The sequence below is a fragment of the Tenacibaculum sp. L6 genome, from assembly GCF_028823685.1.
Taxonomy (GTDB): Bacteria; Bacteroidota; Bacteroidia; order Flavobacteriales; family Flavobacteriaceae; genus Polaribacter.
Genome location: NZ_JAPEHZ010000013.1, coordinates 1 through 50,907 on the forward strand (window position 1 = coordinate 1; position 50,907 = coordinate 50,907).

A 50,907-nucleotide genomic window follows, 5' to 3' on the forward strand; every position below is an offset into this window, starting at 1 on the left:
ATTTTTTTTAAAAAAACAAGAAAGTTGTTTTTAACTTGCTACTAATTAATGAACGGTTCAGATTTAAAAGTATTAAGAAAGAAATTTGGTTTATCTCAAGAAGAATTAGGAGAACTAGTTGGTTTGAGTAAAAATACAATTTATAATTATGAGAATAGTGGAGTTGTACCCAAATCTAAAATCCCAATTTTAGAAAAGGTATTCAAAGAATATGATAGAAAACCCAGCTCTGAAACTAAAAACCTTTCTGAGAAAGATGCTTTAGATGTTATAGAGAAAATTCTCTTGCATGAAGATGAACTAATGAAGTATGAAAATTTTTATTTATGGGTCAAATCTCTAAGAACAGATGAGAGAAATAAGACTTTAAAAGAAGTTCTTAAAAATAGATTGGACAGTATAGATTAATTTTCTTTCTATAGTAATTTATACCCAAATTGTTTAAGTTTTTTAAAATCGTCATTATTTAAACTTAAAAACTCCATAATTTGATTACTATTTTCTTCTAACTCTATTATACTACTACTAATATTGTTTTTGATTAATTTAATCTTTTTTAAATTGTCTATTTCGTGTAGGTAAACATCTAATTCAGAAATAGAAATATTTTGTGTATTAACTAGCTCTTTTAAAAGATTTAAAGCAGCAATTTTATCAATCGTGTTATTCTCTATTAGTGTTCTGATTTCTTTAGCTTTTTCAATTTTAATATCCATTTCAATTTATTTATTCTGTTTTTGTTAAAATATCTTTTTTTAATAAATCAATCGTTTCATTAACATCTTGTTTAAATTTCTCATTTTCTAATTGTCTCTTGGTCTTTATTAGATTGAACCTATAAATAATGTATAACATTAATAAAAAACCAATAGTAGTTCCAATGGCATAAGTTTGTAGGTAATAATCATCAAATCTTATATTTGGTCTGAAAATCCATATAAACTGTATTGTATAAATATAAACAGGGATAATATATGCAGTTTTAAACGGTCTAAATGCAGATGCTATTATTAAGAGGATAGGGGATAATGTTTGACTCAAAACCCAAATAAAAGTTGAAGTTTTTCCAAATCCGAATTTATTTTCTAACTCAAAAGGAAAAACCTTGTCTGTAAACAAAATTAATCCAGACAAGGCTACTAAAAAGCTGCCAATTATACTAATTGCTACCTTGTGATCCTGGTCTTTCAATGTCCTTTCTATCGACGTTATAAACTTCCAGACTTTCATTGTTTAATTCTTCTAGTTCTTTAGACTCATCAGTACAACTAGTTAATAAAAATGTAGAAAATACTACTGCTAAAATTAAAGTTACTTTTTTCATAATTACTCTATTTAAAATTAATACTAGAGTAAATATAATAATCAATAATTTGTAGCTTAAACTAGCTAATACTAATAGTTAAATTAAATTGGATACTAGAATCATACTAGAAATAAATCAAGAAAAAGGAATTCTTAGAGTAAATTGATAAGTGTGCCATATTTTAACTGATTTATTTCGGGGGATAATTCTAAGTATCATTATAATACTTATCAACGCTAATATATATAAAATCTTAATTTATAGTACTTTTTTATATAAAAAAGTATTTTGAATGGCAAAAAGTAATTTGTTTCCTACTTCTTTTATATATGGTTTCTAAAAAGTAAGTAAAAATTATTTTTATCTTTAAAGGACGGTTATAGTTGAAGAAAAGGTACAATTTTATTTTAGAGAAAATAAAAAAACTTAACACTATACTTACCCTTAAAAACAAAACCTATTGAAAATCAATAGGTTTATTTTCAAAATGTGACCCAGAGAGGACTCGAACCCCCAACCCTCAGAGCCGAAATCTGATGTTCTATCCAGTTGAACTACTGGGTCTAGAAAAATGATTATGCTAATTTAGCCTTTACAATCGCTGAAATTGTTTTTCCATCTGCTTGTCCTGCTAATTGCTTAGAAACAATTCCCATTACTTTACCCATGTCTTTCATTCCCTCTGCTCCAACATCTGCTATTGTTTTTTCAACGATTTTACCAATCTCTTCATCACTCAACGCTTCTGGTAAAAACTGTTCTAAAACAGCTGCTTCAGCCAATTCAGGTTCTGCTAAATCATTACGTCCTTGTTCTGTGAATACAGCTGCACTATCTTTACGTTGTTTTACTTGCTTTTGAACAATTTTTAACTCTTCTGCTTCTGATAATTCACCTGCTCCTACTTCTGTATTTGCTAGCATAAAAGCCGATTTTAAGGCTCTTAAAGCGGTTAAAGCTACAGTATCTTTCGATTTCATAGCTTCTTTCATTTTATCCATTACCTGTTTTTGCAAACTCATAATTTTGTGATTTTTACTATTAAAAAAATCCCGATAAATCGGGATTTTAAAAATACGTGTTATTCTTTTATTAATCTACATTATCGTGTAAAAACGAGTTATTTGAGCGTAATAAATCATTATTATCAGTATTTAATGCAGTGTCTGATTTACTAATATTTGAATCTGAATCAATATCAACTCCTAATCTTTTATAAGCTGGTTGACTCTCAATTTCATCTACATTTTTTATTCTTTGGTCGTTAAACTTATAGTTAAAACCTTTCATTTTTTCACGTCTTTCTTGTGCTCTTTTTTGCACTTCAGAAATTGTTAAACTCAATGGAGATACTTCTTCACTAGATGTATCTATATTATTAATTTCTTCTTGAGTTTTTGACTTTACTTGAAAACGTAACTCTTCTTCTACCTCTTCTTTTATAGTTGGGGTAGAACTTTTACCAATTGTTGGTTCTGCACTAAAATCGTCTAAAACATATCGCTTTTCTACCTTGTGAAAGGTAATTTCTTGTGCTGTTACTTCAATGTTTTTAATCTCATTTGTAGTTTCAACTAAATGAGAAGCTGGTTTTATTTCTTCGTAAGAATTCAACGGTAAATCAAACAATAAATCTTGTTGAATTGGTTGTTGTCTTACTTCTTCCTCTACTTTTGGCTCAGCGATATTTGTTATGATAAAATCATCTTCTGAAATGGTTTCAACAGCGATTTCGTCATACACTACATCAATATTTTTAATAGCCTCTGTAGTAGGAATTAAATTCGATTTAGGCTCAACAACTTCCTCTTCTAATACGTGAACAACTTTATCAACAGGCTTAGTTGGTAAAGGTTCATTTATACTAGAAGAAGTTTGAATTTTTTGATCTCCAAAGTTGTACGTAGCTTTTTGTTCATCTTCTAAAGTATGAACAATCTTTTTTACTTCTGTATTGGTTATATTTCCTTGTTGATCAGCAGCGAAACCCGTTGCTACAACTGTTACAGCTATTCCGTCTTCTAAAGTTTCATCTTCACCAATACCCATAATAATATTGGCATCGTATCCTGCTTCATCTTGAATATAATCGTTGATTTCTCCAATTTCATCTAAGGTAACTTCATTACCTCCAGAAACAATTAACAACAATACATTCTTAGCTCCTGTAATTTTGTTATCATTTAATAACGGTGAATCTAACGCTTTTACAATTGCATTTTTAGCTCTGTTAGCTCCAGTTTCTTTTGCAGATCCCATAATTGCAGTACCACTATTAGACAATACCGTTTTAGCATCGTGTAAATCGATATTTTGTTTGTAGTGATGTGTAATTACTTCTGCAATACCTTTAGCCGCGGTAGCTAACACTTCATCTGCTTTTGAGAATCCTGCTTTAAACCCTAAGTTACCATAAACTTCGCGCAGTTTATTATTATTGATAACAATTAACGAATCTACATTTTTACGTAGTTCGTCAATTCCTGTTTGAGCTTGTTTTGAGCGCATTCTCCCTTCAAACTGAAATGGCATTGTAACGATTCCTACCGTTAAAATATCCATATCTTTAGCAATTTTGGCAATGATTGGCGCTGCACCAGTACCGGTACCTCCACCCATACCTGCGGTAATAAATACCATTTTGGTATGCGTGCTTAACATTTGTTGAATTTCTTGAATACTTTCAGCCGCTGCTTGTGCTCCTATTTCAGGATTTGCACCCGCACCTAAACCAGAAGTTAAGTGTGCCCCTAATTGTACTTTATTAGGAATTGGACTGTTTTCTAATGCTTGTGCATCAGTGTTGCAAATCACAAAATCTACTCCGTGAATTTGCTTACTATACATGTGGTTTACTGCGTTACTTCCTCCCCCACCAACACCAATTACTTTAATGGCATTCGATTGTGTTTTCGGCATGTCGAATGAAATGTTATCAAATTCTGCGCTCATAATAACTTTTCTTTTTTATTAATTCTTATTCAATTTACACTCTCCTTCTTAGGGGATTAATTCGGAGTAGCTTTTTATATACTTTTACTCTGCGTTATCTAAAAACTCTTTAAATCCTTCTGTGAATCGCTTGGTAAACTTTTCAAAGATTGATTTAGACTTTTCTTTCGCTGGTCGTTCCTTCTCTTCTTGAGTTTCTTCTATAGCTTCTTTTTCTTCTTCAATAGTTGGTTCTACAAACACTTCTTGAGCTTCTTCTGCTACTACTTCATTTCCTTCTTTTTTCAAGCCTTCCATTAACAACCCAACTGCGGTTGCAAATGCTGGACTTGATAAGACTTCATCAGAATCTCCTGCCAAATGTTCATTTGGATACCCAATACGAACGTCCATTCCAGTAATATATTCTACTAACTGACGTAAATGTTTTAATTGAGCTCCGCCACCTGTTAAAACAATACCTGCAATGAGTTTTCCTTTTTGAGTTTCGTGTCCGTAGCTTCTAATTTCTAAGTACACGTGCTCAATAATTTCTTGTACTCTTGCGTGAATTATTTTAGATAAGTTCTTAAGTGTAATTTCTTTTGGCTCTCTTCCTCGTAACCCTGGAATAGATACAATTTCTGTTTCTTTATTTTCCCCTGGCCATGCAGAACCAAATTTAATTTTTAACAACTCTGCTTGCTTTTCTATAATTGAACAGCCTTCTTTAATATCTTCAGTAATTACATTACCTCCAAAAGGGATGACTGCTGTATGACGAATAATTCCGTCTTTAAAAATGGCTAAATCTGTTGTTCCGCCACCTATATCAATCAACGCTACACCTGCTTCTTTTTCTTCTTGACTTAATACTGCTGATGCCGATGCTAAAGGCTCTAATGTTATATCAGATAAATTTAAACCAGCACTTTTAATACATCTTCCTACATTTCGGATAGAAGACACTTGACCAACCACAACGTGGAAGTTGGCTTCTAACCTTCCTCCGTACATCCCGATAGGTTCTTTAATACCTGGTTGACTATCTACTTTAAACTCTTGAGGTAACACATGAATAATTTCCTCACCAGGTAACATTACTAATTTATGTACCTGATTTACTAAGTTTTCAATGTCTTTTGCATCAATAACTTCTTCGGCATTTTCTCGTGTTATATAATCACTATGATGTAAGCTTCTTATATGCTGACCCGCAATGCCAACCACCACATTCTCTATCTTTTGTCCTGAAACACTTTCTGCTTCTTCAACTGCTTGCTGAATGGATTGAATGGTTTGCGTAATATTGTTAACAACTCCTCCTTTTACACCTAAACTTTTTGCTTTACCAATACCTAAAACCTCAAGTTTTCCGTATTCGTTTTCACGACCAATCATGGCAACAATCTTGGTTGTACCAATATCTAAACCAACTGCTATTTTATTGTTTTCCATCTTGATTTTGTTTTGTGCACACAACTTGGTTGTGGTATTTTACATTTATCGTTTTGTAATTACTTATAGTTTTGTCTTTAAGAGCTTTGTTATAAAACGCTGTTAGCTTTTTAAATTTTTCTGCTGCATCTTTAAACTCACCAAAAATTATCTCATAATCACCGCTACGAACTGTAAATGTATATTCGTTTTGGTTGTCTTTTTGAATAGCAATAATTTCTTTAGCAAAAAAACTATTGTTATTTATAACCTTTATTAACTCTGTTAATTCTTTGATTTGCTCAGATTCCCCTACTCCTGAAACTAACGGTACCCTTGCTGAAAAGTTTGTTGATAATGGTATTTCTACCCCGTACTTATCAACATAAAAAGATTTGTTCTTATCAACAATGCGAGCTATCGGTGTTCGTTGTTTTATTACTGTTTTTAACACCCCGTCTACCGTTAAAAACACCGCTGTTTTTTCAACATACGGATTCGCCGAAACATTAGCCTCCAGAAAGTGTAAATCTACCAATCTTTTCGGTTGGTTTTTAACAAATTCATTATTTTGTATTAACAATTTATCAACCATACTGTGCGTCAAAAAGTTATTATCACCTGCTTCAAACTCGACCACGGTCTTTTTAACCTTTTTCAAGCCGTTTCTGTTGGTTGTAAAGCCATACAAGAACGCCAAAAACATCAACAACAAGAAAAAAGAAAGATAAGTTGCTACTTTTTTCATACTAGATTTTGTGTTTTTCTTTAATTTTATTTTTTACTTCTTCTACCAATAAACCAATATCTCCTGCCCCTAACATCGCCACAATTTTTGACTCAGATTTAAGCACTTCGTCACTTAGTTTTTCTTTAGATACTAGCTTTTTATTTTCTAAGCTCATTTTATCCAACAACCAACTTGAAGTAACTCCTTCAATAGGTAATTCTCTTGCCGGATAAATATCTAGCAACAACACTTCATCAAACAAGGATAATGCTGCTGCAAAATCATCAGCAAAATCTCTTGTTCTACTGAATAAATGCGGTTGAAAAATTGCTAACACTTTTTCATTTGGAAACATTTCTCGAACCGATTGTGCTACTGCTTTTATTTCTGTTGGGTGATGTGCATAATCATCAATTAAAACAACATCATCTGTTTTTATTTTATATGAAAATCTTCTTTGTACTCCTCTAAAAGATTTTAATTGTTCCTTTATTTTATCTAACGAAACTCCATATACATCTGCCATTGCTAATGCTGCCAACGCATTCATCATATTATGATTTCCTGGTAGATGAAATTCAATATCTTTAATTTGAGATGTTGGTGTTCGCACATCAAAAACATACTTTCCTGCTTCTATTCTAACATTAAAAGCCTTATAATCTGCATCCTCATTTACAGCATAGGTTAAACCTTTTAACGGTAATCCTTTTGCAACAATTAACGTATCAGAAACTTTATTCGCAAACTCAACAAAAGATTGCTGAAGCATTTCATTCTCTCCATAAATATCTAAATGATCGGCATCCATAGAGGTTACACAGGCAATATTTGGAGATAATTTTAAAAACGAACGATCAAACTCATCTGCTTCAACCACCGATACTTTATCTTCTCCTAAAATTAAATTGGAATTATAGTTTTCTGCAATTCCACCTAAAAAAGAGGTTGCTTTTTCAGGTTGCATAATATGACCCAAAATTGATGAAGTTGTTGTTTTACCATGTGTTCCAGCCACCGCTAAACAAAAAGTGTTTTTGGTAATTTCTCCCAATACTTCTGCTCTTTTTAAAACCGTATATCCGTTATCTATAAAATAGTTTAACTCTAGGTGGTTTTTAGGAACTGCTGGTGTGTACACTACCAATGAAGCTTTTTTATCTAAAAATGAAATCGGAATATTCTTTACAGCATCTTCAAAATGAAGCTCTACTCCTATTTCTTCTAAACTCTTAGTGATAGGTGATGGTGTTTTATCGTAACCTGCAACTACTTTACCATTCTCGGAAAAATAGCGAGCCAAGGCACTCATTCCAATTCCACCAATACCTACAAAATAAACGTTATGTATCGTTTTTAAATTCACTAACTGATTAATTTTTCTATTTCATTAACGATATTACTTGTTGCATTAGGCAACGCCAATTCGTTAATATTCTCACTTAAACTCTCTTGTTTCCCTTTATCTTTCAACAAAGTTTCTAATACCACAGGAAACGTTTCTAACTCATTTTCTTTAACCACAATTGCCCCATGTTCTTTAGCAATTGATTTAGCATTTTTTGTTTGATGGTCTTCTGCCACGTTAGGTGACGGAATAAAAATGGTTGGTTTACCTACTATACATAGCTCTGACACCGAACTTGCCCCTGCTCTCGACACAATAAAATCAGCAGCTGCATACGCTAAATCCATTCGGTTTAAAAACTGATGTACTTGTACATTTTCTACCTCATTGTATTTTTTATATTCATCAAAATACAACTTACCACATTGCCAAATAAGCTGTATATCCTGCTTTTTAAAGAAATCTAAATTCGCTTCTATTAGCTGATTTATTTTACGAGCCCCTAAACTTCCTCCTAAAACCAATAATGTTTTTTTAGAAGTATCTAACTCGAAAAAATCTTTACCTTCTTCTACTTTTGTATGGATGAACAGTAAATCTTGTCGAACTGGATTTCCTGTTTTTATAATTTTATCCTCTGAAAAAAAACGTTCTAAATCGTCATAGGCTACACATATTTTCTGTGCGTTTTTCCCTAAAAATTTATTGGTTATTCCTGGATAAGAATTTTGCTCTTGAATCAAAGTTGGAATTCCTCTTTGATTAGCAGCCATTAATGTTGGCCCACTAGCAAAACCTCCTGTACCAATTGCTACATCTGGTTTAAATCTTCTTATAATTCGGTGTGCTTTCCATAAACTACTTAACAACTTGAAAGGAAACATCAAATTTGCTAGAGTTAGTTTTCTTTGGATACCCGAAATCCATAATCCCTCAATTTCATATCCCGCTTGCGGAACTTTTTCCATTTCCATTTTATCTTTTGCTCCTACGAACAAAATATTAGCTTCTGGATAACGAACTTTAATTTCGTTTGCAATAGCTATGGCTGGATAAATGTGCCCACCAGTACCTCCACCGCTTATTATGATATTAATCGACTGTTTCATACAATCTATTTTATTTTAACATTATGGTTGTATGTAACACTCATAGCAGTTCCAACCCATAAACTTATATTTTTAATCAAGTGTTTCATGTAAAATATCTAAAGGGTTATCATCTAAAATTGTTTCTTCAGTTTCGTTTTTAGAAGCGCTTACACTTAAAATCATTCCTAATGCGAAACATGTCATCCAAATAGAGGTACCTCCACTACTAATTAAGGGAAGTGTTTGTCCTGTTACTGGTAAAATATTCACCGCTACCGCCATGTTTATCATCGCCTGAAAAACAATCGGGATTCCCACACCTACAACTAACAATGTTGCAAATATGGTGGTAGCCTTTTTAGCTGTTATTAATATTCTAAAGAGCAATAAAAAGTAAATAAAAATAACTACAACTGCTCCTGCCAAACCATATTCTTCAACAATAATTGCATAAATAAAATCGGATGACGATTGAGGTAAAAAGTTTTTTTGAACACTTTTCCCTGGCCCTTTCCCAATAACTCCACCTGTAGCTATGGCTATTTTTGCTTTTTCTACTTGATAATTTTCTTCGCCATTAGGTTGAGAAAAATTTTCAATTCTACTCTTCCAGGTATTTACACGGTTAGGCATAGCATCAGGAAACGCCTTAGCTAGTAGTATAAAAAACAAGAAAGAGATGAGTCCCATTCCTAATATATAACCAATGTATTTTAACGGGTAACCACCTATAAAAGACACTAACAGAATCATAAAAAACACCATGGCCGTGGTTGAAAAGTTTGCAGGTAATATCAACAACAACACAACACCAACTGGAAACCACAGCTGTAAAAGGCTCTCCTTAAATGAAATAACTTTTTCTTTATGTTTGGCTAAATACCTCGCCACATACACCATTAACACAAGACCTGCCAATGTAGAAGTTTGAAAACCGATACCTACAAACGGAATTCGTATCCATCTACTAGCATTTGCACCTCCAATGGTTGTTCCTTGAGCTAGAGTAAAAATCAACAGAACAATAACAACTGGAAACATTAAAACAGAACCTCCACTAAAGTATCTATATGGAATTTTATGCACCCCGTAAATCACAGCAAAACCTGTAATTAATAATACGATGTGTTTTATTAAATGTCCAAAAGTAGAACCATTACCCACTACATACACTAAATTGGTGCTAGCGCTATATATTGGCATAAACGAAAATATTGCCAACATTGTTACGATAGCCCAAATAGCTCTATCTCCTTTAATATGTCGAAAGATGTGTTTCATCAATCTTTTTTAGCTTTTATAAGTTTCTTACAGCTTCTTTGAATTTTCTTCCTCTGTCTTCGTAACTTTCAAATAAATCAAAACTAGCACATGCAGGAGACAATAATACTGTGTCGCCTTTTTGTGCTATTTTATATGCTACTTTAACAGCCTCTTCTGCCCCAGCAGTTTCTACTAAAACATCAACTACATTCGCAAAAGTGTCTATGATTTTCTGATTGTCTAATCCTAAACAGACAATAGCTTTTACTTTCTCTCTTACTAACGGTAATAAGTCTGAATAATCATTCCCCTTATCAACACCACCTACAATCCAAACTGTTGGATTATCCATACACTCTAACGCGTAATAAACTGCATTTACGTTGGTTGCTTTACTATCATTAACGAATTCTATTCCGTTAATTTTTTGTACTTTTTCTAAACGGTGTTCTACACCTTCAAAATCAGACAGACTTTCGGCAATTGTTTCTTTTCTTACTTTTAGCAATCTAGCTGCCATTGAAGCCGCCATTACATTTTTAGTATTGTGTTTTCCTTGTAATGTTAATTCAGAAACCTTCATTAATTTTTCTTCTGTATTTAATTTCATCAGTATCGTATCTTGTCTTAAAAAAGCTCCGTATTCCAATTCTTTTTCTATTGAAAATGGCACTAGCGTTGCTCTTGTTTTGTTATTTTTTAACCAATTTTGAATTGCTTCATCATCGGCATCGTATATTAAAAAATCGTCTTCCGTTTGGTTTTTTGTAATACGGAATTTCGAGTTTATGTAATTGTCAAATTTATATTCGTATCGATCTAAATGATCGGGTGTGATATTGGTTATTATAGCAATATGTGGTTTAAATGTTTCAATTCCATCTAACTGAAAACTACTTAACTCCAACACATATTCATCGTAATTATCATCCGCAACTTGTTCTGCAAAACTGTCTCCTATATTCCCACCAACTCCTACATTCAATCCTGCTTTTTGCAACACATAATGTGTTAACATGGTTGTTGTGGTTTTTCCGTTTGAACCCGTAATTCCCACAATAGTAGCTTCTGTAAACTGAGCAGCAAATTCAATCTCTGAAATTACTTTCACTCCTTCAGAAAGCAGTTTTTGTACTAATACTACTTTATCTGGAATACCTGGACTTTTCATTACCACATCAGCGTTTAGAATTTTACTTTCTGTATGCTGATTTTCTTCAAAATCGATTGAATTACGTAAAAGAACTTTTTTGTATCGCTCTGCTATACTTCCTTTATCTGAAACAAAAACCTCATATCCTTTTTGTTTCCCTAAAAGCGCTGTTCCTATACCACTTTCTCCTCCTCCAAGCACAACTAAAAGCCCCTTAGTCCCCGAAGGGGAAACAACCCCATCACTTCTTTTTTCTTGCTTACTCACTTGTTATCCTCCTTTTTATCTCTTTTATACCCTTTTTTACTCCCTCCTTTCGGGAGGGCTGGGGTGGGCTTATTTATCTTAACTTCAATGTTACAATGGTAAATACCGCTAGTAAAATTCCAACAATCCAAAAGCGGACTACAATTTTACTTTCATGATACCCTGACTTTTGGTAGTGGTGATGTAAAGGCGACATCTTAAAAATTCTCCTTCCTTCTCCAAACTTCTTTTTAGTGTACTTAAACCATGATACTTGTAAGATTACTGATAGGTTTTCTATCACAAATATTCCTGCTAAAATTGGCAACAATAATTCCTTTCTAATAGCAATAGCTATAACTGCTATGATTCCTCCTATAGTTAAACTTCCTGTGTCTCCCATAAATACTTGAGCTGGATATGTGTTATACCATAAAAACCCTATCAATGCTCCTGCAAACGCTAGAATAAATACGGTCATTTCTCCTGATTTTGGTATGTACATTACATCTAAATAATCTGCAAAAATGATATTACCTGATACCCATGCAAAAATTGCCAAAGCAATTACCATAATCGCTGACGATCCTGCTGCCAAACCATCGATTCCATCCGTTAAATTTGCTCCGTTAGAAACTCCTGTCACAATAAATACGGTAACAAAAATGAATACTATCCATCCATACTTTTCATATCCATCACCTAAAAAACTAAATGCTTTCGCGTAATCCAGCTCGTTGTTTTTCATGAATGGAACTGTTGTCTTTGTTGATTTATGAGTTTCTCCAAACACTTTCTTTTTACCATCAACTTGCACAACTTGTTCTGACACTGGTAATTGTTCTTTAATAGTTACATCTGGATGGAAATACAGCATAGAACCTACTATTAGTCCTAAACCTACTTGACCTAAAATCTTAAACTTCCCTTTTAATCCAGCTTTATCTTTTTTAAACACTTTGATATAATCATCAGCAAAACCAATGAACCCCATCCAAACTGTGGTTATTAATAGAATTATGATGTATACATTTTCTAGTTTTGATAATAACAGCACAGGAATTAATGTAGCTAGAATAATAATAACACCTCCCATTGTAGGAGTTCCAGCTTTTTGCACTTGTCCTTCTAAACCTAAATCTCTAACCGTTTCACCAACCTGTTGTCTTCTTAAATAATTAATGATTTTTTTACCGAAAATGGTTGAAATCAATAAAGACAAAATGAACGCCATAGCAGATCGGAATGTGATAAATTGAAACACACTCGCCCCCGTTAGACTAAACTCACTTTCTAAATATTGAAATAAATAATATAGCATTCGTTAGTGTTTTTTTAGTTGATTGAAACAGTTGGTTACCTCTTCTAAATCATCAAAATGATGACGTACTCCATTTACTTCTTGATAGGTTTCATGTCCTTTTCCTGCAATTAGGACAATATCTCCCGACTTCGCTAACTTACAAGCTGTTTTTATTGCTTGTCTTCTATCTAAAATGGATAATGTTTTCTTATAATTTTCCGCAGAAACTCCTTCCTCCATTTGATCTATAATCAACTGTGGATCTTCAGTTCTTGGATTATCTGAGGTAAAAATTGCTTGATTACTTAATTGTGAAGCAATCAACGCCATTTTTGGACGTTTAGTTGCATCTCGATCTCCACCACAACCTACAACTGTTATTACAGTTTCATTTCCTGTACGGATGTCGTTAATAGTCTGAAGTACATTTTTCAAAGCATCAGGTGTATGTGCATAATCTACAATTGCAGTAACTCCACTATCTGAGATTGTATATTGAAAGCGTCCGCTTACACTTTCTAACTCACTTACAATTCGTAAAATCTCTAGTTTTTCAAGTCCCAACAATTCTGCTACACCGTAAATAGCTAATAAATTATACGCATTGAACTCACCTATTAACTTCGTCCAAACTTCAATACCATTAATTGTCAACAAGGTTCCTGAAAAACGTTTTTCTAATACTTTCGCTTTAAAATCTCCTATAGTTTTTAGCGCATAAGTTTGTTTAGTGGCTTTCGTGTTTTGCAACATTACTTGCCCATTTTTATCATCAATATTCACCAAGGCAAATGCCGATTTTGGTAAAGAATCAAAAAATGATTTTTTTACATCGCGATACTCTGCAAAGGTTTCATGATAATCTAAATGATCGTGCGATAAATTCGTAAACACACCTCCTGCAAACTCTAATCCTTCAGTACGTTTTTGATGAATTCCATGAGAACTCACTTCCATAAAACAATATTCAACCCCTTCTTCAACCATCATTGACAAATAATTGTTAATTGCCACTGAGTTTGGTGTTGTATGAGTTGCTTTATACTCATTTTCATCAACCATTATTGTAACCGTTGACAACAAACCTACTTTATATCCTGCCTTTTTAAACAATTGGTACAATAAGCTTGCAATGGTAGTTTTACCATTGGTACCTGTAACTCCTACTAATTGCAAGCTTTTTGACGGGTTGTTATAATAATTTGCCGCTATTATTGCTAAAGCAACATTGGAGTCTTCTACTTTTATATACGTTACTTGTTCACTTCTTCTTTCAGGAATCTCTTCACAAATAATTGCTTTTGCTCCAAGGTTAATAGCCTTCTCAATGTATTGGTGACCATCAACTGTTACTCCTTTTTGCGCTACAAAAACATCATTATCCTGCACTTGTCTACTATCAAACTGAATTGCATTCACAGCAACATCAGTATTTCCGTAAACCTCGCTTACCGATACCTTATATAATATGTCTTTTAAATTCTTCAACTATGATAATTTTAAATATATCGTTGCTCCTTTTTCTACTTTTTTTCCGTTTTCTACCGATTGTTCTTTTACTTTTCCAACACCTGAAAACTTCACCTTTAACCCCATGTTTTCTAACAAAGCAATAGCGTCCATTCCACTCATACCTGTTACTTTAGGCATAATGGTTTTATACTTTCTTAAGTTTTGATAGTACTCTTGATATTCGTTATCAATTACTTCATCTGAAATTTTATCAGCGACAAATTGCTTGTTAATCGCTGTTGAAGTGTATATTTTTTGAGCTATTTCTTTAAAAATTGGCGCTGCAACTGTAGCTCCGTAATATCCTTTTTCTTTTTTCGGACTATGTACTACCACTATGCAAGAATATTTAGGTTCATCTGCTGGAAAGAATCCTGCAAATGACGCTACGTACTTCTCATTAGAATAATAGCCTCCCTCATATTCACCTTTGTCATTTTTAGTTCGAGGAATATATTTTTTAGCAGTCCCTGTTTTTCCTGCCATTGAAAAGTTAGGAGAATAAATTCCTTTTCCTGTTCCATATTGAATGGTATTCTCCATTACCTTTCTAACCTTATCTAATGTTTCTTGAGATGCAATTTTTTCTTTCAATACTTCTGTACCAAAACTCTGCTCTACTTTACCACCTACTCGTAATTCTTTAACGAAATACGGCTTCACCAACTTACCATCATTCGCTACTGCATTGTAAAAAGCTAGTGTTTGTAAAGGTGTTAATGACACTCCATATCCCCATGCCATCCATTCTAATGAAATAGGACTCCAACTCTTTTCTGATGGATCTGGGATATATGGTTTCCCTTCTCCTTTAATTTTCACACCAGTTAATTGATCTAATCCAAAAGATTTAATTCTTTCAGTGAACTTCTTAGGATTTTTATCGTAGTACTTTTGTATAGTTTTTACAATCCCAACATTAGAAGAAACCTCAAATACCCTACCCATCGATATTTTTCCGTAACCACCCCTCTTACTATCTTCAACTTTACGATTGTTGATATAAATTCGTCCCTTTTCACAATCCACCACTGTCGAAGTATCTACCACCTTATCTTCTAAAGCTACCATTAAACTTGCCAGTTTAAATGTAGACCCAGGTTCGTGACTCTCCCAAACAGCATAATTTCTTTTTTCGTAGTATTTTCCGTTAGAGGTTTTTCCTAAGTTTGAAATTGCTCTAATCTCCCCTGTCTCAACCTCCATTACCACAGCACAACCGTGTTCTGCTTCAAAATATTCCATTTGTCGTAACAAAGCATGATGTGTTATGTCTTGAATATTTACATCAATTGTCGTTATTACATCACTTCCATCAACAGGCTCCTTTTCATTTACATCATTAATAGGCTTCCATTGACCTTTGGCTATTTTTTGTTTTAGTCGCCAACCATTTTCGCCCTCCATATAATCAGCAAATGCACCTTCTATTCCTGCTCCTCCTCTATAATCATCATACCCAATAGTACGTTCTGCAATTTTACCTATCGGATGCACACGCACCGTTTTTTGCTCTGCTATAAATCCTCCTCGATACACTCCTCGATTAAAAATTGGGAAGTTTTTCATCTTTACATAATCGTTATACCCAACATTTCTAGCAATTAATAAGTAACGATTTTTTCGTCTTTTTGCTTCTCGTAATTTATTCTGATAATAACTAGCTGGTTTACCCAATAAACCTGAAAGCGCTTCTGATAATCCTCGGATATTTTTTTCAAAAACTTCTGAATCTACCGCCACCACATCCATACGGATTGTAAACTTAGACATTGAAGTTGCCAACAGGTTTCCGTCAGCAGCATATACGTTACCTCTATTTGCAAAAATGGTATCGTTTTTTGTAGTTTCCTCTAACGAAAGTTTACGATACTTTTCACCCTCAACATATTGAAGATTAAAAACTCTAAAAATGATAACAACAAAGAAAAAAACAACTATTACATAGAGTTTGTTTAATATGCTTTTTTTAACTACCATTTATATTATTCTTTATTATATGTTACTTTAATTTTTTGAGGAGGTGTTTTTGCAGGATACAATCCTTTACTTTTTACTTTATCTCGAATACTACTTTCTAACTTCATTTTCATTAACTGCGTACTCGTATCTACATCTTCAGCCCTCAACTCTCTTTTCTTCTTATTCAGCTCTGCTATTTTAACCACTTTAGCATCTGCACTGTGCGCGCTGTAAATCATCAACAACAATAGCGCTACCACAAAAATTAAGATCCTCCAATTTTTAAACGAGCTTTCATCTGTAAGAAAACTTCCTCTTAAAAAACTGTATACTATACTCTTCTTTCCGTTCGACATTACTTTAGCGTTGCTATTCGCAGTTTTGCACTACGCGCCCTATTATTCTCTTTTATTTCCTCTCTAGTAGGAACAATCATTTTACCCACTTTCTTCATTGGCTCATTGGTGTTTCCGTAGAAATCTTTTTCAGGCTCTCCAGTAAACAACCCTGTTCTTATAAATCGCTTCACCAATCTATCCTCTAAAGAATGATACGAAATCACACTCAACCGACCATCTTCATTCAACAACTGAGGCATCTGCTCTAAAAACTCTTTCAATACCTCCAACTCTTGATTTACCTCAATACGTATTGCCTGAAAAATCTGCGCTAATATTTTATGTTCTTTTGCCTTCGGAAGAAATCTTTGCAACACTTCTTTTAACTCAAAACTTGTTTTGATTTCTTTCTCTACCCTCGCTTCAACAATTGTTTTCGCGAGTGTTCGTGCATTTCGCAACTCACCATATAAAAACAATATATCCGACAATTGCTCTTCAGTATAAGTATTGATGATTTTCTTACCAGACAATTCTGATTTCTGATCCATTCGCATATCTAAATCAGCATCAAAACGAGTTGAAAACCCTCTTTCTGCTTCATCAAACTGGTGTGACGATACACCTAAATCTGCCAATACACCATCCACTTTTTTCACTCCGTAAAAACGTAAGAACCTCGAAATAAATCGAAAATTCTCACCAATTAACACAAAACGCGGATCGTCAATTTTATTCTGCTGCGCATCTGGATCTTGATCAAAAGCAAACAACCTCCCTTTCTCTCCCAGTCGACTCAATATTTCGCGTGAATGCCCACCTCCTCCAAAGGTCACATCTACATACACTCCATCTTCTTTAATATTGAGTGCATCTACACTTTCTTTCAACAAAACTGGACTATGATAACTCATCTTCTCCTATATTACCCATTACCTCTTCTGCCAAATCAGCAAAATCAACAACAGCATCATCTATTACTTTTTCGTATTTATCCTTATCCCAAATCTCAATAATGTTCACTGCAGACGAAAGCACTACTTCTTTTTCAATTTCTGCGAATTGACACAAATCTTTTGGAATTAATATCCTACCGGAAACATCCATCTCCACCACCTTTACACCCGCTGTAAACCTCCTGATAAAGTCATTATTTTTCTTTACAAATCGATTTAGTTTATTGATTTTTGCCATCACCAAATTCCACTCTTGCATCGGATATAACTCCAAACAAGACTGAAACACAGAACGTTTAATCACAAACCCATCTTGCAACACAGAAGACAACTGCTTCTTGAAAGCTGATGACATCATCATCCTTCCTTTAGCATCTACTTTGCATTCGTATGTTCCAATTAAATTTACCACGTAAAGAAGCTATAGTTTGCATCAAAAATAAAAAAAATCTACCACTTTTTACCACTTTTTACCACTTTGTTAATAAGTTTTGACTTTTACCTTAAAAAACTGATGCTTAAGCCCTTTCAAAGAATATAAACCTCAGAAATAATAAAAATGAAATTTTAACAAAAAAGAACTACATTTGTGGTTAAGTCAAACAAGAAATCTATGACTGAATTTTTAAAGAAAGAAGGCAAATTTACATACGCAGAAGCAGGAGAAGGAAGTCCGATTATTATACTTCATGGCTTAATGGGCGCTTTAAGTAATTTTGACTCAACTTTTAATCACCTTTCAAAAAAAGGATACAAAGTTATTATTCCAGAATTACCCCTATACACCTTACCTCTCCTTAAAACCAATGTTAAGAATTTAGCTAAATTCTTACACGACTTTATCGAATTTAAAGAACTTAAAGAAGTGACTCTTTTAGGAAACTCTTTAGGTGGGCATATTGGTTTATACTTTACAAAACATTACCCCGAAGATGTGAAAGCATTAGTTTTAACAGGTAGTTCAGGATTGTATGAAAACTCTATGGGAGATAGTTACCCAAAAAGAGGCGATAAAGAATTTGTTAGAAAAAAAGCACAAGATGTTTTTTACGACAAAGAAATTGCCACTGATGAACTTGTAGATCAGGTATACGAAGTTATTAACGATAGAAATACGTTAGTTAAAACGTTAGCGATTGCTAAAAGTGCAATTCGTCACAATATGGCTAAAGATTTACCTAGCATGAAACAGCCTACTTGTTTAATCTGGGGAAAACAAGATAGTGTTACTCCACCAGAAGTAGCCGAAGATTTTCATAAATTATTACCTGATGCTGATTTATTTTGGATTGATAAATGTGGACATGCAGCTATGATGGAAAGACCTGAAGAATTTAATAATATTTTAGAAGCTTGGCTTTCTAAACGCGAAATATAACAACAGCTATAACTTAGTAGTATGAAGATAAAATCTGCTGATTTTGTAATGAGTAACAGCAATGTTATCAACGCACCAAAAGAACGTATTCCTGAATATGCTTTTATTGGTCGTTCTAATGTTGGGAAATCCTCATTAATCAACATGTTGATGGAACGTAAGGATTTAGCTAAAACTTCTGGAAAACCTGGAAAAACACAGCTAATCAACCACTTTAAGATTAATGACGAATGGTTTTTGGTTGATTTACCAGGATATGGTTATGCACAGGTTTCTAAAAAGAAACGACAAATTTTTCAGTATTTTATTGAAAACTACTTTAAAGAGCGTGAACAATTAGTTTGCACTTTTGTTTTAATTGATTCTCGTCACGATCCACAGAAAATAGACTTGGACTTCATGCAGTTTTTAGGTGAAAATCGCATTCCTTTTTGTATTGCTTTTACAAAGGCCGATAAATTAGGAAGTTCAAAACTTAACAAACAAATCACCTCTTATAAAAAGAAATTATTAAACTATTGGGAAGAACTTCCTATGTCGTTTGTTACTTCTTCATCAACAGGAATGGGACGTGATGAGTTTTTAAATTTTATAGACCAAGTAAACGAAGACGTAGCTGAGAATTTTAAATAACCTTTCGACTACGCTCAAGGTACTTTTACTATGCACTCTACTAAAGAAAACCTACAAGTTTTACACGAAGACAACCATATTATAGTGGTTAACAAACGTTCAGGTGATATTGTGCAAGGTGATAAAACGGGCGACAAACCGCTTTCGGATGTTGTAAAAGAATACATCAAAGAAAAATACGATAAACCTGGAAATGTTTTTTTGGGAACAGTTCACCGATTAGATCGCCCTACTACTGGTATTGTTATTTACGCACGTACTTCAAAAGCATTAGAACGCCTGAACAAAATGTTACGCGATAAAACCATCAAGAAAACTTACTGGGCAGTAGTGCAGCAGCAACCTAAAAAAGCTTCAGACACCTTAACAAATTACCTAAAGAAAAATCCGAAGAATAATAAATCTACAGCCTTCACCAAAGAAGTTGAAGGAAGCAAAAAAGCCATACTTCACTACAAAACACTTAAAAATTTAGATAATTATTCGTTACTAGAAGTCGATTTAGAAACGGGGCGCCATCATCAAATTCGTGTACAATTATCTAACGTTGGTGCTATTATAAAAGGTGATTTAAAATATGGTGCTAAAAGAAGTAATAAAGATGGAAGCATCCATTTACATGCTCGAAAAATTGAATTCACACACCCAGTAAGTAAAGAATTGATAAAACTTACTGCTCCAACACCATCTGATCCTATTTGGGATGCTTGCTTGTAATTTGTATATTTAGACAAATTTTGCATCGCAAAGTCATTACCTAACCTTGTCAGCTTAACTTTGTTTGTCTTGGTTACGCCATTATGGTTTTCAATAATGAATAAAAATTACAAGACTTATAGCTTATGAATATTCCCGCATTGGTTCAGTCGCAAAAAAACTTTTTTGCCACCCAACAAACCAAAGATATTTCCTTTAGAAAAAATGCTTTAAAAAGATTACAAAAAGAACTTATTGCTAGAGAACAAGATATTATTAAAGCACTTCACGATGATTTTAAAAAATCGGAGTACGAAGCAGTAATGACTGAGACTTCTATCGTATTGGCTGAGTTAAAAATGGCGATAAAAAATATTCATTCTTGGAGTAAACCTCTGCGTGTGTTGCCGTCGTTACTAAATTTCCCTTCCTCAGCAAAAATTTATAAAGAACCTTACGGAACTGCACTGATTATTGCTCCTTGGAACTATCCTTATCAACTAGCATTCGCACCTTTATTAGGCGCTATTGCAGCAGGAAATACCGTGGTATTAAAACCTTCGGAATTGACACCACATACGAGTAAAATTACTAAAGAAATTATTGAGACTGTTTTTGATAAAAATCATGTAACTGTTGTTGAAGGTGGCGCGGATGTTTCTACTGAATTGTTAGCACAACGTTGGGATTATATTTTCTTTACTGGAAGTGTTCCTGTAGGTAAAATTGTTGCCAAAGCCGCAGCAAATCACCTAACTCCTGTTACCTTAGAATTGGGAGGAAAAAGTCCGTGTATTGTTGACGAAACTGCCAATATTAAATTAGCAGCAAAACGTTTGGTTTGGGGGAAATTTATCAATGGCGGACAAACCTGCATTGCTCCTGATTATTTATTGATTCATACATCGGTTAAAGAACAGTTTATACAAGAATTTAAAGAAGAAATTTTTAGAGCCTACGGAGAAAACCCTCAAAACTCACCTGATTTTCCACGCATTGTCAACACTAGAAATTTTGACCGTCTAGCTTTGATGCTAGAAAATGAAAAGTGTGTAATTGGCGGGCAAACCGATAGAGATGATCGCTACATTGCCCCTACCTTAATTGATGAACCTAGCTTGGATAGTGAAGTAATGAAAGGAGAAATTTTCGGACCAATTTTCCCTCTAATTTCTTACGAAAATGAAGCCGACATTGAAAAAATCACTGCTAAATATGATAAACCTTTGGCTTTATATGTATTTACCAATCGAAATTCATTTGCTAAAAAAATGATTCAACGTTATTCATTTGGTGGCGGAACCATAAATGACACTACGGTTCATTTTGCCAATCACAGACTGCCTTTTGGTGGTGTGGGAGAAAGTGGTATAGGTGGTTATCACGGAAAGCAAACGTTTGACACGTTTTCACACAAAAAAGGAGTGGTTTCTCGCGGAACTTGGCTAGACATTCCAACTCGATATGCTCCATACAAAGGAAAACTAAAACAATTAAAAACCTTAATGAAACTAGGATAAATTAGACAAAAGACAAATAGACACAAGAATCAAGACACCTATATAAATGAGTGAAAAAACCGTATCAGAAGCAGTTAACTATCGTCGTTCGGTAAGAGTATACGATCCTGAAAAACCAATAGACACAACTATTGTAAGAAAATGTTTGGAGCAAGCTAGTTTAGCCCCTACCAGTAGCAATATGCAACTGTGGGAGTTTTATCATATCACCTCAAAAGAAACAATCGATAAAATAGCTCCGTTGTGTTTTAATCAAAATGCTGCTAGAACTGCACAACAGTTAGTTGTTTTTGTGGTTCGTAAAGATTTATGGCGCAAACGTGCGAAAGCGAACTTAGCTTTTATGGATAGAGTTTTTGGAAAAAACAATCCAAAATCGGAACAACGAAGTAGAGAAAAAGTAGCACGTAATTACTACGGAAAATTGATTCCGTTTACCTATTTTGATGTTTTTGGAATTTTCGGCTATCTTAAATACTTGATGGTTCTTGTTGTCGGAATTTTCCGACCTATTTATCGTGAAGTTCGAAATAGTGATATGCGCGTAGTTGCTCATAAAACCTGTGGATTAGCAGCACAAACCTTTATGTTATCGATGGCTGCTGAAGGTTACGATACTTGTCCCATGGAAGGTTCTGATACTTGGCGACTTAAACGCTTATTAGGCTTACCTCGTAGTGCAGAAATTAATATGGTTATTTCTTGTGGTATCCGTAAACCAGAAGGAGTGTATGGAGAACGTTTTAGAATTCCTTTTGAGGAGGTTTATAGGGAAGTATAACTTTCCTTTCTATAAACAAACGCAACCAAATAATTCTGTTGCTTTTTATTGATAAGATTGTTTTTAACTAAAACTCATTACTAACATCAATCTAAATCCAATAATTCTAAAAAAACATCTATGGATTTAGAAAAAAAATATACATAAGATGAAAAGCTCATAATTACAAGCAATATCATTAAAAATGTTTTATTTGAGTATTCTTTGTTAAAAAAATCAGAGACTATTTTTATTGTTGTTATTAAACATAAACTTAGTCCTAACCCAACTACAAAAATGACACCCAATAAATACCAAACATTACTTGTTTTGTAGTATGCAAAATATCCTGTAGGCAACAACAAGAATATTATGATTAAACAATAGATAAGTTTTTTCATATCAATTATTTCTACGCTAGCGCAAGCGTCTCGCTTGTGCTTTCTATAATTCTAATCGCTATCATAATATCTTATTTTTATTTACATTCTTTACTTACTCATACCGTAACGAGCAAGATGCTCGCGCTAGCTCATAAACATTTGTGCTACTTCGGTAAAAAAACCAATTTATTTTTACTCTTCTTTATATCTGCCTCATTGAGACTCATTTTTACAAACTCTCCATCCACATATTTTTGGGCTTGATCTTTGTAATACGGACTAAACACATTTCCTGATTGTCCTGTTGGTAAAATAGCAATGCTATTTTCTACATCAGAAAAATCAATGACTCTTCGAGTTGAAGGTCCTGCATGAACTTTATACACTCCTGTGCTATCCAACTTAAAAATCTGATTGTTAATCACCTCATTTCCTCCAATGGTTTCAAACGGACCGACATTGAAGAACTTACGCAACAAGCCACCTGCTTTACCAATAGCATGCTCATACTCCACAGAAATTACACGATTCCACGTCCAATTTTCCACATTCTCTCCTAATTGATTTTGTAAAAATGCAATAGCTTTTTGAAAAGCTGTGGTAATTATTTCATTTCTAGTTTCAACTTTATTTGTTGTTGAAATATCATCCCACCAAACCGATTGTTCTCTTTTCGCTTGCTCTGCTAACATCTGATCTTGCAATTGTGAATCAATAAATAACTGAAAGCTTTTTCCTAACTCATCTTTAAAAGTCGCAGTTAAAAACTCATATAAAAATCGATTGTAAATTGTCGGAGCTACATTCGTTTTTGCATATTCTCCATCCCATTTTTCTAATTCTGAATACGCTTTTTTAGCGGAAGGTGATAGTGACGACTTATCTACACTTGCCAACAACTCCCTTCCAATTTCTGGAACTACTGGTGAAGTAACATCGTAAATCATTTCAGCCACATCTTGGTTGGTGAAATCATTTTTAGACTCTAACAACTCAACAATTCTCTTCGCTCTGTCTTCTGGTTGATAATATCCAGGATACAATTTTCCTCTTACCGAATCAGGTTGATTATTGGCTGAATACACATAGTTCCAACTCGGGTTTTCCGCTTGCGGATTTTCTTCAAAATCTAAATACGCTATAATTTCATCCTTCCCTGAAGCTCCATTCAAATACATTTTAGACGACAAACTATCTCTTAGTTCATATAATTTAGCCGAAGCAAACCAACCTACATTTCCTTTAGCATCACCATACATTACATTTAATCCTGGTGCATGAATTTTTGCTGTTCCTGATTTAAAATCTTGTAACGAATTTGCATGCGACATTTTATACGACGCTTCTAACAATTTGTTCGGTAACTGTGTATAAATCCAGTTCATCGCTACTGGTTTTTCATCAGTAATATGTTCTATCAATCCGTTCATAATCGGACCGTGTTTACTCACTTTTACCTGATAGGTGGTATCTTTTCCTTCTTTTACTTTTATATGTTTATCCCACAATTCATATTGCTGATATCCTTCAGGAGTTTTATATTCCATCGGGTTTGCTGGATTATTTTCTTCTTCATAAAAATTTAAGTCATCGTTTGCTAACATTGTTAATCCGTAAGCATAGTCCTTATTATGACCCAATAAAGGGAATGGCATCAACGCTAAATTGAATCCGTAGATTTCAAAATCGGGAGTTTTTATGTGATTTTGATACCAAACCGAAGGCTGAGAAAATTCAATATGCGGATCGTTTGCAAAAATTACTTTTCCGTTTTTAGTTTTTGGTGGCGCAATTACCCATGAGTTACTTCCAATAAATGGAGAAACAGGGAGTTTTTCCATTATTTCACTTACTGCAATGGACATTTCTGCTTTAATTGCTTCTTTATTCGTTGTTTTGTTTAGGGTTAAATTTTTATCGAAAGAATTCAACAATTCATTTACATACGGCTCCCCTAAATTTTCTTTTACTTCAGTAAGAAACGGATCTGTTTTGTGTGCAATCGCAAAACTAAACGCCATGTATCCGAAGACATTATACACATCCTTAATCGTGTAATTTTCCTTATCTAATCCCACCAAATAAAATTCTAAAGGCGTTGCTCCTTCTTCTATAAACTGATTTACACCATTCAAATAAGCCTCTGTTAATTTATAAGCTTCAGAATTTTTATCTAATTCTTGAATCGTTTTTTCAGCAGCTTCTTCAATCCCTAATCCTGAGAAAAACTTATCGACTCTTACCAAATCTTTTCCAAAAACTTCTGCTAACCTTCCAGCCGAAATTCTTCGAATCAATTCCATTTGCCATAATCTGTCTTGCGCATGTACGTACCCTAAAGCTGTGTATGCATCCTGTTGATTTTGTGCGGTAATGTGCGGAACTCCTACCTCATCATAATACACAGTAACTTTATCTGAAATTGAGGCTAATTCTAACTCACCTTCATAAGTTGGATGCAGAGTTTTTGTAAACAACCAAACACCAACACTTAATAACACTAGTAATAACAGAACAATTTTTAACGACTTTTTTAATAACTTCATTAGGGATGATTTTTTATCAAAGATAACAGAATTATTTATTGTTACTTACTAGGATAAAAAGTGTAAAATTTACACAGTTTTGTTTTTAGTTTACACACTTTTTACACACCTCGCTGCGAATCTTCAAAAACCAAAAAACACACAACCAACTGTATAACAACAACGTACAGATAAAAACAATTTTACACACAGTCGTTGGCATGTTTATTTCAATATACCAAGCAAACGATTAGTAATTAAAAAATAAAAATCATGAAAAAATTAATCTTAGCAGTAGCAATTTTAACAGGAGTATCAACTTACGCAGTAGTAAATAATACTGTTTCTCCTATCACACCAGTACACACAGTTGTTGAAAACGATTTTCAAGAGATTTCTTTAGATAAGATCCCAACAACAATCACTAATTCTCTTAAGAACAGTTTTCCTTCTGCTACTTTAAGCAAAGCTTTTGTAAACGAAAAAGAACAATACAAATTAGAAATTAGTGTTGAAAACGAAACTAAAACTCTTTACGCCGACAAAGACGGAAATTGGTTAGACGCTAAAGACGTAAAATAATTAGTATTCACCCCCAAGAATAGTAATAGTAAACAATATATAATCCATTTAAAACTTAATATCATGAAAAATTTAATTTTAGCAGTAGCAATCTTAACAGGAGTATCAACTTACGCAACAGTAAACAACACTGTTTCTCCTATCGCACCAGTACACACAGTTGTTGAAAACGGATTCCAAGAGGTTTCTTTAGATAAATTACCTACAGCAATTGTTGACGCTCTTAAAAGCAGCTTTCCTTCTGCTACTTTAAGCAAAGCTTATGTTAACGGAAAAGAACAATACAAATTAGAAATTAGTGTTGAAAACGAAGCTAAAACTCTTTACTCTGACAAAGACGGAAATTGGTTAGATGCCAAAGATGTTAAATAATTGGTAATCCCTCAATTTTAGTGAGAAAAGGGCGTTTTATTGTAAAACGCTCTTTTTTTTAGTTTATAAAGGGCTTATATTAGAGGAACTATTTAGAACAAACATGTTTTATGAAAACGATTTTACTAGTAGAAGATGATGTTACATTTTCAAATATGTTAAAGCATTTTTTAGAACGTCATCAATACACTGTAGATGTAAGCTATACGATTAAAAATGCTACAACTCTTTTAAAAGAGCATACCTATAATTTAATTTTTACCGATTTACGTCTTCCTGATGGAAATGGTATCGATTTATTAAAATTAAGCAAAGACAACAACAGTAATATTCCTGTAGTTTTAATGACAGGGTATGCAGAAGTTTCAACTGCTGTTCAGGCAATGAAACAAGGTGCTTTTGATTATATTTCTAAACCTTTTAATCCTGATGAAGTTTTAGAAGTAATTAGCAATGCTCTTGAAGAAAAAACTGATTTTGTTGAAGTTGTAAAAGAAGAAAAGAAAAGCACCAATACAAATGCTAATATTGTTGCTGGCATTAGTGCTGCTTCTAAAAGTTTATTCGAGCATATTAATTTGGTAGCCCCTACTGATATGTCTGTTCTTATTACTGGTGAAAGCGGAACAGGTAAAGAAGTTGTTGCCAACACCATACACAATCAAAGTTTACGCAAAAACAAACCTTTTATTGCTGTTGATTGCGGAGCCATACCCAAAGAAATTGCTTCTAGTGAATTTTTCGGACATCAAAAAGGTTCTTTTACTGGTGCAACAAACGATAAAATAGGACATTTTGAAGCCGCTAATGGTGGAACTCTCTTCTTAGATGAAGTTGGGAACTTAAACTACGAAAGTCAAGTACAATTATTACGTGCTTTACAAGAACGAAAAATTAAACCTGTTGGAAGCAGCAAAGAAATTACTGTAGATATACGCCTTATTACCGCTACCAATGAAGATTTACTTTCTGCCGTTGAAAGCGGTAATTTTAGAGAAGATTTATACCATAGATTAAATGAGTTTTCGATTAAAGTACCTAGTTTAAAAGACAGGAAGGACGATTTAATTTTATATGCTGATTTCTTTTTAGAGAAAGCCAACCAACAGTTACATAAAGAGGTTGCTGGTTTTTCTCAAGAAGTCTTAGCTTTATTTCAGCAGTACCATTGGCCTGGAAACTTACGAGAATTGTCTAACGTTATTAAAAGAGCTACGCTTTTATCTCAAACCGAAATTATTGAAAAAGAAGTGTTACCAGAAGAACTAAAAAACCCTGATGTTCAGCACAGTTTTTCTAACAAATTTTCAACCAAAGAAAATGAAAAAACACTAATCATAAGTGCATTAAAAGAAGCAGGAAACAACAAAACAAAAGCTGCTAAACTATTAAATATCACAAGAAAAACTCTATATAACAAATTAAAGGAATACGAAATTAACTAAGGAAATTTCGTATTTCTTCTAATAACTGAACCACTTTTTCGTTAAAACTCACCCAAACTTCTTTATCTATTTTGTTAGCTTCTTCAAAATCTTGAAGAAACACCACTAATGAGTGAATTTTTAGCTGCTTAAACATCCCCAGCATTTTATGACTAATTGTTTGGAAAGATTGTAAGTCATTCTTATCTACTGATTGTTCTAACAACGATAAATTTTGCTCTGTTTCTTTTACAAACAGATGCAGTGTTTTTTCTACCATTAAATTGTCATTACCCAAAAAAGTTTTTAATGAAGCAATATCAAAACTTTGATTTTCTTTATTGTTAACTTCTCTTTCCTCCTCCTTCTCATAATCAATATTTACATTAAAAAATCGCTGTAAAACTTCTGCGAGTCTTTCGGTTTTAAATGGTTTAATCAGTGCATCTGAAAAGCCATTTTTAATATATTCACTTTCTGATAAATTTGCTCTTCCTGTCATTGCTATAATTGGCTGACCTTTATAAGTACTATGCTTTTTAAGAGTTTCCATAAAATGAATACCATTCATTTTTGGAAGTTGTATATCAGTTAAAACCAAATCGTAAGTAACAGTATCTATTTCTTCTAAAGCTTCTTGTGCATTACTAAAAGAAGTTACCGTAACACCAAATCCTTCTAAAATATTTTTTAATAATATTCTTAACGAAGTATCGTCTTCTACCACTACCGCATGAATATTGAGTATTTCTTTTTGGGACTCTTTTTCATTTTCTTTTAATTTCCTTTCAGTAAAAGTAACTGGCACAAACAATGAAAACTTGCTTCCTTTTCCTAAACTACTTTCCAAAGTTAAAGATCCTCCCAAAAGCTCTGCTAATCTTTTAGAAATAGTTAAACCTAGTCCAAATCCATTTTGACCGTTCTCTTTTTCATGCACTTGAGTGAACTCTTTAAACACCTTGTTTTGTTTATCTTTACTTATTCCTACTCCTGTATCAATTACTGCAATCTCTACATAACTCTTTTCTTTTACCTCTCTTAATTTACTTTGTATTATTATTGAGCCTTCTTTAGTAAACTTACAAGCATTGGTTACTAAATTATAAAGAATTTGTTTTATTCTAAACGGATCACTCACCACTAAAGAGTTGATTTTTTCGTCGTGATTTACGCTTACCAATATTGGTTTGTTTTGAACTAAATTTTTTGCACTGTTATATACTTCGTTTAAGTTTTTCTCTAAATCGAAAGGAACTTTTTCTATCGTTACTTTATCATGTTCTAGTTTAGAAAACTCTAACAAATCTTCTACAAGCTGCTTCATATAAACTGACGCATTTTGTATATGAGCTGCATAATTTTTCTCTTTTGGATTATGTATTGATTTTTGTAATAGTTCGCTAAAACCCGTAATTGTACTTAACGGTGTTCTTAAATCATGGCTTACCATGGATATTAATTGCTCTCTACTTTTTAAAAGTGAAGACGTAGTTGCATTGGCGCTTTCTAACTCTTGCCTGTAATGTTGACTTCTCCAAAAATCATTTAAAATAATAATTGAGAACAGTACTATAATCACAAAACCAACTCCAGCTGCTAACAATATTATAGTTTTACTACGATTTAGAGTTTCTTCATGCTTTTTATACGCTTCATTTGCATTCGAAATAACGTCTCTTTCCAACACACTTAATACCTCTCGTAGTTTTCTTGAAATTGTAACATCATTTTCTATTAACTCTCTCTCTTTTATTCGTAAAAACCTCCTTTTTATATTGGTTTCTCTTTGCGCTTTTTGAAGTATTTCTTTGGATGCTGTTATTAAAGAATCTATTTGTTTTTGTTCTGTCGCTCCTACTGGTTTATCTTCTTCATCTCTATCAAATAACATTAAATATCTTTCTAGACTTAATCCTGTTTTATCATTGAATTTTTCTGGATTACCGACAAGATCTTTTAATGTCTCTTTTCCCAAAAGCGAATCTATTGACCCTAACTTATCAATAGCTTCATTAATAGATTTATCAGAAGCATTTTGCTGGTTCAATCTCCTTAAACTTGTAATGTTTATTCGTTTGTTATTTAAAACAAGCTTAATACTATCTAATATGTTCTTTTTTGAAACGTCTTCTACAATAAAATTTAACGAATCAATCTTTTTAATCAGCGATTTATTCTCTTCTAAATACTCGTTATATCGCTTAAATGAGTTTAATTGAATAGCTGCTCTACCTAGATTTTCATTTTCATAAATATCAGCTATCAACCCTCCTGTTTGTATAATATTATTTCTATCTGAAATCCCCTGTTTTTGTATATCGATATACGTTTTTATTTCTGAAAAAAGTAGTGCTCCTGAAATAACAGCTAACACCACAAGTATAGCGTATCCTACTAAAACCTTAAAGGCTATTTTACGTTTCGACTCTTTCATTAATTATCCTTATTCTCTTGTAGCTACAGAACGAAAATTTGTGATTTTTGTTGTTGTTTTCTGCTCATTAAATATACCACAAAACACCCGTTCTCATAAATAAAACGTGACTTTTATAATTTTCCTTAAAGATTTAAAACAATGAAAGATTGTTTGTATTTTTGATGCTTATAAAAATCATGTTCAATGAGAAAAATTCAAATGGTTGACTTACAAAGTCAATATCAAAAAATAAAAGATACGGTTGATGCTTCTATCCAAGAGGTTTTAAATACTTCAGCATATATTAACGGACCATATGTTCATGAGTTTCAAGCAGATTTAGAAAAATATTTAGGTGTTAAGCACGTAATTCCATGTGCTAACGGTACAGATGCCTTGCAAATTGCCATGATGGGCTTAGGTTTAGAACCAGGTGATGAAGTTATTACTGCCGATTTTACCTTTGCTGCTACTGTAGAAGTAATTGGTTTATTAAAATTAACTCCTGTTTTAGTTGATGTTGAACCAGACACCTTTAACATTGATATTGAAGCTTTAAAAAAGGCGATTACACCTAAAACAAAGGCAATTGTTCCTGTACATTTGTTTGGACAATGTGCAAATATGGAAGCTGTTCTTGAAGTTGCTGAAGCACATAACTTATTTGTAATTGAAGATAATGCACAAGCTATTGGCGCTGATTATACTTTTACAGACGGAACTAAAAAGAAAGCAGGTACAATGGGTAATGTTGGAACCACTTCTTTCTTCCCTTCTAAAAACTTAGGATGTTATGGTGATGGTGGTGCTATTTTTACTAATGATGATGAATTAGCACACACACTTCGAGGAATGGTAAACCACGGAATGTACAAACGTTATTACCACGACGTAGTTGGAGTGAACTCTCGTTTAGATTCTATTCAAGCAGCAGTGTTAAAAGCGAAGCTACCTTTATTAGATAGTTATTGTGATGCTCGTAGAAAAGCAGCGGAATATTACTCAAATGCTTTTGCTAACAATCCTAATATCATTACACCAACCATTAGTGATTTTACTACGCATGTTTTCCATCAATATACTTTGAAAATTACTAACGGAAAACGTGATGAATTACACCAACATTTATTAGATAACGGAATTCCTAATGCTATCTATTACCCTGTACCATTACATGCCCAAAAAGCATATCAAGATGACAGATACAATGAAGCTGATTTTACAGTTACCAATCAATTAATTGATGAAGTAATTTCGTTACCTATGCATACAGAATTAGATGAAGAACAATTAGCTTTTATTACGAAAACTATTAACGATTTTATTTAATCGCAGGGCGATAGCCAAGGATTTAATTCCCTAAGGCTTGCCTCGAAATACTTAAAACTACTTCCTATGAACACCTCCTAGGAAGTTGTTATTTTTAAAAGCAATAAACTATGAAACAGAAAATTAAAACATTAAAATTTATTCATTTATCTTTAGTAGCAGGAATTACTTTGGCGTATTTTATTTTAGGAGATTTTGAAAACATTTTCAAAATGGTTATTGATAATTCTTCTTTGTTATATGCTTTCATTCCTGCAATTGCCTATGTTTTTAGTAATTTCTTATTTAAAAACATGTTGAAAAATGTAAAAAGAGAGGCTAGTAATGAAGAAAAACTTGCGATTTATCAAACAGCTTCAATCGTAAGATGGGCTGTTATTGAAGGAGCTTGTTTTATAATTTTATTTTTAAAACCTGACTTTTTACTGTTAGGAGTAATTTTATTAATCTATATGATTCTCTTAGCACCAAAAGAACACCAAATTTCAAGAACCTTAGACATTAAAGATTCTGAATTACAATCATAAAAAAAGCGAACTCAAATGAGTTCGCTTTTTACTTTTATATAAAATTTGATTACGCTTCAAAACTAGCTCCGCTAGCTGCTACGTTTCTATCAATCTTACGCATTAAGCCTTGTAATACTTTACCAGGACCTACTTCTATAAACTCTGTACCACCGTCAGCAACCATTGCTTGTACACACTGTGTCCATTTTACTGGTGCTGTTAACTGTGCGATTAAGTTTTCTTTAATTTCCGCAGGATTTGTTACAGCCTTAGCTACTACATTTTGATATACTGGGCAAATAGGCTCGTTAAACGTAGTTTCTTCAATTGCTGCTGCTAACTCTTCACGAGCAGGCTCCATCATTGGTGAGTGGAATGCTCCTCCAACTGGTAACACTAACGCTCTTTTTGCTCCTTTTTCTGTTAATGCTGCACATGCTTTTTCAACTGCTTCAACTTCTCCAGAAATTACTAATTGACCTGGACAATTGTAATTTGCTGCTACTACTACGCCATCAATTTCAGCACAAGTATCTTCCACAACTTTGTCTTCTAATCCTAAAACAGCAGCCATAGTTGATGGTTGAATTTCACAAGCTTTTTGCATTGCTAAAGCACGTTTAGAAACTAATCTTAATCCATCTTCAAAAGATAATACTCCATTAGCTACTAATGCAGACAATTCTCCTAATGAGTGACCTGCTACCATTTCTGGCTTGAAATCATCACCTAAAACCTTAGCTAAAATTACCGAATGTAAAAAGATAGCTGGTTGCGTTACTTTTGTTTGTTTTAATTCTTCAGCAGTACCTTCAAACATTACATCAGTAATACTAAATCCTAATATAGTATTTGCTTTTTCAAAAAGTTCTTGAGCTAATGGTGAATTTTCGTATAAATCTAATCCCATTCCTGTAAATTGTGCTCCTTGACCTGGAAAAATATATGCCTTCATGTATTTATTTTGTTGTTTGTTTAACGATGCAAACATACAATTTTTAAAATTACTATCTTCGTTTTATGACGGCACGACAAAAAAATCAAGCACAACTTATTTACTTAGTTTTAGCAGCTTTATTTATTGCATCTTTAGTAACTTCGAATTTAATTTTTCAGAAGTTTTTTTATTGGGAACCTTTTAATTTGTTCCGTTTTGAGGTTTCGGTAGGTATCCTTCCTTATCCTATTACTTTTTTAATTACTGATATTTTATCGGAAATTTACGGAAAGAAAAAAGCCAACCAAGTAGTAATCGCTGGTATTTTTGCCTCCTTTTTTTCTATGCTTATTATTCTAGTAGCCGATTATACACCTGCCATACATAATTCTCCTATTGACAATGGTACGTTTACAAAAGTTTTTGGGTTATCTCCATTAGCTGTTTTAGCTTCAATGCTAGCTTATTTAGCTGCTCAATTTATAGATATCCGAATCTTTCATTTTTGGAAGAATTTAACCAAAGGAAAACATTTATGGCTTCGTAACAACTTCTCTACTTTTTTATCACAATTTATAGATACTTTTACCGTATTATTTTTACTAAGTTCTTTTAAAATTCTTCCTTGGAATATCTTTGGAAGTCTTTTACTAAGTGGATTTTTATTTAAAGTAATTATAGCTGCCTTAGACACCCCTGTTTTATACATTGTGGTGTATTGGTTCCGAAGAAAATTTGGATTAAAAGTTGGCGAAGAAATAACAGATTAACAACCTTGTACTACTATGTTAAACAAGTATTTTTATAGAATTTTTAAAGAGCATTTTTCTCTTTCTGAAACCACTTTAATATACCTTAATCTTTTAGCAAACCTTTTGGTACTTACTCTATTAGGGTATATCCTTTTTAAGGCTTTCAGATACTTTGGTAGAAAAGCTATTCGCAAAATGGCGAATAAAACATCTACTACTTTTGATGATTTACTAATTAAAAACAGGACTTTTTTAAACTTAACAAGAATTATTATTTTCATACTGATTTATAATCTGCTGAAAGAAATTCTTGTTGATTTCCCTAACTTGTTTACCTACGCAGAACGTATTACGACTATCGGAATCATTTTTGCCATCATCTGGTTTATCCGTAGTATTTTATTAACGATTAAAGATTTTTTACGCACCACTGAAGCTTTTAAAGACAAACCTTTAGAAAGCTATGTACAGATCTTTATGATTGTGTTATGGCTTATTGCAGCCATTTCATCTTTTTCAGTTTTAACAGGTAAACCTCTAATTCGTTTTTTAACTGCTTTAGGAGCTTTTTCAGCAGTTCTTTTATTAGTTTTTAAAGATACTATTCTTGGTTTTGTATCAAGTATTCAGGTAGCGGTTAACGATACTGTTAGAATTGGTGATTGGATTACTATGGAAAAATACGGTGCTGATGGTGATGTTGTTGAAATTAACTTAACTTCAGTAATTATTAGAAATTTTGACAATACCATTTCCAGCATCCCAACCTATTACCTAACATCCGATTCGTTCAAAAACTGGCGAACGATGAATAGCTCTGGAGGTAGACGTATTAAACGAGCTATTTTAATTAAAATAAACAGTATTCATTTTCTTACTGATGAAGATATCGAACGCTTTAAAAAAATTGAATTAATTTCTGATTACATTACAAAAAGCAGTGAGGAAATAAAAAAATACAATGAGGAACACAACGTTGACAAATCAGTGTTGCTAAACGGTAGAAACCTGACCAATTTTGGAACTTTCCGAATTTATTTAGATCATTATATTCAAAATCATCCAAAAATTAACCAAGACATGTTGCTCATGTCTCGTCAACTAGAACCTACGCCTAATGGAATTCCGTTAGAAATTTATGCGTTTAGTAGAGAAAAAGTATGGCAAGATTACGAGCGTGTAATGGCGAATATTTTTGACCATATCTTAGCTTCTGTTAAATATTTTGATTTAGAAGTTTTTCAAAATCCGTCGAGTATTGACATCAATAATTTGAAAGAATTTAAAAAGAGTGAATAGTAACGCAAGCACATCTTTGTGGCAAATAGCCATCCAAAAATTTAAACGTAGTAAAACAGGAATGTTTAGCTTTTGGTTTATTATTTTTTGTGGATTAGTAGCTGTTTTCTGCTATATTTTAGCTCCAGACAACAGTAACTCCGCTAACCAAATGCATTTAGAAATTCATTCTAAGCCTCCAGGTTTTTCTGTTCAAATGTTGAGCATCCCTTCTGAAAGTAAAAGTCAGCAGTCGTGGTTTTCAGTTTTTATGAACGGAAAAGAACAATCGGCAACTGAAATTCCGATACAATCACACTCAGTTAAAAATAATCAACTAGAAGTAATTAAGTATGCAGATGGTTTGCCAAAGGACTTTCCTGCAGCTTACAAAAAATACATTCAAGAAAAAACATTTTACTTAGGCACCGATAAATACGGACGCGATTTATTGAGCAGATTACTAATCGGAGCTAGAATTTCGTTTTTTATCGGTTTTATCGCCGTTTTTATTTCTCTTGTCATCGGAATTCCTATCGGAGCTATCGCAGGGTATTTTGGCGGAAAAATAGACGATTTTATCATGTGGATTATCAACATTACTTGGTCTATCCCAACACTTTTATTGGTAATTGCAATCACACTGGCTTTAGGAAAAGGTTTTTGGCAAGTATTTATTGCTGTAGGTTTAACTATGTGGGTAGAAGTTGCACGTGTAGTTAGAGGTCAAGTAATTACTACTAAACAACAACAATATGTTGAAGCCGCTAAAGCCTTGGGTTTTTCTGATTTTAGAATTATTTTCAAGCATATTTTACCCAATATTTTAGCACCAATTATTGTAATATCTGCTGCTAATTTTGCTGCCGCTATTTTGATTGAAAGCGGCTTAAGTTTCTTAGGTATCGGAGCACAACCTCCTACTCCTTCTTGGGGAGCTATGATTAAAAACCACTACAATTACATTATTCTTGGAAAGCCGTATTTAGCTATTATCCCTGGACTAGCAATCATGAGTTTAGTAATGGCATTTATGCTTATTGGAAACACACTTCGAGATGCTTTAGACGTGAAAGCTTAAAAATTTGTACTTTCGCATTCATCAATTATCACAAGGTATCACCATAAGTTGATTGATGAAAACTATTTATGTATTTCGAGGCAAGCCTCAGGGAATTAACTCTTGGCTATCGCCCTACGATTAAAATTTTAGATATGAGTTTTAGTGTACAATTTAAAACACGATGGGCAGATTTTGATGCCAACATACACATGCGTCATACCGCATACAACGATTATGCAGCTGAATTACGTTTACGTTTTTTTAAGGAGCATACTATTACGGTTCAAGATTTTACAAAAGAAAATGTAGGACCTATTTTATTTGAAGAAAACACCAAGTTTTTAAGAGAAATTCACATGGGAGAAGATATTACTGTGAACTTAAAAGTTACAGGATTGTCTAGTAAAGGTGAACGTTGGAAAATTCAACATGAAGTTTTTAACGAAGCTGGAAAACTATCTGCTATTATTACTGTTTATGGTGCTTGGTTAGACTTAGTGAAACGTAAATTAACAGTACCTCCTGCTAAATTTCAAGAAATTTTTAATGAAGTTGAAAAAACAGCAGACTTTAAAGAAATCGTATTAAACAAAGAACTTGTTTCAGATAAATAATGAGTAATTCCAGGAAAATAAAAGTAGTTGTTACAATTATTGCTTTGCTTGTTGGCTACTGGTTACAGCAAAAAGAAGAGGTAAGCACCTCATCTCAATTTTCAACCGAAACAACTAAAAGTGAATCAAACAACTTTAATTATTTTCCAACTTCTACAACTGGGGCTATTATTAAACATAATGGCTATCAATTATCTTATAGTGAACAACACGAACAAGCTGAATGGGTTGCTTACACTTTAGATAAAAGTGATATTGTTTACACTAACTATAAACGTCCGTTTTTCATAGAAGATCCTAAAGTAAAAACCAAATCTGCTGATTGGAGAAATTATAAAAAATCTGGTTACGACAAAGGGCATTTATGTCCTGCAGGAGATAGACGCGCTTCACAAAAAGCACATGATGAAACCTTTTACACCTCTAATATCTCTCCTCAAAACCATGAATTTAACGCTGGTATTTGGAACAAACTAGAACAAAAAACTCGTTATTGGGCTAAAAAATATAACCATTTGTATGTTGTTACTGGGGGAGTTTTAGAACCTAACTTGAAAACTATTGGAAAGGAAAACGTAAGCGTTCCCAACTATTTTTACAAAGTTTTATTAGATTATACAGAGCCTGAAGTGAAAGCCATTGCTTTTTTAGTTCCACATAAAGACAGTAATAAACCTCTTTCTGATTTTGTAGTTTCTATTGATGAATTAGAGCAAAAAACAGGGATTGACTTTTTTCCTGAACTTCCAGATGATTTAGAAAATAAACTAGAGGCTTCTGCTAATTATAAAAACTGGAGTTTTAGGTAAGTTTATATGCTTACTTCGCTAGGTAAAATTCCGAAGTGATTTTTAAACGCTTTTGAAAACTGACTTAAATTAGAATAGCCCATTAAAAAACCTGTTTCAGACACAGAATAGTTACCTTGTTGAAGGGTTTCCATCGCTTTTTCCATTTTGTTTTTAAGGTGATATTTATACGGTGTTGTTCCTAAAACTTGTTTAAAAAGACGCTTAAACTTAGATAAACTCATTCCTGCAATACCTGAAAGATCGTTTAACAAAATTTCTTTTTCCGGGTTTGTATCTAACACCTTTCTTACCTTCATTAACTGCTGTAAATCGTTTGGATGTATGTTTTGCTTCCCTTCTTTTAAAGGTCTGTCTCCAAAACGAATAAATAAGTAATCGACAATTTGTATAATGTTAGAAATTGATGTTAACCTATTATTTTGGTTTAAATCAATTTTCTTTAATAACTCTTTGAGTTTATAATCTAAATTTTCTCATAAGTATATTGGGCTATTACAACTAAAAAAGCCTCGTAAACTATCATGATCGTCTAATACGTTTTTAAATAACCACTCTTTAGAAATGAGAATATTGAAAGCTTTTATTCTTTTGTTTTTAGGCAATAACGCTTTTGATGCAGTAGTAGAAGAACTCAATACCATATTTACATTTTCAAAACTTTGTTTAAACGTTTTTCCTTCTGCACATCTTATTATTTCTGTGTCTGACAAATAGAAATCAACTAAAAAGAAATCATTTGTGCTTTTAGGAATTCGAAACAAAACTATATCGTCATGTAAAATATAATCTATTTGCTGCGCCCATAAACCTTCTTGCACTTCTATGTATTTAATCCTTCCTTCACCTAGTTCTTCCTTAAAAACAAGCTCAGTTCCTTTGATTTCTACAGTTAAGGTTTACCTCATTCTATAAAGAAATCTTTCGGTTTTGTAAGTTGATACTCTATTATTATTTCTTTCATTTACTTAATGGCCATCTAAAACATCAAAAATAATTATTTTTAAAATATCATTTTTACCCAAAAAAAGAAGTGCCATAAGTTTTAAAACTCCATGACACTTCTTAAAAACCACAAACTTATATCCCTATTTAGTGGTAGGTTTTAAAGAGTTTAAATTATTAACAATCATATATTCTAATAATACTTCTTTTGGATAATTGTCAAACAAATTATCGGCATCAAACAAACGACGTTCTAAATCACTTAAATATAGCTTACTAAATAACTCAAGGTCTACATCTGGTCTTATTTCTCCATTCACTTTAGCTTCTTCAAGTAACCTCATTATATCTGTAGAAACTACATCTACAGTAATTTCTTTATATGCATCGTAGGCATTAGGATAATACTTTCTTAATCCGAAAAGAAACGACGGTTTAAATTTTACTACGTATTTAAAAATTACTTCGTAAATCGCTATTACTTTATTTAAAGCTGATTCATTAGAGTTAAGGATAGGTTCTACATCAATTTTAAATTCATTTATTAGCGCTCTGATACTTTCTATAATCAATTCTTCTTTGGATGAAAAACAAGTATAGATTGTCTTTTTGGATATTCCGAGTAACTCGGCTATTTCATCCATTGTAGTATGTTTACTACCAAAAGCTATAAATTTTTCTTTAGCTACATCGATTAGTTTTTTCCTATTACTCATAATAAAAACGATCTTACTTCCAACCGCCTCCTAACGCTTCGTATAAATTTACAACGCTTAACAACTGATTTAATTTGTTATTGATAACATTTAACTCAGCATTCAATGCACTTTCTCTCGCTGTTAATAAATCTAAATAGTTTGCATATCCGTTTTTCAATAATTCTTCAGAATTTACTTCTGCTCTACGCAATGCTTCAACTTCATTTTTTCTATACTCGAACTTTTCTGTTTCTGCGTTATAATCGAAAAGTGCATTAGAAACCTCGTTACCTGCTGTTAACAATGTTTTCTTAAAGTTTAACAATGCTTGTTCTTGTTGTGCTTTTGCTACTTCGTGTTGCGTTCTAATTTTTCTTTGATTGAAAATTGGCTGAGTTAATCCGCCTACAATATTAGCAAACAACGAATTTGCACTTATCAACTCATCTAACTCTAAACTTTGGAAACCACCATTTGCAGTTACGGTTAACGACGGATAAAAGTTACTTTTTGCCACATTCGTCATTTCAAAAGCATTGATTAAGCCATATTCGGCAGCCATCACATCTGGTCGGTTGCTTAATAATGTAGCCGGTACTCCAAGGTTAATAGCCGCATTAAGCTCTTGCTGATCTAACTTACTTCTTTCAATAACTACAGAGGTTCTACCTAATAATAAATTTAACGTATTTTCTGTTTTGAAAATTGCAGCTTCTAAATCAACTTTTAAAGCTTTTGCTTTATTGTACTGAGCTATATTCTGATCTACAGCAACCTGTGTTACTTGTCCAGCATTTTTCAGTTCTTTAATGGTACTTACACTACTCTCTCTAGTTTCAATAGTTTGTTCAGTAATTTCTAACTGCGCATCTAATGCTACTAACTGATAATATGTAGATGCTATAGCTGAAACCAACTTGGTTTTAACTGCTTGGTGAGCTGCTACACTTTGTAAATAACCAGCTTTTCCTGCTCTTTTGTTACTGCGTATTTTTCCCCAGATATCTGCTTCCCAAGAAAGATTAGCTGCTAAACTAAACTGATCAAAATGATCGACATCTAAACCTGAAGCTTCTATTTGTCTTCCTGTCTGACTCCCTTTTGAAAAATAATTTCGAGATACAGATCCATCAGCACTTAAAGTAGGCAAATACCCTGCTTTACCTTGCTTCATATAAGCTTCTGCAGCAGCCATTTGTTGTATGGCTACACGAATATCAAGGTTATTTTGTAAACCTTCATCAATGTATTGCTTTAAATGAGCATCTACAAACATATCTCTCCAAGACACATCTGCCATTGAAAGACTATCTTGTGGTAAATTATCGGTACGATACAAGTGTTCTGTTTCTTTTAGCTCAGGACGTGCATAATCTTTTGCAACAAAACAACTTTGTAAGGTTGTAGCCATTACGACTACAACCAAGGTTTTATTTATAAACTTCATAATTAATCTTCTTTAGTTTCAATAACAGCTGGTTTACTTGATACTTTTTCTTGCAACCATTGGAAAAGGATGAATAAAATAGGAATTACAAATACTCCTAAAATTGTTCCAATTAACATTCCTCCTGCTGCACCCGTTCCGATAGAGTTGTTTCCTTCTGCTCCCACTCCTTTTGCTAATACTAATGGCATTAACCCTAAGATAAACGCAAATGAGGTCATTAAAATCGGACGTAAACGTGCTTTTGCTCCATGAATAGCTGCATCTACTATACTTTCTCCATGTCTTCTTCGCTGTACTGCGAATTCTACAATCAGAATTGCATTTTTTGCCAAGAGTCCTACCAGCATAATCAATGCAATTTGGAAATAGATGTTGTTTTCTAAGCCCATTACTTTTGTTGAGAAAAATGCTCCGAATACACCTAAAGGTAACGAGAAAATTACTGCTAATGGTAAAATGTAACTTTCGTATTGTGCTGCTAATAAAAAGTAAACGAAAACGATAACTAATAAGAAAATCACTACTGTTTGGTTACCTGCACTCACCTCTTCACGAGATAAACCAGAGTAAGCAACTTCATAATTACTTGGTAAGTTTTTAATTTCTTCATTTACAACAGCAATCGCATCACCTGTACTATATCCTGGGTTTGCTGCTCCGTTAATTTTTGTTGAGTTATATAAGTTAAAACGTGTTACCGATTGTGGACCATACACTTTTTTTAATTTTACAAACTGTGTAATTGGAGCCATTTCTCCACTACCTGTTTTTATATATAATTCATTTAATGAATTTGCATCGCTACGATCTTCAGGCAATGCCTGAACATACACACGGTATTGTTTACCAAACCTTGCAAAATCTGCTGCATAAACTCCTCCAATATATCCTTGTAAGGTTGAGAAAATACTACTTATCGAAACTCCGTATTTTTTCGCCAACGGCACATCAATATCTAATTCGTATTGAGGATATTTTGTATTGAATGATGATTGACCGTACTGAATTTCTGGATGCTTCATCAAGTTACCAATAAACTGTTGCGTTGTTTTATCTAAATCTTCAAAGCTTCCTCCTGATTTATCTAACAAGTTTACTTCAAAACCTCCTGAAAGACCAAATCCTGGAATACTTGGTGGCGCGAAGAAAATGATATTGGCATCAGGAATTGTAGCTGCGACACCAAACAATTTACCAATAATAGCATTTGCTGATTGATCGTCTGCCTCACGTTTATCCCAATCTTCTAACTTCACAAATCCTAAACCGTAGTTGGTTCCTGCTCCACTAATTAAACTTCTACCATTAATTACAGTTACTCCTCTAACACCAGGAATTTGTTTTGCTTTCTTATATAACTCTTGTGTAACCACGTTTGTTCTATCCATAGAAGAACCTGCTGGTAACTCTACGTTCATAAAAATAATACCACGGTCTTCACTAGGAACAAATCCTGTTGGGGTTGTATTAGCTGCCCACCAAATTCCTACTCCTGAAAGAACTAACATTAATCCTGTTATCCATTTATTTTTGTATAAGAAGGCTAATGATTTTCCGTAACGTTCGGTAGTAGCATTGAATCCTGCGTTGAATCTATCATAAAACTTTTGTAAAAAACTTTTGTTTTCATCTTCATGATCATCGTGTCCTTTTAAGAATAAAGCACAAAGTGCTGGACTTAATGTTAATGCGTTTACTGCTGAAATTAAAATTGCCACAATAAGTGTAATACCAAACTGCTCGTAGAATACTCCTGTTGGTCCTTGAATAAACGTTACAGGAATAAATACCGCAGCCATTACTAAAGTAATCGAAATAATTGCTCCTGAAATTTCATGCATCGCATCTAATGTTGCTGCTTTTGCATCTGTAGCTCCTTCATCTATCTTAGCATGCACCGCTTCAACAACTACAATTGCATCATCTACCACAATACCAATTGCTAATACTAATGCGAATAATGTTAACAGGTTAATCGAATACCCGAATAAGTTTAAGAAAAAGAACGTACCTACAATTGCTACTGGCACTGCAATTGCTGGAATTAACGTTGAACGGAAATCTTGTAAGAAAATAAATACTACTAAAAACACTAATAGGAAAGCTTCTATTAACGTATTTCTTACCTTGTTCATCGAAGCTGTTAAGAAGTTATTCGTATCGTAGTTAATCTCGTATTTGATTCCCTCTGGAAAATCTTGAGACAAACGACTTAACTCTGATTTGATGTTCTCAATAATTTCTTGTGCGTTAGATCCTGCAGTTTGATAAACTCCCATGTTAACACTAGGATATCCTTCAGTAAAACCATACGAATCGTACCCTTGAGAATCTAATTCAATCTTAGCAACATCTTTTAATCGTAAATACTCTCCGTTATCTAATGCTTTTATAATGATATTCTCGTACTGATCTTCCGTTTTAAAACGTCCGCTATACTTAATGTTATACGAAAATGCTTGTCCGTCGTTTTGCCCTAATGAGCCTGCAGAAGCCTCTAAACTTTGCTCTCTTAAAGCTGCTGTTACTTCTGTTGGAACTAAATTATACGCCGCTAACTTCTCTGGTTTTAACCATATACGCATTGCGTAATCTTGATTAGAGAATACGTTTACATTACCTACCCCATTTACCCTTTGAAGTGCTGGTATAACGTTAATTTTTAAATAGTTTTGAACAAAAGTTGCGTTATATTGTTATAATTTTCGTTTTCAGAATATACTGACAAGAACATTAACGCCGATGTTTGTTGCTTTTGCGTTGTTACCCCTGTTTGAATTACCTCTTGTGGTAATAAAGGGTTAGCTCTAGCAACACGGTTTTGTACGTTTACCGCCGCAATATCCGGATCTGTTTTTTGATCAAAATATACAGTAATGTTTGCTGTACCATTATTGGATGCAGAAGAAGTCATATAAGTCATTCCTTCTACCCCATTAATTTGTTCTTCTATGGGAATGATAACACTTTCTAAAATGGTTTCAGCACTCGCACCAGGATAAACTGCGTTTACCTGAATGGTCGGAGGTGCAATATCTGGATATTGTTCAACAGGTAAAGTTGTGTACCCTAAAACACCCAGAATAACTATGATAATTGAAATAACGGTAGATAGTACCGGTCTTTCTATAAATGTTTTTAACATAATTTTACTGATCTAAAATATTATTGAAATAGGGGTTTAATAGGCTTTACAATACTATCGAAAGCTACCTTTTGTGGTTCAACAGGCATTCCGTTTCTTAACTTACCAATACCTTTAACTACAATTAAATCATCCTTTTTTATACCTGACCCAACAACATATAGCATGTCGTTTTTATCTTTAACAGTAATTAAAGTCGAGTTTGCTGTGTTGTTTTCTCCAATGCTATACACATACGTTTGTCCTTGTTGCTCATAAGTAGCTGATTGCGGAACTACTAAAGCTTTTTCATATAACTTAGGAATTTTAATTGTACCACTATTTCCGTTAGTTAACAACCTGTTAGGGTTATCAAAAACTGCTCTAAAGCTTACAGTACCTGTTTTCGCATCAATTTGACCTGTAACAGTTTCAATCGTTCCTTTTTCTTCATAGGCTTGTCCGTTCGCTAAAACCAACTCAACCTTAGGAAAATTCTTAATTTTCTCTTGAAGTGTTTTACCTTCTGTTTGCTGAAGAAAATTTAAGTATTCTGTTTCATTCATAGAAAAGTAAGCAAACACTTTTTTAATGCTCGCCACGGTAGTTAACGGCTTTGCATTTGTAGCACTTACAAGTGAACCTTCTCTGTAAGGAATTGCTCCTACATAACCATCTACAGAACTTCTTACTGTAGCATAACCAATATTTGCCACAACACTATTATACGCACTTTTAGCTTGCGCTAATTTTGCTTTTGCTGTTTCTAACTGAACTGGACTTATAATGTTTTTTTCTACCAAAGGCTTTAGTTTTTCTACCTCAACCTGAGCTGCGTTAACATTTGCTTTTGCTGCTCCTGCATCTTGACTTAACGATTGCGTTTCTAGTTTGAATAAAGCTTGACCTTTTCTAACTTTTTGACCTTCATCTACCAACACTTTTTGGATATAACCAGAAACTTTTGCTCGTACTTCACTATTAACAGTACCTTCAATAGTTGTTGGATAACTTGTGTATGCTGTAACATTTTTTTGAGGAACAGCTATTACAGCTAAAGGTAACGCCCTTTGCTGATTAGGAGCTTGTTGTTGCTCTTTTTTACAACTAGTAAAAGACAGTGCAACAATACCAAGCATGGTAATACCGTATATTCTTGTTTTTCTCATTTTTTTATAATTAGTGATTGTGGTTTACAATTGTTTCTTTTAATTTGGTAATAGATGAAATTGCTCCATCTAAAAACTCTATGAAATTATCGTGAAAACCAAGTTCAAATTGGATTTCTTCTTCTAAAGTTTCATTGGCTTCTTCTTTATAAGCCTTTATTTCTATGTGTAGTTGCTTCTCTCCTTTCCATTCTTCAACTAATTTACTAATTCCTTGAAGCATAGTATCTTTATTTAAAATAAAATACTTTTTTCTATCTCCTGTTTTAGTAAAATAAGTTATCTTCTTTAAATCTTGTAAGTGATTAAGGTGTGTTGAAATGGTACTTTTACTCGCGCAAAGACCCAACACTAAATCTTCAAAAGTTGTTCCTTGTTTTCCTGTTAAAATGATATGCGAAAAAATTCTTGCAGCCACAGGAGCCATTTGTTCTTTTTGCTCTAAAAAGATCCCTAGCTTTTCAACTAATTCACATTTTTTCTTTTCTACTTGATTCATCTTCATTAAAAATTTACTCTGCAAAAATAATTTTAGTTCGAAACAAACCGAACTAAACGAAGTTAAAAGAATGTTAAATTCTTTTTTAACAAGAATGATATGTATTTATTTTCAGCGCCTTACTTCTTTACTTTCAAAAACAAGATTGTTTCTACACTTTCTTTATTGTAGAACTTTAACGAATTATCTTTCACTTTAAAACTAACTGAACTCTGTAACATTTTAAGGTAATCACTTCCTACTTGCATGTCTCTACACATTTTTTGTGTAGCAGCAATATGACCGATTTTAATTTTGCTATCTGAAATTTCTTTAATCTGTGTTGTGTAGTCATTACATCCATTATTTCCAGAAAGCCTCATTTCTTCTAATGAAATTTTTATACGAGGAGTTTTTACCATTCGATTAATTGGAGCGCCTTCGATTCTAACAGCAATCCAATTTCCATCAATCAAAGCTTCTGATTCCTTTTTAGCTAATTTTGTGAAAGATACGATTTTTTCCCCTTCTTTAGTAAAGAAAATCAAGTTGTTACCTTTTATCAAATAGGTATTAATTTCTTCTAAAGCTTTGTTATAACTATTAGCAACATCCATTTTAAAACACATTTTTCTTGTCGTTGCCACAGCTCCTAACGTTAAACTTTGCGACGTAGCATTCGTTATTTGAGCCGTATAATTATTACAGCTATTGTTTCCTGAAATTCTGTTTTTATGTAAGTCTATTATTAAACTCGGTATGTATGTTTCTTCATTCAATTCTTTTCCATACAAGCTAGTAACATTCCATTCTCCAGCTAAATGAGTTCTGATATCTACTTGAGTTTCTATTGTTTCAATAAGCGTATATTTTAAACTAGAAGCATCGGCAGGCACATCTTTAGGGTTTAATCGCTCTACTTTTACTTTTATTTTTTGAAGGGTTCCTTCTTCAAAAGTAAATCCTTCAATCGGAGCATAAAAAAGCTCCCAAGTTGCTTCTGCAATATTATTTCCTTTATAAACATTTAAACAGTTCATTTTACCCGCACCAGCACTACATTCTGTCTTTATGCTACTTACCCAAAACACTTCTTCTGTACTTCCTGTATTCTTTAAACTACCACATGATTGCAATACTAATGAAACGATTATAGGTAATAGTAAACCCACTTTTTTCATCTTACTTATTTTATTTACGGTATTTATAATCTTTACAAAATTAATCCTCGAAAAAATACACAACTACTCCTTAAGGATTATCAATTACCCCCAAATGTTCAAAAAGTAAGCCAACCTATAAAATAGCTATTATTAATTGTACAAACTCAACAACCTGCTCTGAAGAAGAACATCAACTCAATCGTGGATCGATGTTTATCATCAAAGAATAATCAAAAAAGCTTCTCTAAATTGAGAAGCTTTTTTATAAAATAGGAGCTAACAAACGAGCTATTCTTTCTGCAAATCGTATAAAAACAGACCTGCTATTCCACTGTTTTATATCTATTTTTTCACTGTGCTTTAAATCTTCTAAAAAGGCTTCTTTTAGCTGAAAAGCTAATTCTTTATCATAAACCAAAGCATTAATTTCAAAATTAAGTTCAAAACTACGTTCATCTAAATTTGCAGTTCCCACAGAGCTAATTAACTCGTCAAAAATCATCGTTTTTGCATGTACAAATCCTTTTTTATACCTGTACACCTCAACTCCTATTTCTAACACTTCTTTATAAAAAGAATTAGACACACCGTTTACCAATTTTGAATCTGAAACACTGGGCACTAATAGTTTTATATTCACTCCACTTAAGCTAGCTATTTTAAGTGCATCTAAAAAAGAAGCTCTTGGAACAAAATAAGGAGTAGTTATCAGTATTTCTTTTTTTGATAATAAAATTGCCTGAATAAGTGCGTACATTATATCTGGATGATCAGAATCTGGTCCGCTAGAAATTACTTGTACTAACTGAGTATGATCGCTTGTAATCTCTTGTTTATCAACAGGAAAAAGTTCTTCTTTAACAATAACATTTTGATCAGCACAAAAGTTCCAATCTGCTAAAAAAACACGCTGTAAGTTTAACACTGCTAACCCTTCAATCTTTATATGTGTATCACGCCAATAATAATTAAACTTGTTAGGATTTATATACCTATCAGAAACATTAATTCCCCCAATAAAACCAACTTGACCATCAACAACAATAATTTTTCTATGGTTTCGATAGTTGATTCTGTTTGCCAACAACAACCACTTTATTTTATAAAAAGGATACGCTTCAACACCGCTTTCAATTAAAGAGTCTACAAATGATTTACGAATATCTTTACTTCCAAAATCATCGTATATAAAACGTACTTTCACTCCTTGCATAGCTTTTTCTTTTAAAATAGCTCCAATTTGTTTTCCTATAGCATCGTTTTGATAGATATAATACTCAATATGTATATGATTCTTGGCTGCTTTTAATGCTTTAATAACTTCTGGAAATTTGCGTTCTCCGTTTAGTAACAAACTAACTTTATTGTTACTTGTCAAAACATTTTCTTGATGTATAAATTTAGAAAGATTGTAAAAATGCTTTAATTGAACTTTTGAAGTTGATAGCGTCTTTTTAGTGTAGTTTTTTAGTTGTTCTTTAAGTTCAATAAAAATTCCCTTATCTACTTCGAGCTTTTTATTATAGAGCTTATAAGTTCTATGATTTATTCCAACGGTTAGATAAATAATTATTCCTCCGATAGGAAAAAAAATGAGTAAAAATAAGTACGCTATTGCTTTGGGTGGTGTTGCGGTATTGATAATAACAACCGCAACGGTAAAAATAATAGCTATGTATAGAATTAAGAATAATGTTGTGAGCACAGTATAAATACCTTTTCGTTAAAGATATTTAAAATATCATAAATCCTATACCTAGCTATTAAAAAAGTAACTGGTGTTTAATTGATAACCTCAATTACATCTTCATAAGGTCTTCTCAATTTTGGCATCACTTCAGGCTGATAACGATCATCTTCTGCTCTGTAACCTACAGATAATGCAAAAAGAGGCTTGTAATCAGTCATACCTAAAATATCCATATACTTTTCAGGTTCTATACCTTCCATCGGTGTAGAATCTAATCCTAATGCAATAGAAGTACTCATAGCAACTCCTAATGCAATATACACTTGTTTTGCTAACCATACTCTTAAATCGTTTTCTGGTATGTTTGCTTTTATATTGTTATACCAATCGCTAAGAGCTGTTGGCAATTCTTTATCTACTACTTTTTGAAAAGCATCTAAATCTTCGGCCACACTAAAAACAATTAATAAATCTGCTTGATTCACTTTTTCTGTATTATGAAGTGAAGCTTCAGCTAATTTACCTTTTACTTCTGGATTTTGTACAAACGTAAATTTCCATGGTTGAATATTAATTGATGAAGGTGCTAAGTGCAGTACCTCTTTTAACTCTTCAATCTTATCTTGTGGTATTCTTTTACTGCTATCGTATTTTTTGGTTGCATAGCGCTTTTTTGCTAATTCTGATGGTTTCATAATTCTTGTTTTTAACATTTATTATCTTCTACTACGTACTCTAACAGGAACTAGTTGTTGTTTTTGTGTCAGAGTATTCCCTCTTAATAAGACATTCTCTATCTTACTTAAAAAATTCATTATTGTTTTCATACTCATTTATTTAACGTACTTTAATTACCTTACAAATTTATTTCTTACTACCTCTTTATCAATACTCTTAAAAGCCTAAACACTGCACCTAAAAGTGTATTTCAAAACTACTTACCCTTTTTTAAAAACACTTCTGCTAATAGTTTTTGTGATTTTAGTCGCGCCTCGTGATTACCTGTAATAGTTTGCAACATAATTTCATCAGTCCCGTAAACTTCAGCTATTTGAGTTAACCAATCGTACAATTTTTCAGGAGTGCTAGCCAAAACTTTCGGTGGTTGTTTTGGATCTATTAGTTCTTCTGGTTTTTTATACCTATCTCCTAACAATTTTATAGCCGTATCTTCATCTTCAAGTAGACTTTGAGTATCGGCTTTCGTTCTTAAACGATGTTCGAACAATTGAAATGGAGCTGTCATTCGATGCGCTTCTTCTTCAGTTCCCGCAGTAAATACATTTAACGCTAGCATTAATTGTGGTTTTCTACTTCCTGATTCGTGTGCTATTGGTTTGAAATTTTGATGGTAATGCTGAGCTATCCCGTAAGACATTGAAGGATTTATAAAACCTGCAAAAGCATAGCGTAAACCTAACTCGGCAGCAGCATTAGAGCTCCAAGGACTAGAACCCAACAACCAAAACTCTGGAGTAGTGCCATTGTGATGTGATTTAATTTCGGAAAAAGGATTTTCAGCATCAAAATCTTGATTCATCCAATGTAACAATTCTATTAATTGATCTGCTGAATCATTTATGTTTTGACGATATACAGATCTATGTCGTTGCAATGCCATATCCACTATTTGTCCTCCTGTAGCCCTTCCAATTCCCATGTCTATCCTTTTAGGAAATAATTCTTCCAAACTATTAAAAGTTTCTGCTACTTTAAACGGACTGTAATGGTTTAACAAAACAGCTCCTGAACCTACTTTGATATTCTTAGTTTGTGCAGCAATAAACGGAATCATAACTTCTGGCGTACGTCCTGCTCCTGTACCAGCAGCATGATGTTCAGCCACCCAAAAACGAGAAAACCCTAACGCATCTGCTTGTTGAGCTAACTCTAAACTTTTCATTAAAGCTTGATGCCTATCTCCATTCTTTGGCACGATAGATAAATCTAATATTGAAAGCTTCATAATTTTGTACTAAAAAGATTTAAGAGTACAAATTTACTCTCATTATCTCTTTTTATGTACCCTTAAAAGCCTAAACACTACTCCAAAAAGTTCAGTCAAATTCTTATTTTAAATACCGTACAATTTTGAAAAACAAACTGAGTTATTAGTACTATTCAATTAATTAAAATCCCCAAATATGAAAAACTTACTTACTATCCTTTTATTATTTTTTAATTTTTCAGTCTCTGCTCAAATTTCCTTTAATACAGGAAGTGCTCAATTAGATTCTGATTTGAATATTATTAATGCCGATGCTAATCTAAACTTTGGAGCCTTTAAGACTAATTTGAGTATTTCTAATAATGTTTCAGAAAGAAAAATTGAATACATGAAAGGAAGTATAGGTATGAAGGCAGGAGAAATCTATTTAACTTTACAAATAGCTAGATTATCAAGAAGATCGATAGATAATGTAATTATCATTTATAAAAAACATAAAAATAAAGGATGGGGTTACATCGCAAAGCAAGCAGGAATCAAGCCCGGTTCTGCCGAATTCCATCAATTAAAGAACAATGCTAGTTCCAAGAAAAATAAGTCAAGAGGACAAGGCAACGGAAGAGGTAAAAGAAAAAAGAAATAAAATAACGAACTATAGCACCAAGTATTAAGCACAAAAAAAA

At 33.0% G+C, this 50,907-nt stretch carries 47 protein-coding genes, 1 tRNA gene and 1 pseudogene; 17 read left to right on the forward strand and 32 right to left on the reverse strand.

Translation table 11 applies throughout. The features are described from left to right. Positions 1–48: 48 nt before the first annotated feature. Positions 49–408 (forward strand): helix-turn-helix domain-containing protein, encoded by a 360-nt coding sequence (locus tag OU788_RS04175; protein WP_121145951.1) that lies wholly within the window; start codon positions 49–51, stop codon positions 406–408. Between the two features lie 8 nt (positions 409–416). On the opposite strand, the gene OU788_RS04180 is transcribed toward OU788_RS04175, so the two are convergent. The 18 genes from OU788_RS04180 to mraZ form a co-directional block, all read right to left on the reverse strand. Then, the gene (locus OU788_RS04180; RefSeq protein WP_274633995.1) at positions 417–716 is read right to left on the reverse strand and encodes a hypothetical protein; all 300 of its coding nucleotides are present in this window, start codon (positions 714–716) and stop codon (positions 417–419) included. Positions 717–726: 10 nt separating this feature from the next. Continuing rightward, positions 727–1,191 carry a hypothetical protein gene (locus OU788_RS04185; RefSeq protein ID WP_147431688.1) on the reverse strand — a complete coding sequence of 155 codons (465 nt, stop codon included), beginning with the start codon at positions 1,189–1,191 and terminating at the stop codon, positions 727–729. Continuing rightward, positions 1,160–1,324 (reverse strand): hypothetical protein, encoded by a 165-nt coding sequence (locus OU788_RS04190; RefSeq protein ID WP_274633996.1) that lies wholly within the window; start codon positions 1,322–1,324, stop codon positions 1,160–1,162. The genes OU788_RS04185 and OU788_RS04190 overlap by 32 nt, the downstream gene beginning before the upstream one ends. 472 nt (positions 1,325–1,796) lie before the next feature. Continuing rightward, positions 1,797–1,870 (reverse strand) — tRNA-Arg (locus OU788_RS04195). An 11-nt stretch (positions 1,871–1,881) separates the two neighbouring features. Then, complete coding sequence (locus OU788_RS04200; protein WP_274633997.1) at positions 1,882–2,328, reverse strand: GatB/YqeY domain-containing protein; 447 nt, start codon at positions 2,326–2,328, stop codon at positions 1,882–1,884. Positions 2,329–2,398: 70 nt separating this feature from the next. Continuing rightward, positions 2,399–4,258, reverse strand: coding sequence for a cell division protein FtsZ (gene ftsZ / locus OU788_RS04205; RefSeq protein WP_274633998.1), 1,860 nt, complete (start codon positions 4,256–4,258; stop codon positions 2,399–2,401). An 84-nt stretch (positions 4,259–4,342) separates the two neighbouring features. Next, positions 4,343–5,695 carry a cell division protein FtsA gene (ftsA, locus tag OU788_RS04210; protein WP_274633999.1) on the reverse strand — a complete coding sequence of 451 codons (1,353 nt, stop codon included), beginning with the start codon at positions 5,693–5,695 and terminating at the stop codon, positions 4,343–4,345. Further along, entirely contained in the window at positions 5,682–6,422 is a 741-nt protein-coding gene (locus OU788_RS04215) for a cell division protein FtsQ/DivIB (RefSeq protein WP_274634000.1), read from the reverse strand. Before OU788_RS04215 ends, ftsA begins: the two co-directional genes overlap by 14 nt. Position 6,423: 1 nt before the next feature. Next, entirely contained in the window at positions 6,424–7,770 is a 1,347-nt protein-coding gene (gene murC, locus OU788_RS04220; RefSeq protein WP_274634001.1) for a UDP-N-acetylmuramate--L-alanine ligase, read from the reverse strand. Continuing rightward, positions 7,770–8,861: an undecaprenyldiphospho-muramoylpentapeptide beta-N-acetylglucosaminyltransferase gene (gene murG, locus OU788_RS04225; RefSeq protein WP_274634002.1), complete on the reverse strand. Its 1,092-nt coding sequence runs from the start codon at positions 8,859–8,861 to the stop codon at positions 7,770–7,772. The genes murC and murG overlap by 1 nt, the downstream gene beginning before the upstream one ends. Positions 8,862–8,933: 72 nt before the next feature. Next, a complete protein-coding gene (locus OU788_RS04230) occupies positions 8,934–10,124 on the reverse strand; it encodes an FtsW/RodA/SpoVE family cell cycle protein (protein ID WP_274634003.1) in 1,191 nt (396 codons plus the stop codon). A gap of 16 nt (positions 10,125–10,140) precedes the next feature. Further along, positions 10,141–11,526, reverse strand: a complete 1,386-nt coding sequence (gene murD / locus OU788_RS04235) for a UDP-N-acetylmuramoyl-L-alanine--D-glutamate ligase (RefSeq protein WP_274634004.1) — start codon at positions 11,524–11,526, stop codon at positions 10,141–10,143. Between the two features lie 73 nt (positions 11,527–11,599). Beyond that, complete coding sequence (gene mraY, locus OU788_RS04240; RefSeq protein ID WP_274634005.1) at positions 11,600–12,826, reverse strand: phospho-N-acetylmuramoyl-pentapeptide-transferase; 1,227 nt, start codon at positions 12,824–12,826, stop codon at positions 11,600–11,602. Between the two features lie 3 nt (positions 12,827–12,829). After that, a complete protein-coding gene (locus OU788_RS04245; protein WP_274634006.1) occupies positions 12,830–14,296 on the reverse strand; it encodes a UDP-N-acetylmuramoyl-L-alanyl-D-glutamate--2,6-diaminopimelate ligase in 1,467 nt (488 codons plus the stop codon). After that, positions 14,297–16,300: a penicillin-binding protein gene (locus OU788_RS04250; RefSeq protein ID WP_274634007.1), complete on the reverse strand. Its 2,004-nt coding sequence runs from the start codon at positions 16,298–16,300 to the stop codon at positions 14,297–14,299. Positions 16,301–16,305: 5 nt separating this feature from the next. Then, complete coding sequence (locus tag OU788_RS04255; protein WP_274634008.1) at positions 16,306–16,638, reverse strand: FtsL-like putative cell division protein; 333 nt, start codon at positions 16,636–16,638, stop codon at positions 16,306–16,308. Further along, positions 16,638–17,534, reverse strand: coding sequence for a 16S rRNA (cytosine(1402)-N(4))-methyltransferase RsmH (rsmH, locus tag OU788_RS04260; RefSeq protein WP_274634009.1), 897 nt, complete (start codon positions 17,532–17,534; stop codon positions 16,638–16,640). The genes OU788_RS04255 and rsmH overlap by 1 nt, the downstream gene beginning before the upstream one ends. Further along, on the reverse strand, positions 17,521–17,988 hold the full coding sequence (mraZ, locus tag OU788_RS04265; protein WP_274634010.1) for a division/cell wall cluster transcriptional repressor MraZ: 468 nt from the start codon (positions 17,986–17,988) through the stop codon (positions 17,521–17,523). The genes rsmH and mraZ overlap by 14 nt, the downstream gene beginning before the upstream one ends. Before the next feature lie 201 nt (positions 17,989–18,189). On the opposite strand from mraZ, the gene OU788_RS04270 reads away from it, so the two are divergent. The 5 genes from OU788_RS04270 (at position 18,190) to OU788_RS04290 (ending at position 22,584) form a co-directional block, all read left to right on the forward strand. Continuing rightward, positions 18,190–18,954: an alpha/beta fold hydrolase gene (locus OU788_RS04270; RefSeq protein ID WP_274634011.1), complete on the forward strand. Its 765-nt coding sequence runs from the start codon at positions 18,190–18,192 to the stop codon at positions 18,952–18,954. A 21-nt stretch (positions 18,955–18,975) separates the two neighbouring features. Then, the gene (gene yihA / locus OU788_RS04275; RefSeq protein WP_274634012.1) at positions 18,976–19,587 is read left to right on the forward strand and encodes a ribosome biogenesis GTP-binding protein YihA/YsxC; all 612 of its coding nucleotides are present in this window, start codon (positions 18,976–18,978) and stop codon (positions 19,585–19,587) included. Positions 19,588–19,617: 30 nt separating this feature from the next. Next, complete coding sequence (locus tag OU788_RS04280) at positions 19,618–20,304, forward strand: RluA family pseudouridine synthase (RefSeq protein ID WP_274634013.1); 687 nt, start codon at positions 19,618–19,620, stop codon at positions 20,302–20,304. A 125-nt stretch (positions 20,305–20,429) separates the two neighbouring features. Next, positions 20,430–21,803, forward strand: coding sequence for an aldehyde dehydrogenase (locus OU788_RS04285; protein ID WP_274634014.1), 1,374 nt, complete (start codon positions 20,430–20,432; stop codon positions 21,801–21,803). A 46-nt stretch (positions 21,804–21,849) separates the two neighbouring features. After that, the gene (locus OU788_RS04290; protein WP_274634015.1) at positions 21,850–22,584 is read left to right on the forward strand and encodes a nitroreductase family protein; all 735 of its coding nucleotides are present in this window, start codon (positions 21,850–21,852) and stop codon (positions 22,582–22,584) included. 526 nt (positions 22,585–23,110) lie between these two features. Here the strand turns inward: OU788_RS04290 and OU788_RS04295 are convergent. Then, positions 23,111–25,492, reverse strand: a complete 2,382-nt coding sequence (locus OU788_RS04295; protein WP_274634016.1) for a penicillin acylase family protein — start codon at positions 25,490–25,492, stop codon at positions 23,111–23,113. A 252-nt stretch (positions 25,493–25,744) separates the two neighbouring features. On the opposite strand from OU788_RS04295, the gene OU788_RS04300 reads away from it, so the two are divergent. The 3 genes from OU788_RS04300 to OU788_RS04310 all read left to right on the forward strand — a co-directional run bounded on the left by OU788_RS04300 (position 25,745) and on the right by OU788_RS04310 (position 27,870). Continuing rightward, positions 25,745–26,053: a hypothetical protein gene (locus tag OU788_RS04300; protein ID WP_274634017.1), complete on the forward strand. Its 309-nt coding sequence runs from the start codon at positions 25,745–25,747 to the stop codon at positions 26,051–26,053. 63 nt (positions 26,054–26,116) lie between these two features. Next, positions 26,117–26,425 carry a hypothetical protein gene (locus OU788_RS04305; protein WP_274634018.1) on the forward strand — a complete coding sequence of 103 codons (309 nt, stop codon included), beginning with the start codon at positions 26,117–26,119 and terminating at the stop codon, positions 26,423–26,425. Positions 26,426–26,535: 110 nt separating this feature from the next. Beyond that, on the forward strand, positions 26,536–27,870 hold the full coding sequence (locus tag OU788_RS04310) for a sigma-54-dependent transcriptional regulator (RefSeq protein WP_274634019.1): 1,335 nt from the start codon (positions 26,536–26,538) through the stop codon (positions 27,868–27,870). Here the strand turns inward: OU788_RS04310 and OU788_RS04315 are convergent. Further along, a complete protein-coding gene (locus tag OU788_RS04315) occupies positions 27,863–30,286 on the reverse strand; it encodes a hybrid sensor histidine kinase/response regulator (RefSeq protein ID WP_274634020.1) in 2,424 nt (807 codons plus the stop codon). The two genes, OU788_RS04310 and OU788_RS04315, sit on opposite strands and share 8 nt — an antisense overlap. A gap of 186 nt (positions 30,287–30,472) precedes the next feature. Here OU788_RS04315 and OU788_RS04320 point away from each other — a divergent pair, with 186 nt between their 5' ends. Together OU788_RS04320 and OU788_RS04325 are read left to right on the forward strand one after the other, a co-directional pair. Next, positions 30,473–31,597, forward strand: a complete 1,125-nt coding sequence (locus OU788_RS04320; protein ID WP_274634021.1) for a DegT/DnrJ/EryC1/StrS family aminotransferase — start codon at positions 30,473–30,475, stop codon at positions 31,595–31,597. Between the two features lie 110 nt (positions 31,598–31,707). After that, on the forward strand, positions 31,708–32,124 hold the full coding sequence (locus OU788_RS04325; RefSeq protein WP_274634022.1) for an MFS transporter: 417 nt from the start codon (positions 31,708–31,710) through the stop codon (positions 32,122–32,124). 49 nt (positions 32,125–32,173) lie between these two features. On the opposite strand, the gene fabD is transcribed toward OU788_RS04325, so the two are convergent. Then, the gene (gene fabD, locus OU788_RS04330; protein ID WP_274634023.1) at positions 32,174–33,061 is read right to left on the reverse strand and encodes an ACP S-malonyltransferase; all 888 of its coding nucleotides are present in this window, start codon (positions 33,059–33,061) and stop codon (positions 32,174–32,176) included. Between the two features lie 65 nt (positions 33,062–33,126). On the opposite strand from fabD, the gene OU788_RS04335 reads away from it, so the two are divergent. The 5 genes from OU788_RS04335 (at position 33,127) to OU788_RS04355 (ending at position 37,559) form a co-directional block, all read left to right on the forward strand. After that, on the forward strand, positions 33,127–33,813 hold the full coding sequence (locus OU788_RS04335) for a queuosine precursor transporter (RefSeq protein ID WP_274634024.1): 687 nt from the start codon (positions 33,127–33,129) through the stop codon (positions 33,811–33,813). A gap of 15 nt (positions 33,814–33,828) precedes the next feature. After that, positions 33,829–35,094 (forward strand): mechanosensitive ion channel family protein, encoded by a 1,266-nt coding sequence (locus OU788_RS04340; protein WP_274634025.1) that lies wholly within the window; start codon positions 33,829–33,831, stop codon positions 35,092–35,094. Then, entirely contained in the window at positions 35,087–36,154 is a 1,068-nt protein-coding gene (locus OU788_RS04345) for an ABC transporter permease (RefSeq protein ID WP_274634026.1), read from the forward strand. The genes OU788_RS04340 and OU788_RS04345 overlap by 8 nt, the downstream gene beginning before the upstream one ends. Positions 36,155–36,288: 134 nt before the next feature. Further along, positions 36,289–36,750, forward strand: a complete 462-nt coding sequence (locus OU788_RS04350) for an acyl-CoA thioesterase (RefSeq protein WP_274634027.1) — start codon at positions 36,289–36,291, stop codon at positions 36,748–36,750. Continuing rightward, positions 36,750–37,559 (forward strand): DNA/RNA non-specific endonuclease, encoded by an 810-nt coding sequence (locus OU788_RS04355; protein WP_274634028.1) that lies wholly within the window; start codon positions 36,750–36,752, stop codon positions 37,557–37,559. The genes OU788_RS04350 and OU788_RS04355 overlap by 1 nt, the downstream gene beginning before the upstream one ends. 2 nt (positions 37,560–37,561) lie before the next feature. Here OU788_RS04355 and OU788_RS04360 read toward each other — a convergent pair whose 3' ends face one another. From OU788_RS04360 to OU788_RS04410, 11 genes and pseudogenes are all read right to left on the reverse strand, one after another. Then, positions 37,562–37,858, reverse strand: coding sequence for a helix-turn-helix domain-containing protein (locus OU788_RS04360; protein WP_274634029.1), 297 nt, complete (start codon positions 37,856–37,858; stop codon positions 37,562–37,564). Between the two features lie 177 nt (positions 37,859–38,035). Beyond that, entirely contained in the window at positions 38,036–38,380 is a 345-nt protein-coding gene (locus OU788_RS04365) for a hypothetical protein (protein WP_274634030.1), read from the reverse strand. Between the two features lie 267 nt (positions 38,381–38,647). Beyond that, positions 38,648–39,220, reverse strand: coding sequence for a TetR/AcrR family transcriptional regulator (locus tag OU788_RS04370; RefSeq protein WP_274634031.1), 573 nt, complete (start codon positions 39,218–39,220; stop codon positions 38,648–38,650). Positions 39,221–39,233: 13 nt separating this feature from the next. Beyond that, entirely contained in the window at positions 39,234–40,649 is a 1,416-nt protein-coding gene (locus OU788_RS04375) for an efflux transporter outer membrane subunit (RefSeq protein WP_274634032.1), read from the reverse strand. A gap of 2 nt (positions 40,650–40,651) precedes the next feature. Continuing rightward, positions 40,652–43,797 (reverse strand): annotated as a pseudogene (locus OU788_RS04380) (efflux RND transporter permease subunit). A 20-nt stretch (positions 43,798–43,817) separates the two neighbouring features. Next, on the reverse strand, positions 43,818–44,945 hold the full coding sequence (locus OU788_RS04385; protein ID WP_274634033.1) for an efflux RND transporter periplasmic adaptor subunit: 1,128 nt from the start codon (positions 44,943–44,945) through the stop codon (positions 43,818–43,820). Between the two features lie 10 nt (positions 44,946–44,955). After that, positions 44,956–45,444 carry a GbsR/MarR family transcriptional regulator gene (locus OU788_RS04390; RefSeq protein WP_446751476.1) on the reverse strand — a complete coding sequence of 163 codons (489 nt, stop codon included), beginning with the start codon at positions 45,442–45,444 and terminating at the stop codon, positions 44,956–44,958. Between the two features lie 119 nt (positions 45,445–45,563). Beyond that, positions 45,564–46,604 (reverse strand): META domain-containing protein, encoded by a 1,041-nt coding sequence (locus OU788_RS04395; RefSeq protein ID WP_274634035.1) that lies wholly within the window; start codon positions 46,602–46,604, stop codon positions 45,564–45,566. Between the two features lie 244 nt (positions 46,605–46,848). After that, entirely contained in the window at positions 46,849–48,291 is a 1,443-nt protein-coding gene (cls, locus tag OU788_RS04400; RefSeq protein WP_274634036.1) for a cardiolipin synthase, read from the reverse strand. Between the two features lie 77 nt (positions 48,292–48,368). Continuing rightward, positions 48,369–48,971, reverse strand: coding sequence for a nitroreductase family protein (locus tag OU788_RS04405; protein ID WP_274634037.1), 603 nt, complete (start codon positions 48,969–48,971; stop codon positions 48,369–48,371). Between the two features lie 239 nt (positions 48,972–49,210). After that, positions 49,211–50,242, reverse strand: a complete 1,032-nt coding sequence (locus OU788_RS04410) for an MsnO8 family LLM class oxidoreductase (protein ID WP_274634038.1) — start codon at positions 50,240–50,242, stop codon at positions 49,211–49,213. A 178-nt stretch (positions 50,243–50,420) separates the two neighbouring features. On the opposite strand from OU788_RS04410, the gene OU788_RS04415 reads away from it, so the two are divergent. Further along, positions 50,421–50,867 carry a hypothetical protein gene (locus tag OU788_RS04415; protein WP_274634039.1) on the forward strand — a complete coding sequence of 149 codons (447 nt, stop codon included), beginning with the start codon at positions 50,421–50,423 and terminating at the stop codon, positions 50,865–50,867. The last annotated feature ends 40 nt before the right edge of the window (positions 50,868–50,907 follow it).

Excerpts from the sequence above, each read along its gene's own strand:
- OU788_RS04340 (WP_274634025.1), top strand. The coding sequence starts at position 33,829 with ATGTTAAACAAGTATTTTTATAGAATTTTTAAAGAGCATTTTTCTCTT.
- OU788_RS04175 (WP_121145951.1), top strand. The coding sequence starts at position 49 with ATGAACGGTTCAGATTTAAAAGTATTAAGAAAGAAATTTGGTTTATCT.
- OU788_RS04295 (WP_274634016.1), bottom strand. The coding sequence starts at position 25,492 with ATGAAGTTATTAAAAAAGTCGTTAAAAATTGTTCTGTTATTACTAGTG.
- OU788_RS04325 (WP_274634022.1), top strand. The coding sequence starts at position 31,708 with ATGAAACAGAAAATTAAAACATTAAAATTTATTCATTTATCTTTAGTA.
- OU788_RS04230 (WP_274634003.1), bottom strand. The coding sequence starts at position 10,124 with ATGAAACACATCTTTCGACATATTAAAGGAGATAGAGCTATTTGGGCT.
- OU788_RS04395 (WP_274634035.1), bottom strand. The coding sequence starts at position 46,604 with ATGAAAAAAGTGGGTTTACTATTACCTATAATCGTTTCATTAGTATTG.
- OU788_RS04335 (WP_274634024.1), top strand. The coding sequence starts at position 33,127 with ATGACGGCACGACAAAAAAATCAAGCACAACTTATTTACTTAGTTTTA.
- OU788_RS04360 (WP_274634029.1), bottom strand. The coding sequence starts at position 37,858 with ATGAAGGTAAGAAAGGTGTTAGATACAAACCCGGAAAAAGAAATTTTG.
- OU788_RS04385 (WP_274634033.1), bottom strand. The coding sequence starts at position 44,945 with ATGAGAAAAACAAGAATATACGGTATTACCATGCTTGGTATTGTTGCA.
- OU788_RS04390 (WP_446751476.1), bottom strand. The coding sequence starts at position 45,444 with ATGAATCAAGTAGAAAAGAAAAAATGTGAATTAGTTGAAAAGCTAGGG.
- OU788_RS04190 (WP_274633996.1), bottom strand. The coding sequence starts at position 1,324 with ATGAAAAAAGTAACTTTAATTTTAGCAGTAGTATTTTCTACATTTTTA.
- OU788_RS04180 (WP_274633995.1), bottom strand. The coding sequence starts at position 716 with ATGGATATTAAAATTGAAAAAGCTAAAGAAATCAGAACACTAATAGAG.
- OU788_RS04280 (WP_274634013.1), top strand. The coding sequence starts at position 19,618 with ATGCACTCTACTAAAGAAAACCTACAAGTTTTACACGAAGACAACCAT.
- ftsZ (WP_274633998.1), bottom strand. The coding sequence starts at position 4,258 with ATGAGCGCAGAATTTGATAACATTTCATTCGACATGCCGAAAACACAA.
- murG (WP_274634002.1), bottom strand. The coding sequence starts at position 8,861 with ATGAAACAGTCGATTAATATCATAATAAGCGGTGGAGGTACTGGTGGG.
- OU788_RS04415 (WP_274634039.1), top strand. The coding sequence starts at position 50,421 with ATGAAAAACTTACTTACTATCCTTTTATTATTTTTTAATTTTTCAGTC.
- OU788_RS04300 (WP_274634017.1), top strand. The coding sequence starts at position 25,745 with ATGAAAAAATTAATCTTAGCAGTAGCAATTTTAACAGGAGTATCAACT.
- OU788_RS04305 (WP_274634018.1), top strand. The coding sequence starts at position 26,117 with ATGAAAAATTTAATTTTAGCAGTAGCAATCTTAACAGGAGTATCAACT.
- OU788_RS04370 (WP_274634031.1), bottom strand. The coding sequence starts at position 39,220 with ATGAGTAATAGGAAAAAACTAATCGATGTAGCTAAAGAAAAATTTATA.
- OU788_RS04375 (WP_274634032.1), bottom strand. The coding sequence starts at position 40,649 with ATGAAGTTTATAAATAAAACCTTGGTTGTAGTCGTAATGGCTACAACC.
- OU788_RS04285 (WP_274634014.1), top strand. The coding sequence starts at position 20,430 with ATGAATATTCCCGCATTGGTTCAGTCGCAAAAAAACTTTTTTGCCACC.
- yihA (WP_274634012.1), top strand. The coding sequence starts at position 18,976 with ATGAAGATAAAATCTGCTGATTTTGTAATGAGTAACAGCAATGTTATC.
- OU788_RS04290 (WP_274634015.1), top strand. The coding sequence starts at position 21,850 with ATGAGTGAAAAAACCGTATCAGAAGCAGTTAACTATCGTCGTTCGGTA.
- OU788_RS04405 (WP_274634037.1), bottom strand. The coding sequence starts at position 48,971 with ATGAAACCATCAGAATTAGCAAAAAAGCGCTATGCAACCAAAAAATAC.
- ftsA (WP_274633999.1), bottom strand. The coding sequence starts at position 5,695 with ATGGAAAACAATAAAATAGCAGTTGGTTTAGATATTGGTACAACCAAG.
- OU788_RS04355 (WP_274634028.1), top strand. The coding sequence starts at position 36,750 with ATGAGTAATTCCAGGAAAATAAAAGTAGTTGTTACAATTATTGCTTTG.
- OU788_RS04270 (WP_274634011.1), top strand. The coding sequence starts at position 18,190 with ATGACTGAATTTTTAAAGAAAGAAGGCAAATTTACATACGCAGAAGCA.
- OU788_RS04200 (WP_274633997.1), bottom strand. The coding sequence starts at position 2,328 with ATGAGTTTGCAAAAACAGGTAATGGATAAAATGAAAGAAGCTATGAAA.
- OU788_RS04310 (WP_274634019.1), top strand. The coding sequence starts at position 26,536 with ATGAAAACGATTTTACTAGTAGAAGATGATGTTACATTTTCAAATATG.
- OU788_RS04350 (WP_274634027.1), top strand. The coding sequence starts at position 36,289 with ATGAGTTTTAGTGTACAATTTAAAACACGATGGGCAGATTTTGATGCC.
- mraY (WP_274634005.1), bottom strand. The coding sequence starts at position 12,826 with ATGCTATATTATTTATTTCAATATTTAGAAAGTGAGTTTAGTCTAACG.
- rsmH (WP_274634009.1), bottom strand. The coding sequence starts at position 17,534 with ATGAGTTATCATAGTCCAGTTTTGTTGAAAGAAAGTGTAGATGCACTC.
- OU788_RS04320 (WP_274634021.1), top strand. The coding sequence starts at position 30,473 with ATGAGAAAAATTCAAATGGTTGACTTACAAAGTCAATATCAAAAAATA.
- fabD (WP_274634023.1), bottom strand. The coding sequence starts at position 33,061 with ATGAAGGCATATATTTTTCCAGGTCAAGGAGCACAATTTACAGGAATG.
- OU788_RS04250 (WP_274634007.1), bottom strand. The coding sequence starts at position 16,300 with ATGGTAGTTAAAAAAAGCATATTAAACAAACTCTATGTAATAGTTGTT.
- OU788_RS04215 (WP_274634000.1), bottom strand. The coding sequence starts at position 6,422 with ATGAAAAAAGTAGCAACTTATCTTTCTTTTTTCTTGTTGTTGATGTTT.
- OU788_RS04315 (WP_274634020.1), bottom strand. The coding sequence starts at position 30,286 with ATGAAAGAGTCGAAACGTAAAATAGCCTTTAAGGTTTTAGTAGGATAC.
- OU788_RS04255 (WP_274634008.1), bottom strand. The coding sequence starts at position 16,638 with ATGTCGAACGGAAAGAAGAGTATAGTATACAGTTTTTTAAGAGGAAGT.
- OU788_RS04410 (WP_274634038.1), bottom strand. The coding sequence starts at position 50,242 with ATGAAGCTTTCAATATTAGATTTATCTATCGTGCCAAAGAATGGAGAT.